At 70.7% G+C, this 56,249-nt stretch carries 52 protein-coding genes and 1 riboswitch (1 of these 53 running past the window's edge); of the genes, 27 read left to right on the plus strand and 25 right to left on the minus strand.

From position 1 onward, the window contains the following. Positions 1 to 227: 227 nt before the first annotated feature. The gene (locus ACIBF7_RS39080) at positions 228 to 968 is read right to left on the minus strand and encodes a class I SAM-dependent methyltransferase (protein ID WP_397199368.1); all 741 of its coding nucleotides are present in this window, start codon (positions 966 to 968) and stop codon (positions 228 to 230) included. Between the two features lie 90 nt (positions 969 to 1,058). Between ACIBF7_RS39080 and ACIBF7_RS39085 the strand changes: the two genes are divergently transcribed. After that, the gene (locus ACIBF7_RS39085; protein WP_219550912.1) at positions 1,059 to 1,370 is read left to right on the plus strand and encodes an antibiotic biosynthesis monooxygenase; all 312 of its coding nucleotides are present in this window, start codon (positions 1,059 to 1,061) and stop codon (positions 1,368 to 1,370) included. 152 nt (positions 1,371 to 1,522) lie between these two features. Further along, complete coding sequence (locus ACIBF7_RS39090) at positions 1,523 to 2,374, plus strand: GNAT family N-acetyltransferase (RefSeq protein WP_364233716.1); 852 nt, start codon at positions 1,523 to 1,525, stop codon at positions 2,372 to 2,374. Positions 2,375 to 2,432: 58 nt separating this feature from the next. Here the strand turns inward: ACIBF7_RS39090 and ACIBF7_RS39095 are convergent, their stop codons facing one another. Beyond that, positions 2,433 to 3,209: a PhzF family phenazine biosynthesis protein gene (locus ACIBF7_RS39095; protein WP_364233713.1), complete on the minus strand. Its 777-nt coding sequence runs from the start codon at positions 3,207 to 3,209 to the stop codon at positions 2,433 to 2,435. Positions 3,210 to 3,375: 166 nt separating this feature from the next. Here ACIBF7_RS39095 and ACIBF7_RS39100 point away from each other — a divergent pair, with 166 nt between their 5' ends. After that, positions 3,376 to 3,759, plus strand: coding sequence for a cell division protein SepF (locus ACIBF7_RS39100; RefSeq protein WP_148035150.1), 384 nt, complete (start codon positions 3,376 to 3,378; stop codon positions 3,757 to 3,759). Between the two features lie 95 nt (positions 3,760 to 3,854). Here ACIBF7_RS39100 and ACIBF7_RS39105 read toward each other — a convergent pair whose 3' ends face one another. From ACIBF7_RS39105 to ACIBF7_RS39125, 5 genes are all read right to left on the minus strand, one after another. After that, positions 3,855 to 5,186, minus strand: a complete 1,332-nt coding sequence (locus ACIBF7_RS39105) for a hypothetical protein (protein WP_364233708.1) — start codon at positions 5,184 to 5,186, stop codon at positions 3,855 to 3,857. Between the two features lie 118 nt (positions 5,187 to 5,304). Beyond that, positions 5,305 to 7,032, minus strand: a complete 1,728-nt coding sequence (argS, locus tag ACIBF7_RS39110) for an arginine--tRNA ligase (protein ID WP_364233702.1) — start codon at positions 7,030 to 7,032, stop codon at positions 5,305 to 5,307. Continuing rightward, complete coding sequence (locus tag ACIBF7_RS39115; protein ID WP_397199501.1) at positions 7,029 to 9,479, minus strand: HAD-IC family P-type ATPase; 2,451 nt, start codon at positions 9,477 to 9,479, stop codon at positions 7,029 to 7,031. Before ACIBF7_RS39115 ends, argS begins: the two co-directional genes overlap by 4 nt. A gap of 114 nt (positions 9,480 to 9,593) precedes the next feature. Beyond that, positions 9,594 to 10,601: a phosphate acyltransferase PlsX gene (gene plsX, locus ACIBF7_RS39120; protein WP_271279787.1), complete on the minus strand. Its 1,008-nt coding sequence runs from the start codon at positions 10,599 to 10,601 to the stop codon at positions 9,594 to 9,596. Between the two features lie 77 nt (positions 10,602 to 10,678). Then, a complete protein-coding gene (locus ACIBF7_RS39125; protein ID WP_271279788.1) occupies positions 10,679 to 11,254 on the minus strand; it encodes a DUF1707 domain-containing protein in 576 nt (191 codons plus the stop codon). A gap of 172 nt (positions 11,255 to 11,426) precedes the next feature. Here ACIBF7_RS39125 and ACIBF7_RS39130 point away from each other — a divergent pair, with 172 nt between their 5' ends. After that, positions 11,427 to 12,740 (plus strand): KamA family radical SAM protein, encoded by a 1,314-nt coding sequence (locus ACIBF7_RS39130; RefSeq protein ID WP_271279789.1) that lies wholly within the window; start codon positions 11,427 to 11,429, stop codon positions 12,738 to 12,740. Between the two features lie 392 nt (positions 12,741 to 13,132). Further along, entirely contained in the window at positions 13,133 to 13,972 is an 840-nt protein-coding gene (locus ACIBF7_RS39135) for a hypothetical protein (RefSeq protein WP_271279790.1), read from the plus strand. A gap of 190 nt (positions 13,973 to 14,162) precedes the next feature. On the opposite strand, the gene ACIBF7_RS39140 is transcribed toward ACIBF7_RS39135, so the two are convergent. From ACIBF7_RS39140 to ACIBF7_RS39150, 3 genes are all read right to left on the minus strand, one after another. Then, positions 14,163 to 14,321 carry a hypothetical protein gene (locus ACIBF7_RS39140; protein WP_187281663.1) on the minus strand — a complete coding sequence of 53 codons (159 nt, stop codon included), beginning with the start codon at positions 14,319 to 14,321 and terminating at the stop codon, positions 14,163 to 14,165. Positions 14,322 to 14,846: 525 nt separating this feature from the next. Beyond that, positions 14,847 to 15,638: an ABC transporter ATP-binding protein gene (locus ACIBF7_RS39145; protein ID WP_372452527.1), complete on the minus strand. Its 792-nt coding sequence runs from the start codon at positions 15,636 to 15,638 to the stop codon at positions 14,847 to 14,849. A 64-nt stretch (positions 15,639 to 15,702) separates the two neighbouring features. Continuing rightward, positions 15,703 to 16,620, minus strand: coding sequence for an ABC transporter permease (locus ACIBF7_RS39150; RefSeq protein ID WP_271280081.1), 918 nt, complete (start codon positions 16,618 to 16,620; stop codon positions 15,703 to 15,705). Between the two features lie 474 nt (positions 16,621 to 17,094). Between ACIBF7_RS39150 and ACIBF7_RS39155 the strand changes: the two genes are divergently transcribed. The 5 genes from ACIBF7_RS39155 (at position 17,095) to ACIBF7_RS39175 (ending at position 22,815) form a co-directional block, all read left to right on the plus strand. Beyond that, a complete protein-coding gene (locus ACIBF7_RS39155) occupies positions 17,095 to 18,732 on the plus strand; it encodes an ABC transporter substrate-binding protein (protein WP_148035142.1) in 1,638 nt (545 codons plus the stop codon). Between the two features lie 124 nt (positions 18,733 to 18,856). Beyond that, positions 18,857 to 19,801: an ABC transporter permease gene (locus tag ACIBF7_RS39160; RefSeq protein WP_148035141.1), complete on the plus strand. Its 945-nt coding sequence runs from the start codon at positions 18,857 to 18,859 to the stop codon at positions 19,799 to 19,801. Next, a complete protein-coding gene (locus ACIBF7_RS39165) occupies positions 19,794 to 20,765 on the plus strand; it encodes an ABC transporter permease (RefSeq protein ID WP_148035140.1) in 972 nt (323 codons plus the stop codon). Before ACIBF7_RS39160 ends, ACIBF7_RS39165 begins: the two co-directional genes overlap by 8 nt. Positions 20,766 to 20,777: 12 nt before the next feature. Beyond that, positions 20,778 to 21,815 carry an ABC transporter ATP-binding protein gene (locus tag ACIBF7_RS39170; protein WP_364233690.1) on the plus strand — a complete coding sequence of 346 codons (1,038 nt, stop codon included), beginning with the start codon at positions 20,778 to 20,780 and terminating at the stop codon, positions 21,813 to 21,815. After that, positions 21,799 to 22,815 (plus strand): ABC transporter ATP-binding protein, encoded by a 1,017-nt coding sequence (locus ACIBF7_RS39175; protein WP_148035138.1) that lies wholly within the window; start codon positions 21,799 to 21,801, stop codon positions 22,813 to 22,815. The genes ACIBF7_RS39170 and ACIBF7_RS39175 overlap by 17 nt, the downstream gene beginning before the upstream one ends. 53 nt (positions 22,816 to 22,868) lie before the next feature. Here the strand turns inward: ACIBF7_RS39175 and ACIBF7_RS39180 are convergent, their stop codons facing one another. The 3 genes from ACIBF7_RS39180 to ACIBF7_RS39190 form a co-directional block, all read right to left on the minus strand. Further along, positions 22,869 to 24,062: a S8 family serine peptidase gene (locus tag ACIBF7_RS39180; protein WP_271280077.1), complete on the minus strand. Its 1,194-nt coding sequence runs from the start codon at positions 24,060 to 24,062 to the stop codon at positions 22,869 to 22,871. Continuing rightward, entirely contained in the window at positions 24,059 to 24,619 is a 561-nt protein-coding gene (locus ACIBF7_RS39185) for a hypothetical protein (RefSeq protein WP_219550892.1), read from the minus strand. Before ACIBF7_RS39185 ends, ACIBF7_RS39180 begins: the two co-directional genes overlap by 4 nt. A gap of 127 nt (positions 24,620 to 24,746) precedes the next feature. After that, positions 24,747 to 25,553 carry an S-adenosyl-l-methionine hydroxide adenosyltransferase family protein gene (locus ACIBF7_RS39190; protein ID WP_148035135.1) on the minus strand — a complete coding sequence of 269 codons (807 nt, stop codon included), beginning with the start codon at positions 25,551 to 25,553 and terminating at the stop codon, positions 24,747 to 24,749. 119 nt (positions 25,554 to 25,672) lie between these two features. Between ACIBF7_RS39190 and ACIBF7_RS39195 the strand changes: the two genes are divergently transcribed. The 3 genes from ACIBF7_RS39195 to ACIBF7_RS39205 are packed head-to-tail and all read left to right on the plus strand — an operon-like array spanning position 25,673 to position 27,480. After that, entirely contained in the window at positions 25,673 to 26,023 is a 351-nt protein-coding gene (locus ACIBF7_RS39195) for a DUF3263 domain-containing protein (protein WP_364233686.1), read from the plus strand. A 40-nt stretch (positions 26,024 to 26,063) separates the two neighbouring features. After that, a complete protein-coding gene (gene otsB / locus ACIBF7_RS39200) occupies positions 26,064 to 26,831 on the plus strand; it encodes a trehalose-phosphatase (protein WP_364233683.1) in 768 nt (255 codons plus the stop codon). Positions 26,832 to 26,868: 37 nt separating this feature from the next. Then, positions 26,869 to 27,480: a hypothetical protein gene (locus ACIBF7_RS39205; protein WP_364233680.1), complete on the plus strand. Its 612-nt coding sequence runs from the start codon at positions 26,869 to 26,871 to the stop codon at positions 27,478 to 27,480. A 1-nt stretch (position 27,481) separates the two neighbouring features. Here ACIBF7_RS39205 and ACIBF7_RS39210 read toward each other — a convergent pair whose 3' ends face one another. Then, positions 27,482 to 28,906, minus strand: a complete 1,425-nt coding sequence (locus ACIBF7_RS39210) for a trehalose-6-phosphate synthase (RefSeq protein WP_148035131.1) — start codon at positions 28,904 to 28,906, stop codon at positions 27,482 to 27,484. Between the two features lie 31 nt (positions 28,907 to 28,937). Between ACIBF7_RS39210 and ACIBF7_RS39215 the strand changes: the two genes are divergently transcribed. The 5 genes from ACIBF7_RS39215 (at position 28,938) to groL (ending at position 33,660) form a co-directional block, all read left to right on the plus strand. Next, the gene (locus tag ACIBF7_RS39215) at positions 28,938 to 29,492 is read left to right on the plus strand and encodes an RNA polymerase sigma factor (protein WP_148035130.1); all 555 of its coding nucleotides are present in this window, start codon (positions 28,938 to 28,940) and stop codon (positions 29,490 to 29,492) included. An 89-nt stretch (positions 29,493 to 29,581) separates the two neighbouring features. Further along, positions 29,582 to 29,723, plus strand: a riboswitch (SAM riboswitch). A 13-nt stretch (positions 29,724 to 29,736) separates the two neighbouring features. Beyond that, on the plus strand, positions 29,737 to 30,969 hold the full coding sequence (thrC, locus tag ACIBF7_RS39220; protein ID WP_148035129.1) for a threonine synthase: 1,233 nt from the start codon (positions 29,737 to 29,739) through the stop codon (positions 30,967 to 30,969). Positions 30,970 to 30,994: 25 nt separating this feature from the next. Then, a complete protein-coding gene (locus ACIBF7_RS39225; RefSeq protein ID WP_132331077.1) occupies positions 30,995 to 31,270 on the plus strand; it encodes a MoaD/ThiS family protein in 276 nt (91 codons plus the stop codon). A 251-nt stretch (positions 31,271 to 31,521) separates the two neighbouring features. Then, positions 31,522 to 31,725: a cold-shock protein gene (locus ACIBF7_RS39230; protein ID WP_148035128.1), complete on the plus strand. Its 204-nt coding sequence runs from the start codon at positions 31,522 to 31,524 to the stop codon at positions 31,723 to 31,725. A 306-nt stretch (positions 31,726 to 32,031) separates the two neighbouring features. Further along, complete coding sequence (gene groL, locus ACIBF7_RS39235; protein ID WP_345482967.1) at positions 32,032 to 33,660, plus strand: chaperonin GroEL; 1,629 nt, start codon at positions 32,032 to 32,034, stop codon at positions 33,658 to 33,660. 176 nt (positions 33,661 to 33,836) lie between these two features. On the opposite strand, the gene ACIBF7_RS39240 is transcribed toward groL, so the two are convergent. The 3 genes from ACIBF7_RS39240 to ACIBF7_RS39250 all read right to left on the minus strand — a co-directional run bounded on the left by ACIBF7_RS39240 (position 33,837) and on the right by ACIBF7_RS39250 (position 36,926). After that, positions 33,837 to 34,256 (minus strand): GNAT family N-acetyltransferase, encoded by a 420-nt coding sequence (locus ACIBF7_RS39240; RefSeq protein WP_364233676.1) that lies wholly within the window; start codon positions 34,254 to 34,256, stop codon positions 33,837 to 33,839. 59 nt (positions 34,257 to 34,315) lie between these two features. After that, positions 34,316 to 34,846, minus strand: coding sequence for a YbhB/YbcL family Raf kinase inhibitor-like protein (locus tag ACIBF7_RS39245; protein WP_372452525.1), 531 nt, complete (start codon positions 34,844 to 34,846; stop codon positions 34,316 to 34,318). A 70-nt stretch (positions 34,847 to 34,916) separates the two neighbouring features. Further along, the gene (locus tag ACIBF7_RS39250; protein WP_364233674.1) at positions 34,917 to 36,926 is read right to left on the minus strand and encodes an AAA family ATPase; all 2,010 of its coding nucleotides are present in this window, start codon (positions 36,924 to 36,926) and stop codon (positions 34,917 to 34,919) included. Between the two features lie 121 nt (positions 36,927 to 37,047). Between ACIBF7_RS39250 and ACIBF7_RS39255 the strand changes: the two genes are divergently transcribed. Beyond that, on the plus strand, positions 37,048 to 37,377 hold the full coding sequence (locus ACIBF7_RS39255; RefSeq protein WP_364233672.1) for a hypothetical protein: 330 nt from the start codon (positions 37,048 to 37,050) through the stop codon (positions 37,375 to 37,377). A gap of 207 nt (positions 37,378 to 37,584) precedes the next feature. Here ACIBF7_RS39255 and ACIBF7_RS39260 read toward each other — a convergent pair whose 3' ends face one another. The 4 genes from ACIBF7_RS39260 to ACIBF7_RS39275 form a co-directional block, all read right to left on the minus strand. Then, complete coding sequence (locus tag ACIBF7_RS39260; protein ID WP_148035123.1) at positions 37,585 to 39,237, minus strand: DNA repair helicase XPB; 1,653 nt, start codon at positions 39,235 to 39,237, stop codon at positions 37,585 to 37,587. 65 nt (positions 39,238 to 39,302) lie between these two features. Continuing rightward, on the minus strand, positions 39,303 to 39,650 hold the full coding sequence (locus ACIBF7_RS39265; protein ID WP_148035122.1) for a hypothetical protein: 348 nt from the start codon (positions 39,648 to 39,650) through the stop codon (positions 39,303 to 39,305). Between the two features lie 66 nt (positions 39,651 to 39,716). Beyond that, positions 39,717 to 41,198: an AMP-binding protein gene (locus ACIBF7_RS39270; RefSeq protein WP_364233668.1), complete on the minus strand. Its 1,482-nt coding sequence runs from the start codon at positions 41,196 to 41,198 to the stop codon at positions 39,717 to 39,719. 43 nt (positions 41,199 to 41,241) lie between these two features. Continuing rightward, complete coding sequence (locus ACIBF7_RS39275) at positions 41,242 to 43,572, minus strand: helicase C-terminal domain-containing protein (RefSeq protein WP_364233666.1); 2,331 nt, start codon at positions 43,570 to 43,572, stop codon at positions 41,242 to 41,244. A gap of 45 nt (positions 43,573 to 43,617) precedes the next feature. Here ACIBF7_RS39275 and ACIBF7_RS39280 point away from each other — a divergent pair, with 45 nt between their 5' ends. Continuing rightward, entirely contained in the window at positions 43,618 to 44,430 is an 813-nt protein-coding gene (locus tag ACIBF7_RS39280; protein ID WP_364233664.1) for a hypothetical protein, read from the plus strand. Here the strand turns inward: ACIBF7_RS39280 and ACIBF7_RS39285 are convergent. Next, complete coding sequence (locus ACIBF7_RS39285; RefSeq protein WP_271280445.1) at positions 44,421 to 45,092, minus strand: TetR/AcrR family transcriptional regulator; 672 nt, start codon at positions 45,090 to 45,092, stop codon at positions 44,421 to 44,423. The genes ACIBF7_RS39280 and ACIBF7_RS39285 overlap by 10 nt on opposite strands. 141 nt (positions 45,093 to 45,233) lie before the next feature. Here ACIBF7_RS39285 and ACIBF7_RS39290 point away from each other — a divergent pair, with 141 nt between their 5' ends. After that, the gene (locus ACIBF7_RS39290; RefSeq protein WP_219550101.1) at positions 45,234 to 45,854 is read left to right on the plus strand and encodes an HAD family hydrolase; all 621 of its coding nucleotides are present in this window, start codon (positions 45,234 to 45,236) and stop codon (positions 45,852 to 45,854) included. A gap of 91 nt (positions 45,855 to 45,945) precedes the next feature. Beyond that, positions 45,946 to 46,341, plus strand: coding sequence for a cold-shock protein (locus ACIBF7_RS39295; protein ID WP_148035117.1), 396 nt, complete (start codon positions 45,946 to 45,948; stop codon positions 46,339 to 46,341). Positions 46,342 to 46,343: 2 nt separating this feature from the next. Here ACIBF7_RS39295 and ACIBF7_RS39300 read toward each other — a convergent pair whose 3' ends face one another. Beyond that, complete coding sequence (locus tag ACIBF7_RS39300) at positions 46,344 to 47,864, minus strand: MFS transporter (protein ID WP_397199369.1); 1,521 nt, start codon at positions 47,862 to 47,864, stop codon at positions 46,344 to 46,346. 212 nt (positions 47,865 to 48,076) lie between these two features. On the opposite strand from ACIBF7_RS39300, the gene ACIBF7_RS39305 reads away from it, so the two are divergent. Together ACIBF7_RS39305 and ACIBF7_RS39310 are read left to right on the plus strand one after the other, a co-directional pair. Next, on the plus strand, positions 48,077 to 48,877 hold the full coding sequence (locus ACIBF7_RS39305) for a DUF3027 domain-containing protein (RefSeq protein ID WP_219550103.1): 801 nt from the start codon (positions 48,077 to 48,079) through the stop codon (positions 48,875 to 48,877). Between the two features lie 58 nt (positions 48,878 to 48,935). Beyond that, positions 48,936 to 51,965 (plus strand): sacsin N-terminal ATP-binding-like domain-containing protein, encoded by a 3,030-nt coding sequence (locus ACIBF7_RS39310; RefSeq protein ID WP_364233658.1) that lies wholly within the window; start codon positions 48,936 to 48,938, stop codon positions 51,963 to 51,965. Between the two features lie 260 nt (positions 51,966 to 52,225). Here ACIBF7_RS39310 and ACIBF7_RS39315 read toward each other — a convergent pair whose 3' ends face one another. Together ACIBF7_RS39315 and ACIBF7_RS39320 are read right to left on the minus strand one after the other, a co-directional pair. Continuing rightward, positions 52,226 to 53,692, minus strand: a complete 1,467-nt coding sequence (locus tag ACIBF7_RS39315) for an alpha/beta hydrolase (RefSeq protein WP_397199370.1) — start codon at positions 53,690 to 53,692, stop codon at positions 52,226 to 52,228. Positions 53,693 to 53,785: 93 nt separating this feature from the next. After that, a complete protein-coding gene (locus ACIBF7_RS39320; protein ID WP_364233653.1) occupies positions 53,786 to 53,995 on the minus strand; it encodes a DUF2530 domain-containing protein in 210 nt (69 codons plus the stop codon). A gap of 82 nt (positions 53,996 to 54,077) precedes the next feature. Between ACIBF7_RS39320 and ACIBF7_RS39325 the strand changes: the two genes are divergently transcribed. From ACIBF7_RS39325 to ACIBF7_RS39335, 3 genes are all read left to right on the plus strand, one after another. Continuing rightward, a complete protein-coding gene (locus ACIBF7_RS39325; protein WP_261808916.1) occupies positions 54,078 to 55,520 on the plus strand; it encodes an NCS2 family permease in 1,443 nt (480 codons plus the stop codon). A gap of 141 nt (positions 55,521 to 55,661) precedes the next feature. Then, positions 55,662 to 56,090 (plus strand): MarR family winged helix-turn-helix transcriptional regulator, encoded by a 429-nt coding sequence (locus ACIBF7_RS39330; RefSeq protein ID WP_261808915.1) that lies wholly within the window; start codon positions 55,662 to 55,664, stop codon positions 56,088 to 56,090. Positions 56,091 to 56,113: 23 nt separating this feature from the next. After that, positions 56,114 to 56,249 carry the start of an MFS transporter gene (locus ACIBF7_RS39335; RefSeq protein WP_397199371.1) on the plus strand. Its footprint extends 1,094 nt past the window's final position, so the window shows 136 of its 1,230 coding nt (coding positions 1-136); the start codon lies at positions 56,114 to 56,116; the stop codon falls past the right edge of the window.

A 56,249-nucleotide genomic window follows, 5' to 3' on the forward strand; every position in this document is an offset into this window, starting at 1 on the left:
GATGGTACTGCACTCGGGAGGGTGTGGGAGAGTAGGTCACCGCCGGACAATTTTCATATGGGAAAGGCCCCGACAGGTTCTGTCGGGGCCTTTCTTTGTTTAGGAGGGTTTCGATGCTTCGGTCTCGGGGTGTTTCTTGTGGGTGAGCCCTGAGGCTTCGGCTTCGGGGCTTTCCTGTTTCTGGGGCCTCGGCGTGATCGCCGAGGCCCTCGCTGGTTCACGTGCCTTCACCTGGGAGAGGCGATCAGAGCGAAGCGGTGAGAGCGAGCACGGAGGGCATGCCCCGCCTGCATCCGTTCGTGCAAGGTGCGCAGGGCGGACTCGTACGTCCGCACATCGAAGTCCGGTACCTGCCACGGGACCACCCGCAGGAACTGGACGACCGCACCGATGTCGCGGAACCGGGCTGGAATGAACGACTCGGCCTGCCAGGTGACGGCGAAGCCGGCCTTCTCAAGGCCAGCGATGGCGCGCTCCAGATCCCAGTGATGGTGCGGGTGCGGTGGGGCGGCCAGGGCCTCGTTGAGCTCTGCCAGGTCGCAGCCACCCACCTGCTGAGTGAGAAGGGTGCCGTGCGGCACCAGGACGCGGAGGACCTCATCGGGGTCGTAGGCGTGATGCCGACTGACGACGAGCTCGAAGGAGCCGTCCGGGAACGGCAGCGCGTTCCCGTCGACGGCCGCCACCTCGACACCGAGAGGCGTCAGGCGTTCCCTGGCGATGGCGACGTTCGGCGGGTGCCCTTCGGTGGCGGCGGTGCGTGCCGGCAGCGGGGCGAGCGACGACAGGAACTCGCCGCCTCCCGTGCCGATGTCCAGCAGGGAGCGCACGCGGGGGAGGCGTTCCCGTACGACTTCCTCGTAACTCCATGGCGGGCTGCCCGTGACGTAGCGGCTGGCGAAGGCGTTGAAGTCCCAGCCGCCGATCGGGGCGGCGAGCGCTTCCGTTATGAGCGTGTCGTAGTCCACGGTCCCATCGTCGCGGACCTGGCCGCGGGCTCAGGGCGGTGTGCGGGGTTTGTGCGGGAGGTGCGAGGAGGGCCGGGCACGCTCGTCGGTATGAGTGCAGAGAACACGAAGAAGCCCGTCATCGCCATCACCCGATTCAAGGCCAAGCCGGAGGACTCCGAGGAGGTGCAGGACAGGCACGCCACTCTGGCGTCCACGGTGCGGTCCGCGGTTCCGGGGCTGGAGGAGGCGAGGCTGGGGCGGACCGAGGACGGGACCTGGGTCGGCGTCTGGCGGTGGGACTCCCAGGAGAGCCTGCGGAAGGCGCAGGAGCTGGCGCACTCCCTTCCGGAGGCGGAGAAGGCGTTCGCGCTGGCCTCCGACGTCACCGGAGACACCTTGGAGCTGCTCCAGGAGTCCTGATCCCCCGACGTCACCGGGAGACCGCGGAGTTGCCCCAGGAGTCCTGATCCCCTAGTGAGCCCCCATCTCGCGTCATCGCGGGGTGGGGGCTTTTCGCGTGGGAGGCGGATACCGGGATGCGTCGCCGGGCGAGGGTGGGCGAGGATGGCGGGATGATCGTGACGTGTTACGGCGGTCCCCGGGATCTGCGGGCCATGCAGGAGCTCACCGGCCGGATCTGGTCGCCGCGGGCGCGCTGGCACGCCGGCGACCTGGCCTGGGGACGGCTCCAGCACACCGGGCGGGAGCCGGAGTGGCCCACCATGCTGTGGCGGGCCGATCGGCGGACCCTGGCCTGGGGGTGGATCCACCTGCCCGGATATCTCAACCTGGCGGTCGACCCCGAACGGGCCGAGCTGGCGCACGACGTGCTGCGCTGGTTCGAGGAGATCGTGCCGGCCGGAGAGCGGCAGGTCGAGGTGTCGAGCGGGGAGCCGCACCTGGTCGCCGCGCTGGAGGAGCGCGGTTACGCACGGGAGAAGGACGGGCCGTTCTTCGTGCAGATGGTACGAGACCTCGACGGTCTGCCCGAGCCGGAGCCGCCCGCGGGGTTCCGGCTCGAAGCGGTGCGTGACGTGCCCGGGCGGGTGGCGGCGCACCGGGCGGCCTTCCACCCGTCGCGCGTCTCCGAGGAGAGCTACGCGGCCGTCCGCGCGGCCTGGCCGTACCGGAAGGACCTCGACTGGTGCGCGATCGGGCCCGACGGCGGCACGGCCGCGTACTGCCTGCTCTGGCTCGACGACCGCGACGTGGCGCTGATCGAGCCGGTCGGCACCGTGCCCGCGCACCGGGGCAAGGGACTGGCCAAGGCGGTGTGCCTGGCGGCGCTGCGCGCGGCACGGGCGGCGGGCGCCAAGCAGGCCGTGGTGGCGCCGCGCGGCGACGACGGGTATCCCGTACCGGCACGTCTTTACAGCGGGCTCGGGTTCCGCGACACCGCGAGAAGCCTCCTGTTCATCCGCTGATATCAAATTGCAACTGGACGTCAGGTGAGAACTGCTGTTATACGGGCAGGCCAGTGATTCAGGAGGGAGGCTGGAGTTGCATGGTGCCCGAGACAACAGTGACCGCGTGGCCCGCGAGGTGCACGCGATCACCGGCGAGGGTCACCCGCACCAGCCCGCCCCGCTCCGACAACTGGGCGCCGGTCAGCGTCTCGCGGCCGAGCCTGGCAGACCAGTACGGCGACAGAGCGCAGTGGGCCGAGCCCGTCACCGGGTCCTCGGGCACGCCGACCTTCGGCGCGAAGAACCGGGAGACGAAGTCGGTCTCGGTGCCCCGGGCGGTGACGATCACTCCGCGTGCGTCGATCGCCGCGAGGGCGTCGATATCGGGCCGCAAAGCCCTCACGGTCTCCGCCGAATCCAGCTCGACCAGCAGGTCGAGGGCGCCCTTCGAAACATGCACGGGGGTGGCGCCGAGTGCCTTCTCCAGACCTTCGGGAACTGTGGTGGCAGTCACTTCCTTGACCGGAAAATCCATCGTGATCATTCCGTCCGGTTGGCGATTCACCGTGAGCGTTCCGCTCGCCGTGGCGAATTTCACCGGGCCATGCGCGACGCCCGTCGAATACAGGACGTGCGCCGTGGCGAGGGTGGCGTGCCCGCACAGCGTGACCTCCACCTTCGGCGTGAACCAGCGCAGCGAATCACCCAGCAGGAAGGCGGTCTCCGACAGCTTCAGCTCGGCCGCGACCGACTGCATCCACACGTCGGGGACCCGATCTTCCAGCAGGCACACGCCTGCGGGATTACCCTGGAAAGCTGTGTCGGTGAAGGCGTCGACGATGAACAGGCGCATGAGCCGATGCTATAGGGGGCCAGATATCGGGGTGAAACCAGGACGCTAGCCGTACAAAATGGAATTAGTGCTGGGCGTGTCGCATGGCGAACGCGGAATCGTCGGTTACCGTCCAATGTGTCGGGACGTGCCGATTGCGGTGAGTTCCTGAGGAAAGGACAAGCCGATGGGGGCAGTGCGTAAGGTTGCGGGTTACCTGGGCCTGGGCGCGGTTGATCAGTATGACGAGGCTTATGACGACGACGGGCAGTACGAAGAGGAGTACATGCCTGCCACGGAGCGGGCGGCGCGCCGGTGGCGGGCCACCATCGAGTCGTCACGGATCGTGATGGTCCAGCCGCTGAAGTACAACGACGCACCGTTGATCGGCCAGTATTTCCGCGACGGCCAGACGGTGATCATGGATGTGACGGGCATGGCGATGCCGGAGGCGACGCGCATGGTCGACTTCGCCGCCGGTCTGGCCTATGGCTGCGAGGGGCGGATCGAGCGCATCGCCGACCGCGTCTTCCTGCTGGCGCCCGCGCACGTCGAGATCGAGACGACCTGACCCGCGCCAGGCCACGTGCCGGCGCGGGCGGGGAGTCGGCACGGCCTGCGCGGTCCGCCGCGGCCGAGGCTGTGGGCGGGACAGGCGATGATCGATCAGGCCGCGCGGGGGCCGCGGCGGATCAGGCGGGTGATGTCGGTCGCGTCTTCCGCGGCCTGCTTGGCGCGGCCTTCGGCCTCGCGGGCGTAGGCGTGCAGGGCCCACACCGCGCCGTCGGCCAGCTCCCTCAGCTCGCTCACCTGCGCCGCGACGTACGCGGCGTCTGACAGGACGCGCTCGCGGCGCTGCCAGAGCAGCCACCCGGCCAGCGCGAAGAGCACGACCCCGGCGGCGGCCGTGACCGGGTGGGTGAGGAAGGCGGCGACCAGGCAGGTCAGCCCGCCGAGCACCAGCAGCCCCGGCGCCCACGGAGCGCGGGGCAGGGCCGGCACGGCAGCGGAGATGGCCGCTTCGGCGACGGCCAGCGACTCCTCGTCGGGGCCTTCAGGGCGGAGCTCGACCCGGTGGCCGAGCAACGACACGGTGACCGACGGCGGCGGCTCCAGCCTGCTGTCGGACTCCAGTTCCTCCGCGACGCCACGCAGGATGGGCGCCGCGACGTGCAGGGCGATCGCCGTCAGGTGGGGGTCGGAGCCGGGGCGCAGGTCGTCGAGCAGGTGGGAGTCGAGCGAGGCCTGCGGCCCGGGTGGCCCGCTCAGCCCGATCATGGCGCGGAGCACGGCCAGCGGCTCGTCCTCGGCCCAGGTGGCGGCGGGGGTGGCGCCGGAGTTGGCGAGCGGCGCGGCCGAGCCCTGGTCGGACTGGCGGGCCGAGGTGATCTCCTCGCAGCGGGCCCGCAACCGGGTCAGCCGGGCGGCGGCCTGGGCCGGCCTGGCCAGCTCGGGGATCTCCGCCATCTCAGGGAAGTCGACGAGCGAGGCGGGCACCACCACGGACGGCTCGCCGGGCACGAGCGCCTGCACCCACTGGCGCGGGTCGGCCTGTTCCTGCACAGCGAGCGCGTCGAGCTTGCGCAGCACGAAGATCTTGCCGGCGGGGCCGTAGGCGCCGCGGGCGGCGGCCAGCCAGAGCGCCCGCTGGCCGTGGGAGACGGGCCGGTCGAGTGAGAGGTCGCCGAAGGCGGTGCCGAGCCAGGAGGCGTGGATGCGGCTGCCGTGGCCGGCGACGGCCAGCGCCAGGCAGAGGAAGACCGCGGTCTGCTGCTGGTCGCGCGAGGCGGCTCTGCTCAGCGGCTCCAGCGGGTCGTCGCCGGCGAGGATGGTCACCAGCGCCTCGACGGCGGGCGGCAGCCAGTGGCCGGGGATGTCGGTGAAGCCGGGTGGTGCGGGGGGCGCGCTGCCGTTCGCGGCCAGGTGCGCCAGCAACGCCTCGGCGTAGCGCCGTAGCTCGTTGGCTGCTTGGGGGCTCGCGGTCAGGTCCGTGCTCAAGGCAGAGAACTCCCCCAATTCGGCCTCAGTTCATGACCCCGTAAAGGGTAACCCGCGTGGCACGCCTCCGAGGCGGAGGCGCGCCACAGCGGAACGGGGACTTTGATCGAATCGCCTGTTACATGCGCTCGGGTACGGGGACGCCCAGAAGGTCGAGGCCCGTCTCCAGCACGCGCAGCGTCAGCGCGCAGAGCGCCAGCCGTCGCGCGCTGGTCTCCGGGTCGACGCCCTCCTTGGTGACCGGGCACTCCTCGTAGAAGGTGCTGAACAGGCTGGCCGCCTCGAACAGGAACGCGCACAGCCGGTGCGGCTCCGACTGGGCGGCCACCTGCTCCAGCGTCTCGCCGAAGCCGAGCAGGTGGAGGCCCAGCGCGCGCTCGGCGGGCTCGCCCAGCACGATCGGACCCGTGGTGTCGTCGGGGGAGCGGCCCGCCTTGCGGAAGATGGACCGGATTCGGGCGGTCGCGTACTGCATGTAGGGGCCGGTGTTGCCGGTGAAGCCCAGCATGCGGTCGAAGTCGAAGACGTACTCGCTGTCGTGGTTGACCGACAGGTCGGCGTACTTCACCGCGCCCATGCCGACGGCGTGGGTGATCTCCTCGCGGGTGGCCTGGTCGTAGCCGCGTTCGGCGATGGCCGCGGACGCCCGGTCGATCGCCTCCTGCAGCAGGTCCATCAGCTTGACGGACTCGCCCGAGCGGGTCTTGAACCGGCGGCCGTCCTTGCCCAGCATCATGCCGATCTGCACGTGCTCGGCGGAGACCGAGTCGGGCAGCCAGCCGGCCAGCTCGGCGGCGGCGAACACCATGCGGAAGTGGAGCGCCTGGTCGGCGCCCACGACGTAGAGGATGCGGTCGGCCTTGAGGTCGTGCACCCGGTAGCGGATGGCGGCCATGTCGGTGGAGGCGTAGCCGTAGCCGCCGTCGCTCTTCCTGACGATGAGCGGCAGCGGCTTGTCGTCGGAGCCGGTGAAGCCGGGCGGGAACACGCAGAGCGCGCCCTCGCTGATCGTGGCGACGCCGGCCGCCTCCAGATCCTGGCAGGTCTTCTCCAGCATCGGGTTGTACATGCTCTCGCCGGCGAGGTCGGCGTCGGTCAGGGTGACGCCGAGCATCGTGTAGACCTTGTTGAAGTAGCGCACGGTGGCGTCCATGAAGACGTGCCACAGCCGCATGGTCTCCGGGTCGCCCGACTGGAGCGTGGTCACCCGTACGCGCGAGCGCTGCTTGAACGACTCGTCGCCGTCGAACTTGGCGCGGGCGGCCTGATAGTACTCAGTCCCCTGGCCGGCTTCGAGCTGGGCGACCGCGGCCTCCTCGCCGATGTCGAGGAGGTGCTCGATGAGCATGCCGAACGGGGTGCCCCAGTCGCCCAGGTGGTTCTGCCTGACGACGTGGTTGCCGAGGTGTTCGTGCACCCGGGCCAGGCAGTCGCCGACGATGGTCGTGCGCAGGTGGCCGACGTGCATCTCCTTGGCGGCGTTGGGCGCCGAGTAGTCAATGACGACGGTCTGCGCGGGGGCGATCGTGGCGACGCCGGAGCGCGGGTCCTTGAAGACGAGGGACGCCTGGGACTCGATCCACCCGTCGTCGAGCGTGATGTTGAGGAAGCCCGGGCCGCTGACCTCGACGGCGCCGGGGAAGTCGGACAGCTCGGCCCTGATCGACTCGGCGACCTCCCGCGGGGCTCGTCGCAGCCGCTTGGCCAGGCTCATCGCGACGTTCGCCTGGAAGTCGGCGAACTGGGAGGGCCGGATCAGCGGATCTGCGTCGGCGTACTCGGCGCCGAACGCGGACGCCAGCGCCTGCTGGACGCGCTCGGTGAGCACTTTCTGCGGGTCGGTCATGTCCTAAGAGTACCGGCGACCTTGACCGCGATGCTGATGCCGGCGCAGGCCACGAGAGCGATGCCGACGGCGATCAGATCGTCGTGCGGACCGCCGGGGCGGAGTTCGAAGACCTCCCGTACGAACGGGCTCGCCAGGGCCAGCGCGAACAGCCCGGCCATGGCCGCGACCAGGGCCACCCGCCACCGGTCGAGCGGCCTGGCGACGAGGACGAGCACCCACCACGTGGTGAGGAAGAGCGCGAGCACGGCCGCCGTCCGCTGCTCCTCCAGCGTGCCCCCGGCCGCGGCACGGAACGCCAGCAGGACCGCGAAGGCGCAGATCACCCCGGCGGGCACGGCGAACCTGAGCACCCGGGGCACGAACCCGGGCCTGGCCCGCTCCAGCGTGGGCGCGAGCGCCAGGAAGAGGGCGGGCAGGCCGATGGTGACGGCGTTCACCAGCGTGGAATGGCGGGGCGTGAACGGGAACATCATCCCCGCGACCCCGGTCATCAGCGACAGCACGATCGCGTAGAAGGTCTTGGTGAGGAACAGCCCGGAGACCCGCTCGATGTTGGCCAGCACCCGGCGGCCCTCGTTGACCACGTGCGGGAGGGCCGCGAACCGGTTGTCCAGCAGCACGACCTGGGCGACGGCCTTGGTGGCGGGGCTGCCCGCGCCCATCGCGATGCCGAGGTCGGCCTCCTTGAGCGCGAGCACGTCGTTGACGCCGTCGCCGGTCATGGCGACGGTGTGGCCGCGTTTGCGCAGGGCTGTGACGAAGAGTCGCTTCTGCTGGGGGCTGACCCGGCCGAAGACGGTGGCGGCGTCGAGCGCCTCGCCGAGCGCGTCCTCGTCGTCCGGCAGCGTGCGCGCGTCCACCGCGCGGTCGGCGCCGGGCACGTTGAGCCCGGCGGCGATCGCGGACACCGAGCGCGGGTCGTCGCCGGAGATGATCTTCACGCTGACGCCCTGCCGCTCGAAGTACTCCAGCGTCTCGTGGGCGTCGGGGCGGACGCGCTGCTTGAGCACGACGAGCGCCACCGGCTCGCCCTCCTCGACGCCGATCACGGACGGGTCCGTACGGGCGTCCTCAGGGAGGGCGTCCGCCGTGATCGGGTCCGTACGGTGGCTCGCGGAGTGTGCGTCCGCCGTGATCGGGTCCGTACGGTGGCTCGCGGAGTGTGCGTCCGCCGTGATCGGGTCCGTACGGTGGCTCGCCGGGGGGCGGTTGCCGTCCGGGAGCCGGTTCGTACGGCATAAGGCCAGGACGCGGGCGCCGGTGGCGGCGAGTTCCGCCGCCTGGGCGCGCTCCGGGGCCGACGGGGCGAGCAGCACGTCGGGGGCGCCGAGCAGCCACACCCCGTGCGGGCCGAAGTCGGCGCCGCTCCACTTGCGCTCGGAGGAGAAGGGCACGGTGGCCAGCGGACGCCAGCGCGCGGAGGGGAAGCGGTCGCTGATCGCGCGGGCGGTGGCGTTCGGGTGGCCGTCGGCGGCGGTCAGCGCGGCGAGCGCGTCGCCCACCGGGCGGCCCTCGCGCAGCGGCAGGACGCGGTCGAGCGTCATGCCGCCGGCGGTGAGCGTGCCGGTCTTGTCCAGGCAGAGCACGTCCACTCGGGCCAGGCCCTCGATCGCGGGCAGCTCCTGGACCAGGCAGCGGCGGCGGCCGAGCCTGACCACGCCCACGGCGAAGGCGATGGAGGTCGTCAGCACCAGGCCCTCGGGGATCATGGTGACGATCCCGGCGACCGCGCCGGTGATGGCGGTGGCGAAGTCGGCCGAGTTGCTCAGCTGGCTGTAGGTGAGCAGCGCGCCGATGGGGATGACCAGCCAGGTGATGTAGCGGATGAACCGGGCGACGCCGTCACGCAGCTCGGAGTGCGCGAGGTGGAAACGGCTCGCCTCCTCGGCCAGCCGGGCGGCGTACGCGTCGGTGCCGACGGCGGTGGCCCGGAACAGGCCGGTTCCGGCGACGGCGAAGCTGCCCGACAGCACCGGGTCGCCGGGCTCCTTGCGCACCGGGTCGGCCTCGCCCGTCAGGAGCGACTCGTCGACCTCCAGCCCGGCGGAGACGATCATCTCGCCGTCGACCAGCAGCGCGTCGCCGGGGCCGAGCACGATCAGGTCGCCGAGGACCACCTGGTGCGGCGGGACGCGCCGGTCCGCGCCGTCGCGGCGGACCGTCACGGGGCTCTCGCCGACCACGGCCAGCCGGTCCAGCGTGCGCTTGGCGCGCAGCTCCTGGACGACGCCGATCAGCACGTTGGCCACCATGATCAGGCCGAACACGCTGTCCTGCCACGCGCCGAAGACGAGGATGAGCGCCCACAGGACGCCGATGACGAGGTTGAAGAGCGTGAAGACGTTCGCCCTGATGATGGCGGCGAGCGACCGGCTGGACCGGCGCGGCACCACGTTCGGTCTCGCCCGTGCGACCTGCGCCGACGTGAGCCCGTCCAGCGACATGACTCCGTCCACCGCGAACCCCCCGACCTGCGGCAACGTCACTGAGCGGGTCTCCCCGCCGGCGTCGGTCCGCCTGATTCCCCTGATAGGCGGACGGGGATCACCCTACGGCTTTCAGCGTGATCTGTGGGCGCTTATCCGCTCGCCGATCCGGGACGTCAGCCCGCCCGCCGACAGGTCGGCGGCGAGCCGGCAGGCCGCGCTGACTCCTCTGGCGCTGGACGAGCCGTGCGCGACGACGACGGTGCCGTTGAGCCCGAGCAGCACCGCGCCGCCGTACGCCTCCGCGTCGAGCCGGCCGCTCAGCTCGCGCAGCCGGGAGCGCTGCATGAACGCGCCGAACTTGGCCATCCGGCTCTCGCTCACGGACCGCCGCAGCTCGTCGAAGGCGTAGCGGACGGCGCCCTCCATGGTCTTGAGCGCCACGTTGCCGGTGAACCCGTCGGTGACGATCACGTCGGCCCGCCCGGTCAGCAGGTCGTAGCCCTCGACGTTGCCGGCGAAGGTCAGCGCGGGGGCGGCGTCGAGCAGCTCGTGGGCTCGGCGGACGAGCTTGTTGCCCTTCTCCGCCTCGCTGCCGATCGTGAGCAGGCCCACCCGGGGCTCGGCGATGCCGAAGGCCAGCTCGGCGTAGGCGGCGCCGAGGTGGCCGAACTGGACCAGGATCTCCGGCTTGACCTCGGCGTTCGCGCCCGCGTCCAGGAGCAGCGTGGGGTGCGGCAGGGTGGGCAGCGCGACCGCGAGCGCCGGGCGGAGCACCCCCTGCTGGGTCTTGAGCCGCAGCTTGCCGGTGGCCACGATGCCCGCGGTCGAGCCGGCGGAGACCACGGCCGACACGTCGCCGCGGCGCAGGAGGTGGCAGGCGACCGCGATGCTGGAGCGGGGCCGGCGCAGGCTGGCCAGCGCGCCCTCGTCCATGGCGAGCGCCTCCTCGGCGCGCACGATGGGGATCTCGTGGGCCGCGTCGTGTTCGGCGAGTGACTCGTACAGCACGCGTGGCGAGCCGACGAGGACGACCGGCAGCCCGCGCTCGCGCACGGCGTGCACGGCGCCCGCCACGATCTCGTGGGGCGCGCGGTCGCCGCCCATGGCGTCGACCGCGATCGGCCTGCTGTCTGGCAAAAGTCACCTCGTACGGCGTGTCGCTTGGCCGTCCGAATGGTAGGCGAGGCCGTCACCAGGCTAACCGGCGGGCAGGACTAGGCGTCGCCGCTCAGGTTCCAGTCGTGGACGGTGCGGGCCACGACGACCTTGCCGAAGGTGACCCGGCCGGTCACCCTGATCACCGGGCCGTCGCCGTCGGGGGTGTTGTCGCCCGAGACCTGGCGCTTGGCGAACATGGCGCCGACCTCGTCGATGACCTGGGCGTTCGGCGGCACCCGGATGATCAGCTTGGCCGCGAACGCGCTGATGGAAAGGGTGATCTCGCGGCCGGGGAGCACGGCCTCCGACAGGTCGACGATGAGCGCGCCGTACGTGGCCGACAGGCGGGTGTGGCGGGAGGCGATCCAGCGCCCGCGCTTGACGACCTTGCTGAAGACGGCGTTGACGGTCTGCTCCGTCGCGATGGGCGCGGCGGCCGTGGAGGACCGGACCTTGGGCAGGTCCACGATCAGGGGCTCCAGCTCGCCCATGGTGCGAGCTTGGTAGGTGGCCTCGAGACGGTCGGCGTGCTCGGGGCTCGTGAGTCGTCCACTGGCGTAGGCCTCGTTGAGCAGCGCGGCGACCTGGTCGCGGTCGGCGTCGGAGGCCCGGAGGGCAGGGTCGTGGGTCACACCGCCAGTTTAGGTCAAATCAAGATATGTCGTGATTTCAATTCTCCCAAGAAACTTGGAGCACCCTCCGAACCATAGCCGCGGGCAGCCTACTCTCGGTATAAGAGCCATAGACGCGCGACGGGGGCGTGAGGTTTACATCCGATCGAACAAAAAAGACGGGAAAGGCCTAGTGATCTTGAACCAAGCAGGTACGCGACGCTTCAAGGCGTACACGTCCAAGCACCTCGACGAGCTCCTGCGACGCGCCGGGCTCGATGACGGGGAGCGGCTGAAGGTGCGGGCCGTGGCCACGGTGCTGCCCTTCCGGACGAACGCCTACGTCGTCGATGAACTCATAGATTGGTCGGCGGCGCCCGACGACCCCATGTACCGTCTCGTCTTCCCGCAGGCCGACATGCTGCCCGAGGCCGATGTGGCCCGGCTGGCCGACCTGCTCAAGGCCGAGGCGCCCAACGGGGAGATCCAGGCGGAGGCGAACAAGGTCAGAGCGCAGCTCAACCCGCACCCCGCCGGCCAGAAGGAGCTCAACGTGCCGCGCATCGGCGAGGAGCCGGTGCCCGGGATGCAGCACAAGTATCCGGAGACCGTGCTCTTCTTCCCGAAGCAAGGGCAGACCTGTCACGCCTACTGCACCTACTGCTTCCGGTGGGCGCAGTTCGTCGGCGACGCCGACCTCAAGTTCGCCTCCGACGACATCGACCAGATGGTCGCCTACCTCCGCCAGCATCCCGAGGTGACCAGCGTCCTGATCACCGGCGGCGACGCCATGATCATGGGTGAGCCGGTGATCAGGCGCTACATCGGGCCGCTGCTGGAGCTGGAGCAGCTCGAGTCCATCAGGATCGGCACCAAGGCGCTGGGCTACTGGCCGCAGCGCTTCGTCACCGACCCCGACGCCGACGCCACGCTCGGCCTGTTCGAGGAGGTCGTCAAGGCAGGCAAGAACCTCGCGTTCATGGCGCACTTCTCGCACCCGCGCGAGCTGGAGTCGCCGCTGGTCGAGTCCGCGGTGGAACGGATCCTGGGCAGCGGGGCGACGATCCGCACCCAGGCGCCGCTCATCAGGTCCATCAACGACGACCCGGCCGTGTGGGAGACCATGTGGCGGCGCCAGCACCGCATGGGGATGATCCCGTACTACATGTTCGTCGAGCGTGACACCGGTCCGCAGGACTACTTCGCGGTGCCGCTCGGCCGCGCGTACGAGATCTTCAGGGACGCGTACGCGAGCGTCTCCGGGCTCTGCAGGACGGTCCGCGGGCCGTCCATGTCGGCGACGCCGGGGAAGGTGTGCGTCGACGGCGTCACCGAGATCGCCGGTCAGCGGGTGTTCGTGCTCCACCTCATCCAGGCGCGGGACCCGTCCTTGGTGGGGCGGCCGTTCTTCGCGCGGTACGACCCGTCGGCCGTCTGGCTGACGGACCTGCGGCCGGCCTTCGCCGACGCTTTCCCGTTCGAGGTCGCCGCCTCGCTCGGGGCCTGAGGCGGTCAAGGGCGGCCACCGCAAGCGGAAAATCTGCGCCCCCGGCCCGTGACATTCATTTTGTCGAGCTCCTGGCGCGGGCCGGGGAAAGCGCACTTACGGACGCCGGAAGCGTCCATGGAATATCCGAATTAGCCCCCCTCTATTTCCCGATTTGTCTCCCCCTGTGTGACCCCTTTCGGGCTCGGTAACTTACCCACAAAGCCCTTGTCACGCGGGCTTTTAGCGGCTCACCCGGGGTCGTGCGCGGTGATAGAACTGCATCCGTAGCTCAGCCGCGGACGGCGCGCTTCGTGCGGTGCCCATAGCGTGTACGCCACGGCATTCGGGGGTTATCGATTCGCAATTCAATGCTCTCCGAAGCGATCGATCACGAGCCGGGAAGGCAAATCATGAAACGTGTAATGAAGACGGCGGTCGCCGTAACGGCATTCGGGCTCGCGGCGGCACTCGCCGTGCCGGCGCAGGCCCAGGCCGGGGACCTCGGCGCCTCGCCCACGAAGCGCGACCAGGCCCGGATCGGCGACGACTCGCCGCTCGACGGCCTGGTGGGCGGGCTCGCCGGCGGCCTGCTGGACGGGCTGTTCGGCGCAGCCGCCAAGGCCTCCGCCAAGCCCGCGCAGAACCAGACCAGGCCGCAGGGACGCCCCGGCATCGACGGCCTGTCCAACACCCTGCCTCTGGACGGCCTCGCCGCCTCGCGCCCGGCCAAGCCCAGGGCGCAGGTCAAGCCGACGCAGGAGGACACGTTCGAGGGCGCCTTCGCCCAGGTCGCCTACCTGTTCGAAGGCTCGCTCGGCGGCGCCACGGCGTCGCTGTCGACGACCCGGATGGTGCCCGGCGGACGCTACGGCTCCACCGAGGCGCTGGACGGCGCCACGTCGGCGCTGGACGGCGCCACGACAGGCGTGGCCCACCTGTCGCTGCAGGAAACGGTCGTCGGCATGTCGCGTGCCGCGAAGCAGGCGCTGCCGCGATCCAGCAACGGACGTCTGGCGCCGCTCGTCGGCCGCGTGGCGCCCGCCGAGACGGCGCCGCTGCTGGAGTCGCTGCCCGGCACCACTCAGGTCGCCTCCATCGATGAGATCGCCCCGCTCGTCGAGGACGCCTCCGCCCTGGTCTCCACCAACGGGACGAAGGCCACCAGCGCCTACACCGACACCGTCGCCGCGCTGGGCTGGACCACGGCCGCCCTCACCAGCATGGTCCGGGACCCCTGGCACTACCGCTGATCCTCTGGCGGACCCGAGCTCCGCACCCTCTGAAGCATCGCCGGGCCCCGCATCCTGCGGGAGCCCATCCCCGGGAGTGGCTTCCCGACCCCCGCCGCGCTCGCCGGCGCCGCCCAAGTCTGCAGGGTGGCGGCGCTGTGAGCCGCGGCCCCGCCGCCGGCCCGCACCAGGGTCGGCGGCGGTTCGCTTTCTATCCGGGCAGTCGCACGCCCGTGCGGCGGGCGATCTGGGCCTGCAGCCTCGCCATCTGCCAGTGCAGCTCCAGCAACTGCTCGGCGAGCTGCATCGTGGGTATCTCGGTCACATCCTCGGTGGCCAGGTGGTCGATAGCGGCCGAGAGCTCACCCATCGTGTCCCCCCACTCCATCACCGTTCCCAAGCTCGAACCGACGTTCGAATCCTAGCGAACGGTAGCCCCTCCTGTCAGTCCTACACGCGCAGCCCCGACTGACTTCTCGCACACCGTCTCGAAATCTACGGGGGCCTGGGCGTGCCAAAGGCCCGCATCATGGCGGCCCGCCCGGGGTGTCCCGAGAAGGTTTCCGTTTCCCGCCGGCGGATCGTCACGGACGACCGGCCCGCCGTCGGGAACGGCCCGCGGAAGAGACCGGGCCCGACGCGGCGCGTCCACGAAGCGGCAGGGGAAGTGGCGAGGCCTGCCCGAGAGCCCTGACCGGCCCGGCCGGGACTCTCAGGCAGGCCGCGCCATTTGCCCAGCCGCATGGGCGGTCGCGTTTCTTCGCGTGGTCGCGTTGCTTCGCGTGGTCGCGTTGCTTCGCGTGGTCACGTTGCTTCGCGCGGCCGCGTCGCTTCTCGCGGGTCGCGCCGCTCCGCGTGGGCGCGCCGCCTCGGCAGAGGCGGTGTCAGATGGTGGTCAGCCTTTGGTGTAGGCGGCGAGGACTTCCTTGGGGTCGCCGTCCATTTTGATCTTTCCCTTGTGGAGCCAGATCACCCGGTTGCAGGTCTGCTGGATCACCCGCAGGTCGTGGGCCACCAGGAAGACCGTGCCCGCCGACTCCCTGATCTGGCGGATGCGCTGCTCGCTCTTCTTGCGGAACTCGCGGTCACCCGTGGCCAGGGCCTCGTCGATGAGCAGGACGTCGTGGGTCTTGGCCGAGGAGATGGCGAAGCGGAGCCGGGCGCCCATGCCGGAGGAGTAGGTGGACATCGGCAGCTGGACGAACTCGTCGATGCCGGAGAAGTCGACGATCTCCTGGTATTTCTCCCTGACCTCCGCCGGGGTCATGCCCATGGCGTAACAGCCGAGGATGATGTTGCGCTCGCCGGTCAGCTCGCGCATCAGGGCCGCGTTGACGCCCAGCAGCGACGGCTGCCCGTCGGTGTAGACGGCGCCGGAGTGGGGCGGCAGCAGGCCGGCGATGGCGCGCAGCAGCGTGGACTTGCCGGAGCCGTTGCGGCCGACGACGCCGATGGCGTCGCCGTGGTAGGCCACGAAGGAGACGCCTTTGACGGCGTGGACCTCCTTCATCTGCGGCCTGCCCTGGCGCTTGACGATGCGCATGAAGGCGTTGACCGCGTTGCCCTTCTCGGACTCCGACGCGGCGCCGTAGACGCGGTAGACGATGTGGAGATCGTCGACGATGACCGTCGGCGTGCCCGTGGGCACGTCCAAGGGGCCCTTAGCGGGCTCCGGGTCGGGATGCACCCGGACGTCCTTGCTTGGGACGGCGGGCTCCTCGCCCTTCACCTTTGCCAGCTCCTCGGTCAGGTCAGCCACGCCCGTACCTCTCCTCAGCCCGCCAGAAGTACCAGAAGCCGAAGCAGAGTGCGAACACTGCCCAGAATACGCAAGCCATCCACACCATCGGCGGGGGAGTGTGCTTGTAGATGAAGATGTCCCGCATCCACTCGATGTACGAGGCGGCCGGGTTGAGATACATGGCGGTGGCGACCCACTGCGGCAGACCCGCGGTCTCCACCACCTTGTCCTGGATGGAGAAGAAGACACCGGAGGCGTAGAGCCAGGTGCGGGTGATGAACGGCAGCAGCTGGTTGAGGTCCCGCATGGAGGACCCGAGCCGTGCCATCACCAGCCCGGCGCCCACGTTGAACATGGTCTGCAGGATCAGCACGACCGGGATCATCAACCAGTACCACGTAGGCACCTCGGAGGTGATGAACACGATCAGCACCAGCACGCCCATGGAGATGGCGAGCTGCTGGAGCTCCTGGATGGTGTAGGCCAGGGGCAGCGCGGCGCGTGGGAAGTGGAGCGCACGGATCAGCGACAGATTGCCGGAGATCGACTTGGCGCCCGCGGTGACGCTGCGCTGCGTGTAGGTGAAGACGAAGATGCCGATCAGCAGGAAGGCCGGGTAGTTCTCGACGCCGTCGCGGCCGCCGAGGACTATGCCGAACATCACATAGTAGATGGCCGCGTTGAGCAGGGGGGTCAGGACCTGCCACAGCTGGCCGAGAGCGGAGCTGGAGTACTTCGAGACGTTGCGCGAGGTCGCGTACGTCAGGATGAAGTGTCGTCGCTCCGCGAGTTGGCGCACATAGACGAGAAACCTCGGCCGTGCGATGGCACGGCGAAGCCCGTATCTCTCGGCGAGCTTGGCCAGCGGCTCCTGCCCGCTTCGGCCGCCCGCCTGGGCGTCCGCGACAGCGGATTCCGGCTGGCTCATGGGATGGACTCTATTGGATCCGGGTTGCTCGGGATGCCTGCCGCGTGGCGCGCGGCCGACAGTTGGACGGTGTCTCGTGGCGCTCGGTTCCAAGCCACCGTCAAGACTCGCTCAACCGTAGCCCAGCGGGACGGACGATGGCGGCAACGGCACGAGCACCGTCTGGTAGGAGGTATTTTTCATCGACACTTCCCGTCCCCGCGAATGCCCGTCTGACTCGTTTATGCACTTCATCCCCTTGCGAGCCGTATGGGCGCGACGTGGGACAGGCGGACGTGTGACCGAACTGCAACGCGCCAGAGACGTGCTGGTGGCAAGTAGTAGGAGATAGTCGCGATCGACTGGCAGGGCGTCGGCTGGTTTGACCAGGTCAGCCAAACCCGGGGGATTACAAGGAACCCCCCGTCAGGCTGCTCACGATCATCGCAGCTCAGCGCTTACGCCCACCTTGGTAGAGGGAGGAATTTTTTCACCATGCGTGTTACTAGAGGCGCACGGATCGTCGCCGGTACCGCGCTGCTCGCTCTCGCGGTTGCCGCGTGCGGCGGCGGTGCCAGCCCGTCCGGTGACCCCGCGGCGGATGGCGGCGACACGCCGGTCCGCATGGAGCTGGGTGAGCCGCAGAACCTGCTGGTCCCCTCGAACACCACCGAGTCCGAGGGCTCCGAGCTCCTCGCGGCCGTCTTCGAGCCCCTGGTGAACTACGACGAGAACAAGCAGGTCGTAGAAGCCGCTGCCGAGTCGATCACCACGGAAGACAACATCACGTGGACGATCAAGCTCAAGTCGGGCTACACCTGGCACAACGGTGAGCCGCTCGTCGCACAGAACTACGTCGACGCGTGGAACTACGCCGCCAACCAGGACAACGCGCAGGGCGCCGGCTACTTCTTCGGCCGCGTCAAGGGCTACGACGCGCTGAACCCGGGTGAGGGCAAGGAAGTCACCACCAAGGAGATGGAAGGCCTGAAGGTCGTCGACGACTCGACCTTCACCGTCGAGCTGGCGGCGCCGTTCTCGCAGTTCAGGACGATGCTCGGCTACACCGCCTTCTACCCGCTGCCCAAGGCCGCCTTCGGCGCCGACGGCAAGGTGACCAACGAGTACGGCGAGAAGCCGATCGGCCAGGGCCTCTTCAAGCTCGACAAGCCGTACAAGAAGGGCACCGACCAGACGGTCGACCTCTCCGTGTACGACAAGTACCCGGCCAAGAAGCCCAACGGCTGGACCAAGCTCCAGTTCAAGCTCTACAACAGCTCCGAGACGGCCTACAACGACCTGCAGGCGAACAACGTGGACATCCACGACTCGCTGCCGGCCTCGGCCATCTCCAGCGCGAAGACGGCCCTGGGCGACCGCTACCAGGACCAGCCGGACGCCGGCATCGGCTACATCGGCTTCCCGCTGCAGTACAACGACGAGTACAAGGACGTCCGGATGCGGGAGGCCATCTCGATGGCCATCGACCGGAAGACCATCGCCGAGACGGTCTTCTCCGGCACCCGCGCCCCCGCCGACGACTTCATCAACCCGGCCATCGACGGCTACCGCCAGGGCGCCTGCGCGGCCTGCACCTACGACCCGGGCAAGGCGAAGGAGCAGTACGCGGCGGCCAACGGCCCGGCCAAGCTGGAGCTGGGCTACAACGCCGACGGCGGCCACAAGGAGTGGATCGAGGCCGTCGCCAACAACCTGCGGGCCAACCTCGGCGTCGAGGTCACCGTGAGGCCGTTCGAGAAGTTCGCGAACATCCTCGACGACCTGGACGCCAAGAAGTACAAGGGCATGTTCCGCATGGGCTGGGCGGTCGACTACCCGTCGGCGGAGAACTACCTGTCGCCGATCTTCTCGACCGGCGCCATCAAGACCGGCTCCAACTACGCGGGCTACTCCAGCAAGGAGTTCGACGAGCTGGTGGCCAAGGGCGACCAGGCGGAGAGCCCTGAAGAGGGCCTGAAGTTCTACCAGCAGGCCGACGATGTCCTGATCAAGGACCTCCCGTACGTTCCGGTGTACTTCTACCGGAACAACTCTGGGTACTCCACTCAGGTGAAGAACGTCAGAATCAATCTGCTCAACCAGGTTGAATGGGCTGACGTCGAGAAGGCCTGACGTTATATACGGGGGTGGGCGGGACGCCGTCCACCCCTCGTGAGCCCGCCACGAAGGCAGTCGCTTGGGCACGCGCCACCCAAGGTTCCCAGGGACTGCCTTCTGGCATGTACGGGAGGCTTGTATGGGCCGTTACATCATCAGGCGCCTGATCCAGGCGATACCAGTCCTGCTGGGCGCCACGCTGTTCATCTTCGCCATCGTGTTCGCGCTTCCTGGTGACCCCATCGAGGCGCTCGCCGGCGAGAAGCGCCAGGACCCGGCGATCACCGCCATCATCCGCGAGCAGTATCACCTGAACGATCCGCTGCTGGTCCAGTACTGGTACTACATCAGCGGCATCCTTTTCCACGGTGACTTCGGTAAGACCTTCGCCGGCGTCCCCGTCACCCAGCTGATGGCGGGCAAGTTCCAGGTCACGCTGAACCTCGCGTTCACCGCGCTGGTCATGGAGGCCATCATCGGCCTGCTGCTCGGCCTCTGGGCGGCGCTGCGCCGCGGCCGGGCCACCGACACCGCGATCCTGGCCTCGACGCTGCTGCTCATCTCGGTGCCGACCCTGGTCACCGGCTTCGTGCTGCAGCTGTGGCTGGGCGTATGGCTCAAGCAGGTCACCGGGATCGAGTTCTTCCCCATCGCGGGAGTCGGCCAGGGCCTGCAGTCGTACCTGCTGCCGGGCTTCGTGCTGGCCGGCACGTCGATCGCGTACCTGACACGTCTGACCAGGACGAGTCTGGTCGAGACGCTACGCTCCGACTACATCCGCACCGCCACCGCGAAGGGCCTGTCGAGACGGCGGGTCGTGGGCAGACACGGGTTGCGCAACGCGCTGATCCCGATGGTCACCTATCTCGGAGCCGACCTGGGCGTGCTCATGGGCGGCGCCATCATCACGGAGACCATCTTCAACCTGCCGGGCATCGGCTTGCAGTTGTATCAGGGCGTTTACCTACGTGAGCAACCCATCGTCGTAGGTATCGTGACAATCCTGGTGCTGGTGTACATCGTGGCGAACCTGATCGTCGACATGCTGTACGCCGTGCTCGATCCGAGGATCCGCTATGAGTGAGACACCGCAGCTGGGCCAGGTCGGGCCGGCGTTCCCCGAAACCCAGTCGCTGACGGAGAACCAGCCGTCCCCGCCGGTCAAGCAGCCCAAGAAGAAGGAAGCGAAGCCGGCGAGCCTCTGGCGAGACGCCTGGTACGACCTGCGCCGCAGGCCGATGTTCATCTTCTCGCTGGTCCTGATCGCGATCCTGCTGGTCATGTCGTTCTGGCCGTCGCTGTTCACCTCGATCAACCCGTTCGACGCGAAGACCTGCGAGCTTTCCACCGCTCGCCAGGGCCCGAGCGCCGGCCACATCTTCGGCCGCGACAACCTCGGCTGCGACGTGTACGCCAAGACCATCTACGGCGCCAAGAACTCGATCATCATCGGTGTCGCCACCACGGTGATCACGGCGCTGGTCGGCGGGCTGCTCGGCCTGCTGGCGGGCACCCGGGGCGGCTGGACCGACGTCCTGACGTCCCGCGTCACCGAGGTCTTCTTCGCCATCCCCTCCATCCTGGGCGCGCTGCTCATCACGGCGACGTTCCGGGACGCCGGGATCGGCATCTGGATCGTGGTGATCGCGCTCTCGGTGCTGGCGTGGCCGATGACCTTCCGCATCATGCGGGCGGCCGTCATCACCGCGAGAAGCCAGGACTTCGTGCTGGCGGCCAAGGCGCTGGGGGCCGGCCAGGCGCGCATCATGTTCCGGCACCTGCTGCCGAACGCGCTCGCGCCGGTGATCGTCGTCGCCACCATCAACCTGGGCGGCTTCATCGCGGCCGAGGCCGCGCTGTCCTTCCTGGGGGTCGGCGTGCAGTCGCCCGACATCTCCTGGGGCCTGATGATCGCCGACGCCCGGAACCGGTTCCTGGAGGCGCCGCTGCCGCTGGTGTTCCCGGCCCTGTTCCTGAGCATCACGGTGCTCGCGTTCATCATGCTGGGCGACGCCGTACGCGACGCGCTCGACCCGAAGCTCAGGTAGGAGGGGGGAAACATGAGCAAGACATCGCCGCACGCGTTGCCTGCCGAGGGAGGGCTGGGCAACGAGCCGCTGCTCGCGGTGGACGACCTGCACGTGGAGTTCGCCACGCGCGCCGGCCTGGTACGGGCGGTCAACGGGGTGAGCTACTCGCTCCAGGCGGGCGAGACCCTCGCCGTCCTGGGCGAGTCGGGTTCCGGCAAGTCCGTGACCGCGCAGGCGATCATGGGCATCCTCGACATGCCGCCGGCGCGCATCCCCAAGGGGGAGGTCCGCTTCAACGGCACCGACCTGCTCAGGCTCTCGGAGGAGGCGCGCACGCAGGTGCGCGGCCAGCGTATCGCGATGATCTTCCAGGACGCGCTCTCCGCGCTCAACCCGGTGTTCACCGTGGGCTGGCAGATCAGCGAGATGTTCCGGGTGCACCGCGGCATGGGCAAGCGCGACGCCGTGAGGAAGGCCGTCGAGCTGATGGACCGGGTCCGCATCCCGGGCGCCAAGCAGCGCGTCAACGACTATCCGCACCAGTTCTCCGGGGGCATGCGGCAGCGCATCATGATCGCCATGGCGATCGCGCTCGACCCCGAGGTGCTGATCGCCGACGAGCCGACCACCGCGCTCGACGTGACGGTCCAGGCCCAGGTCATGGAGCTGCTCGCGGAGCTGCAGCGCGAGAGCAACATGGGCATGATCCTGATCACCCACGACCTCGGCGTCGTCGCCGACGTCGCCGACAAGATCGCGGTCATGTACGGCGGGCGCATCGTGGAGAACGCCTCCGTGCACGACATCTACAAGGCGCCCGCCCACCCCTACACCAAGGGGCTGCTGGAGTCGATCCCCCGGGTCGACCTCAAGGGCCAGGACCTGTACGCCATCAAGGGCCTGCCGCCCAACCTGCTCGACATGCCGACCGGCTGCGCCTTCCACCCGCGCTGCCCGTACCGGCAGGACAACTGCGTGACCGACAGCCCCCCGCTCTACGAGATCAGCGGCACGCGCAACAGCGCCTGCCACTACTGGAGGGAGGTCCTCGATGGCGACCAAGGGTGAGACGATCCTCGAGGTCCGCGATCTGGTGAAGCATTTCCCCCTCAACCAGGGGATCATGTTCAAGAAGCAGATCGGGGCCATCAAGGCCGTCGACGGCGTCTCCTTCGACCTCGCCAGCGGCGAGACGCTCGGCGTCGTGGGCGAGTCCGGCTGCGGCAAGTCCACCCTCGCCAAGGTGCTGATGGCACTGGAGCGGCCCACCTCCGGCTCCGTCAAGATCAACGGTCGTGACATCGCCAAGGCCAAGGGCGCCGAGCTCAAGCGGATGCGGCGCAACATCCAGATGGTGATGCAGGACCCGTACACCTCGCTCAACCCGCGGATGACCGTCGGCGACATCGTCGGCGAGCCGTTCGACATCCACACCGAGGTGGCGCCCAAGGGCGACCGCACCCGCAAGGTGCAGGAGCTGCTGGAGGTCGTCGGGCTCAACCCCGACCACATCAACCGCTACCCCCACCAGTTCTCGGGCGGTCAGCGCCAGCGCATCGGCATCGCCCGCGGGCTGGCGCTCCAGCCGGAGATCATCGTCTGTGACGAGCCGGTCTCGGCGCTGGACGTGTCGATCCAGGCCCAGGTGATCAACCTGCTGGAGCGGCTGCAGAACGAGTTCAACCTGGCGTACATCTTCATCGCCCACGACCTGTCGGTGGTCCGCCACATCTCCGACCGGGTCGCGGTGATGTACCTGGGCAAGGTCGTCGAGCTCGGCAAGGACGTCGAGATCTACGACAAGCCCGCGCACCCGTACAGCCAGGCGCTGTTGTCGGCGGTGCCGGTCCCCGACCCCGAGGGCCGCGACCAGCGCGAGCGGATCATCCTCCAGGGCGACCCGCCGTCGCCGGCCAACCCGCCGTCCGGCTGCCGCTTCCGCACGCGGTGCTGGAAGGCGCAGGAGATCTGCGCGACGGAGGAGCCGCTGCTGCAGATCCGGCCGGGCACGTCCCACGAGAGCGCCTGCCATTTCGCCGAGACGCATGACGTGGTGCATGTGAACTAGCGGCGCGTGTCGACGCCGCCGCCCCCGCGCCCTTCGGTGCGGGGGCGGTCGTGTCAGGGGGGAGCCCCGCCGCGGCTCCAGGGAACGGCTCGGCGACGATCGTGGTGGAGCAGGATGCGGGCCGACAGGGCCAGGGCCAGCGCCACCAGGCCCGCGATGACCAGGGCGCGGGAGCCCGGCGGGGGGCCGGACGGGTCCTCGCCGAAGTGCTCCGCGGGGAGCGGGGGCGGCTGGGTGGGGCCGGCCAGGCGTTCGGCCACGCGCAGCGCCAGGGCGGCGTCGGCGACGCCGTGGCCGTAGCCGGTGCTGTAGCCGCCGCGCGGACGCTTCCTGGTGCCGAGCTCGATGGCCCGCCGCACGTGGTACGGCGACAGGTCCGGGTACGCGGATCTGATCAGCGCGGCGATGCCCGCGACCATGGCGGCGGCCGAGCTGGTGCCGTCGCCGACCACGTAACGGCGGGCGCCGCCGGCGGAGACGATGTCGACGCCGGGGGCGACGACCGAGAGGTAGTCCTGGCGGTTGGAGAACCCGGCGAGCCGGAAATTCCGGTCGACCGCGCCCACGGCGATCACGCCGGGATAGGCGGCGGGGAAGTTCTTCCTGTTGGTGCTCTCGCCGTCGTTGCCGGAGGAGGCGACCAGCACCGCGCCGTGGGCGACCGCGTACTGCACCGCCTCCTCCTCGGCGGCCGAGCCCTCCCAGGAGCCGCTGCCGCCGCCGAGCGACATGCTGATGACCTCGGCGCCCCGGTCGACGGCGTAGCGGATGCCCTTGGCGAGCGCGTCGTGGCCGCCGGCGCGCCGCTTGGCCCGCCGGGGATCGGAGTTCTCCAGCGTGACGCGTACCGACAGCACCTTGGCGGCGGGCGCGACGCCGAGCACGCCGCCGGCCTTGCCCTCGCCGTGGCCGTGGCCGGCGATGAGGCTGGCCATGGCGGTGCCGTGGTGGCCCCACACGCCGCCGGCCCGGCCGGCTCCGGTCAGGTCGGGGCCGTGCACGACGGAGCCGCGCAGGTCCTGGTGGTCGCCGCGGACCCCGGTGTCGAGCACCGCGACCAGAACGTTCTCGCCCTGGGTGACCCGCCAGGCGTCGTGCAGCCGCAGCGTGCCGACCTGCCACTGCTTGGCCCTGGCGAGGGCGCCCATCTCGTCGTCCGCGGCGGCGGGCGTGGCCAGGCCGAGCTGGGACGACAGGAACAGCAGCGACAGGGACAGCAGCGCCGCCCGCAGGCGCGGCCGCCTCATCCGGTGAGGCCCCGGTGCAGCTCGGTGGCGAGCTGGCGGGCGAAACCACCGAGCCGGGGCACGGCCTGGTCACCCGGACGGAACGACCGTCCGTCCGCGTAACCGGCGGTGGTGGCGATCACGTACGGCGCGTGGGAGGCGATCAGGGTCCCGGTGAAGCACTGCCGCTCGCCGAAACGTTCGGCGGGGCCGCCGGGGAAGGCGACCGGCCGCACGGCGGGCACGCGCAGGGGCCCGGCCGCGCCCGGGGGCACGGGCCGGGCCAGGACCGCGATGCCGGCGGTGGCGACGTAGGTGGCGGTGCTGTCGGCGTACGTGGCGCGCAGCGCGGTGACGCAGGCGGGCAGCGCGGGCTGGAAGGCGGCCGCGCAGGACGCCTCGGGCGCGACCCCGGCCAGCAGGTAGGTGACCTGCGCGCCGGACGGGCTGGTGCCGGGGACGGCGTACGGGAACACCCGCGTCACCGGCCAGGCACGCCAGCGCTCGGGCACCGGCGGCGCGGCGGGGGAACAGAACACGGACAGGAGGGCGAGCAGGAGCAGGGACAGCTGAAACACGTGAACCTCGAACGGGGGGAGGGGGCGCCCGATCTGCCGTGAATTCTGGCACGGGGTCAGGGCCTCAGTCCGACGGTTCAGTAAACAGTCCGATACGCCACGTAATTGGCGTTTGTTGGCTTTTGCGTTATACGGAGGGTGACAACCGGACATGCGCCCCCGGAGGCAGGCCGAGGCGCTGTGCCGCGTCGCCGGAGTTCACCGCGAACGCGATCAGGCCCGCCGAGTCCGCGAACGCCACCAGCTCACCGGGCGGGACCGCCGCGTACGTCTCCCGGTAGGGCATCGACAGCCGCCGCCGGCCCAGCGACACGCCGAGCGTGTCGCCCACCCGCAGCCCCAGCGCCTCCAGGTCGCCGGCCGTGATCGACAACTGCGTGTTGCCGTAGCGGTCGACCGAGACGACCTCGCCCTCGGCCGCGCCCTCGCGCAGCACGGACGTCGGCGCGGGCAGCGACACCAGCCTCTCCACCGGCACCCGCGGGCCCAGCTCGCGCGGCCGCAGCCCGTTGCTCAGCCGCCCGGCCACCGGCGCGAACACGTCACGGCCGTGGAACGTGGGCGACACCGGGTGCAGGAAGTGCTCGGCGTTGCTCAGCTCGTACGCCGCCCGCGCGCCGCCGCTGGCGCGCACCGCCCACGACAGCAGCCCGTTGTCCGGCCCCACGAACACCCGGCCGCCCGCCTCGACCGCGATCGCGCGCCTGGCGCCGCCCGCGCCCGGGTCGACCGCCCCGACGTGCACGCCCACGGGCATGTACGGGATCGTCTGGGCCAGGATCGCCGCGCCGCGCCGCACGTCACCCGCCGGGACCAGGTGGCACACGTCGATCACCCGGACCTCGGGGGCGATCCCGGCGATCACCCCGTGGCAGGCGGCGACATAACCGTCTTCGAGCCCGTAATCCGTGAGAAGTGTGATGACAGAGGTCACACTTAGTGACTGTACGTCTCTCAATCCGCCGTGAACAGCCGCACTCGGCACATTACGATGGCGACGGGCCGCCTGCGCGCGAAGCCATCGTCGCGCCGCCCGTTCCTGAGGAGGACACCATGGACACTGCACCGTCAAACGGTGACAGTGCCGACCAGAGGGCCGACCAGAGGGCAGAGGACAGGGCAGACCAGGACCACGCCCAGGAACCCGTCCACCGGCCCCTCACCGACCGCGAACTCGAGCTCCTCGCCTTCGAGCGCCACTGGTGGCGTTACGCGGGCGCGAAGGAGCAGGCCGTCAAGGAGACCTTCGGGTTCTCCGCCACCCGCTACTACCAGCTGCTCGGCGAGTTGATCGACCGTCCCGAGGCGCTGGCGCACGACCCCATGCTGGTCAAGCGACTGCGCAGGCTGCGCGCCGCCCGCCGGCGCGAGCGCTCCGCCCGCCGGCTCGGCATGCGCCCCTGACCGGCTGGGTACGGCAGGCGGCGTGAGCGACATCCCTGGAATGGAAGCGATACTGAAGGATCCGGCCGGCGCCGTGATCGGGCTCGACTTCGACGGCACCCTCTCGCCGATCGTGCCCGACCCCGACACCGCCGTCGTCCACCCCGGCGCGCCTCCGGTGCTGGCCGAGCTGGGCCGGCACGTGGGCGCGGTGGCCATCGTGACCGGACGGCCGCCGGCCAAGGTGCTGGAGCTGGGGCCCGCGCTCAAGGACGTGCCGGGCCTGGTCATCCTCGGCCACTACGGCTTCGAGCGGTGGGAGGACGGGCGGACCTCCGCGCCCCCGCCGCCGGCCGGGGTGCCGCGGGCCAAGGCGAAACTGCCGCTGCTGCTCGGCTCGCTGGGCGTGACCGACGCGGCGATCGAGGACAAGGGCCGCGCGGTGGCCGTGCACACCCGCCGCTGCGCGGACCCCGAGGGCACGCTGGCCCGGCTGCGCGAGCCGCTGGCCGCGCTGGCGGCCGAGCACGGCCTGGTCGTCGAGCCCGGCCGGATGGTGCTGGAGGTGCGGCCGTCCGGCATGGACAAGGGGCACGCGCTCGGCGCGTTCCTGACCGAGCGCTCCGCCAGGTCGGTGCTCTTCGTGGGCGACGACCTCGGCGACCTGGCCGCCTTCGACGCGGTCCGCTCGTCGGGCCTGCCCGGCGTGACCGTGTGCAGCGGCTCCACCGAGGTCACGGCGCTGGCCGAGCGGGCCGACATCGTCGTCGACGGCCCCGAGGGCGTGGTGGCGCTGCTCCGCGAGTTGACGTCCGCTTTCAGCCGATAGTGACCAGTTTGCAAGTGGGCACCCCTATGGTCCGGGCATGAGCAAGAAGCACCTCGCCGCCGTGGCCGTGGCCGCGGCGGCGGTCCTCGTGGCCCCCGCCTCCGCGGCCGCCGCCTCCACGACAGCCGCCTCGGCCACCGCCGGCCCCGCCCAGGAACTGAAGCTGCGCAAGGGCCTGACCCTCTACATCCCGCTCAAGTGGGTGGTCCACCGGGTCGGCGCCGACCGGATCAAGGTGGTCACCGGACCCTGCGCCAACCCCAGGGGTGGCTTCTTCGCTCCCGGCTGCAAGAGCTTCTGGATCTTCGGCCCGAAGGCGATCAGGACGGGCGCCGAGGGCTTCGGCCCGTACGACGCCGGCAGGGGCGGCTACTACCCCGCCTCCGACGTGCAGAAGTGCCCGAAGAACGGCATGCTCCTGCGCGGCGAGCGGGTCGGCGCGCACAAGAAGGGCCTGCGCCAGGTCGGCCCCGGGCACAAGGCCCACTACCACGAGTTCACCACCCGCTGCCGCACCGGCAACGGGAAGAAGACCAGCGTCACGTTCACCACCCGCGAGTGGTATCTGCCGAAGTCGCAGATCCTCGTGGTCGACGAGTGGAGCACCGGGAACCTCGCCGACACCCTGAAGTACGCCGACTGGAAGTGATCTAGGCGAGCGCGTCGAGCTGGGCGGCCAGCCACTTCTGCGGGGGCAGCGCGGTGGCGGCCGCCTCCAGCCGCTCCCTGCGCCGGGCGCGCTCCGCCTCCGGCATCACCAGCGCCGCGTGCAGCGCGGCGGCGGTGCCGCTGATGTCGTACGGGTTGACCACCAGCGCGTGCGCGCCCAGCTCCGCGCACGCGCCGGCCTCCCGCGACAGCACCAGCGCGCAGCGCGGCGACAGGATCGGGCCTTCCTTGGCCACCAGGTTCATGCCGTCGCGGATCGGGTTGACCAGCAGCACGTCGGCCAGCCGGTAGGCGGCCAGGGAGCGCGGGTAGTCGTCGTTGACGTTGAGGATCAGGGGGTTCCAGTCCTCGGTCGCGTACTCGTCCTCGATCTCCTGCGCGCAGCGCTGCACCGCCGCGGTGTATTCGCGGTATTCGGGCAGATCGTGGCGGCTCGGGTAGGCGAAGGCCAGGTGGACGACGCGGCCGTGCCACTCGGGGTGGGCGTCGAGGAACTCCTTGTAGGCGAGCAGTCCGCGCACGATGTTCTTCGACAGCTCGGTGCGGTCGATGCGCACGATCAGCTTGCGGTCGCCGACCTCCTCCCTGATGGCCGCCATGTGCGACTCGACGTCGGGCTCGGCGGCGCGGGTCCACAGCGCCTTGCCGTCGACGCCCAGCGCGTGCACGCCGACGCGGGTGGTGCGGCCCTCGTACGTGATCGTCGCGGCCCGCTGGTCGACCTCGGCGCCCAGCACGGTCTCGCAGCAGTCCATGAACGCGCCCGCCCAGCGACGGGTGAGGAACCCGGCGTGGTCGGCGCCCAGGACGCCCTCCAGCACCTCGCGCGCCACCTCGTCGGGCAGCAGCGAGAAGTATTCGGGCGGGGCCCACGGCGTGTGGCTGAAGTGCGCGATGCGCAGGTCGGGCCGCTCGGCGCGGAGCATCGCCGGGGTCAGCGTCAGGTGGTAGTCCTGCACCATCACCCGGGCGCCGTGAGCGGCCCCCTCCGCCAGCGCGAGCGCGAACGCGCCGTTGTAGTCGCGGTAGGACTCCCAGTCGCGCCGGAACCGGGTGCCGAAGTGCGGCGCGTTCGGGATGTCGTAGAGCAGGTGGTTGACGAACCACAGCGTGGAGTTGGCCACGGAGTTGTAGGCGCGGTGGAAGGTGGCGGGCGCGATGTCGAGCATGCGCAGCGGGCCCGTCTCGTAGCCGGCGTGGTCGAGCCGGCCGCCGGGGGCCTGGCGGACGGCGCTGCGGTCGCCGTCGGACAGAGCCGCGCACACCCACAGCACGCCCTCGTCCCTGGCCACGCCGGACAGCCCGGAGACGAGACCGCCGCCGCCGCGTCTCATGGTGAGGACGCCGTCGTCGGACACGGTGAACGACACAGGGCCTCTGTTCGAGGCGAGCAGGACGCTGTTCATTTACGCTCCCTCCGACCATAGGATCCCAGCTATGGCGCTAGATGAGCACACCGAGGAACTCGCCCATGCCGCAGCCAGAGGCGATCATCGCTCACTCGGCGAGCTCCTGCGACGGATCGAGCCCGACGTGCTGCGGCACTGCGCTCGTATCCTGCCGTATCACCATGACGCCGAGGAGGCGGCCCAGGACACCCTGCTCGCGGTGGCGCGCAACATCGCCAGGTTCGAGGGGCGGGCCAGGTTCAGCACCTGGCTCCACATCGTGACCGCCAACTGCGCGCGCACCACGTACCGCTCGCTGAAGCGCAGGTCGGCGGAGCAGAGCTCCGACGAGCTGCTGACGCAGAAGCCCGACGTGCGGCGGGTCAGCGTGATCGCGGGCTCGCGGCTCGACCTGCTCGACGCGATGGAGGCGCTGGAGGCCGACAAGCCCGACCTGGCGCAGGCGCTGGTGCTGCGCGACATCGTGCAGCTCGACTACAGCGAGGTGGCCGAGCAGCTCAAGATCCCGCTCGGCACCGCCAAGTCGCGCATCCACCAGGCGCGCAAGTACGTGCAGGGTGTGCTGGGCGACGACTACCGGTGAGATCGTTCATCTCGGAGAGTGAGACGACTGTCCATGTCACGTGGTTGATTGGGTAGAGTCCGAGTCAGCAGCACCACACAACTGAACATTGCTCATCCAGAGGGGTGGAGGGACCGGCCCTGCGAAGCCCCGGCAACCCTCCCGGCTTGTGACTCGCGACCTGGCGAGGCCGACCGGGACAGGGTGCCAATTCCGGTCCGCGGTCAGGGTGGCCGCGGACGAAGATGAGGGAAGGCCTCGCTTCATGTCGCTCGACTTCGGTCCCGCCACTGCTCTCTCCTGCCGCGAGTGCGGCGCCCGCTATCCGCTCGGCCCCAACTTCGCCTGCGTCGAGTGTTTCGGGCCGCTGGAGGCGGCCTACGACTTCGGCGACGTCAAGAGGTCCGACATCGAGTCGGGCCCGGCCAGCATCTGGCGCTACCGTTCCCTGCTGCCGGTGCCCGCCGACGTCGCGAGCAAGCCCAACATGAACCCCGGCTGGACGCCGCTCGTCAAGGCGGGCAACCTGGGCCGGGCGCTCGGTCTCAAGTCCCTGTACGTGAAGGACGACTCGGGCAACCCCACCCACTCCTTCAAGGACCGGGTGGTGGCCATCGCCGTCGAGGCGGCCCGCAACTTCGGCTTCCACACGCTCTCCTGCTCCTCGACCGGAAACCTGGCCGGGGCCGTGACGGCCGCCGCCGCCAGGGCGGGCCTGGACGCGTGCGTGTTCATCCCCGCCGGGCTGGAGCAGGCCAAGATCGCCATGGCCCGCGTCTTCGGCGGCAGGCTCATCGGCATCGAGGGCACCTACGACGAGGTCAACCGGTTCTGCTCGGAGCTGATCGGGGACCCGATGGGCGACAAGTGGGGGTTCGTCAACGTCAACCTGCGGCCCTACTACGCCGAGGGCTCCAAGACGCTCGCGTACGAGATCGCCGAGCAGCTCGGCTGGCGGCTGCCTGAGCAGATCGTCATCCCGATCGCGTCCGGCTCCCAGCTCACCAAGATCGACAAGGGCTTCAAGGAGCTGATCCGGCTCGGGCTGGTCGACGACACGCCCTACAAGGTCTTCGGGGCGCAGGCGCTCGGCTGCTCGCCGGTGTCGGCCGCCTACAAGGCCGGCCACGACGTGGTCCAGCCGGTCAAGCCCGACACCATCGCCAAGTCGCTGGCCATCGGCAACCCCGCCGACGGCCCTTACGTGCTCGACATCGCCCGGCGCACGGGCGGCGCCGTCGAGGACGTGACGGACGCCGAGATCGTGGCCGCCATCAAGCTGCTGGCCTCCACCGAGGGCATCTTCGCCGAGACGGCGGGCGGCGTCACGGTGGGTGTGCTGAAGAAGCTCGTCGAGACCGGGCAGCTCGACCCGGAGGCCGAGACCGTGGTGCTCAACACCGGCGACGGGCTCAAGACGCTCGACGCCGTCGCGGCCGACGCGCAGCCCACGGCCGTGATCCGGCCCTCCCTCGACGCGTTCCGCGCGACTGTCTGACAATCAGGAAAGGCGAGACCATAACATGAGCGTTTCTGTGCGGATTCCTACCATCCTGCGCACGTACACCGGGGGCAACGCGGAAGTGAGTGGGGAGGGCGCGACTCTCCGTGACGTCCTGGCCAAGCTCGATTCCGACTACCCGGGGATCGGCGCCCGCATTCTGGATGAATCGGGCAAGATTCGGCGTTTTGTTAACGTCTACGTGGGGGAAGAGGACGTCCGATTCGCCCAAGGTCTGGACACTCCGGCCCCTGAGGGCACGCAGATCTCCATCATCCCGGCCGTCGCGGGCGGCTGAGCCCCCCGCTCGGCGGAGCGATCGTCTGGAAGGCGCCCCATGTGGGCGCCTTCTCCCTTTTGTGGGAAATTCAACCTTGAACTACTCAGCTAGGGGTGAAATAAGGCTTTTGCGGATTGACTCTGTTGCCGACCGCCATGCCACAGGTATGGTCGAGTGCGATCGTCAGACGATATCCCCATAAGTCATGGCGATTGTGGGTCTCGCAGACGAATGGGCGAGATCCCTGAGCCCAGTAAGAGGAGTCGGAAGTGGCGCAGGGCACCGTCAAGTGGTTCAACGCGGACAAGGGCTACGGCTTCATCGCGGTAGACGGTGGTAAGGATGTATTCGTCCATTACTCGGCAATCATGATGGACGGGTATCGCTCTCTCGAACAGGGACAACGGGTCGAGTTCGAGATCACGCAGGGCCAGAAGGGGCCGCAGGCGGAATCCGTCCGCGCTGTCGCCTAGCTGGTGCGACCGGCAGCTCGCACGCCAGCGCAGTGCGTGTGACTGCCACCTCACATTGGGGTACGGCGGGCCGCCCGGGGCCCGCCGTACGGACACCTTCGACGGCGATCTGTTGACCTGGCCAGGTGCGGAGTCAGCTTGCACTCGACAGGGTAGAGTGCTAAACAGTCGTTGGCACTCTATGTTGATGAGTGCCAACGGGGATCGAGACGATGGGGCCTGCCGAACGGAGATGTGGGCCCACATGCCGTCGCGGGCGTCGGCTCGATCTCACCAGGACACCCTGCATCTGGGAGGTCTCGCCTAATGGCAGCCAAGATGATCGCGTTTGACGAGGACGCCCGGCGCGGTCTCGAGCGCGGGATGAACCAGCTCGCCGACGCGGTGAAGGTCACGCTGGGCCCGAAGGGCCGCAACGTCGTGCTGGAGAAGAAGTGGGGCGCCCCCACGATCACCAACGACGGTGTCTCGATCGCCAAGGAGATCGAGCTCGAGGACCCGTGGGAGAAGATCGGCGCCGAGCTGGTCAAGGAAGTCGCCAAGAAGACCGACGACGTCGCGGGCGACGGCACCACCACCGCCACCGTGCTCGCCCAGGCGCTCGTACGTGAGGGCCTGCGCAACGTCGCTGCCGGCGCCAACCCGATGGCCCTGAAGAAGGGCATCGAGGCGGCCGTGGAGCGCGTCAGCGAGGAGCTCTCCAAGCTGGCCAAGGACGTGGAGACCAAGGAGCAGATCGCCTCCACCGCCTCCATCTCCGCCGCCGACCCCGAGATCGGCTCGCTCATCGCCGAGGCGATGGACAAGGTCGGCAAGGAAGGCGTCATCACCGTCGAGGAGAGCAACACCTTCGGTCTGGAGCTGGAGCTCACCGAGGGCATGCGCTTCGACAAGGGCATGACGTCGATGTACTTCGTCACGGACTCCGACCGCATGGAGGCCGTGCTCGAGGACCCGTACATCCTGATCGTCAACTCGAAGATCTCGGCCAACAAGGACCTGCTGCCGCTGCTCGACAAGGTCGTGCAGTCCGGCAAGCCGCTCCTCATCATCGCCGAGGACATCGAGGGTGAGGCCCTGGCCACCCTGGTGGTCAACAAGATCCGCGGCCTCTTCCGCTCGGTCGCCGTCAAGGCCCCGGGCTTCGGCGACCGCCGCAAGGCCATGCTCGCCGACATCGCCATCCTCGCCGGCGGCCAGGTCATCGCCGAGGAGGTCGGTCTCAAGCTGGAGAACGCCACCCTCGACCTGCTGGGCCGCGCCCGCAAGGTCGTGGTGACCAAGGACGAGACCACGATCGTCGACGGCGCCGGTGACGCCGACGCGATCGCCGGCCGGGTCAACGAGATCCGCGCCGAGATCGACCGCACCGACTCCGACTACGACCGGGAGAAGCTCCAGGAGCGCCTGGCCAAGCTGGCCGGCGGCGTGGCTGTCATCAAGGCCGGCGCCGCCACCGAGGTCGAGCTGAAGGAGCGCAAGCACCGCATCGAGGACGCCGTGCGCAACGCCAAGGCGGCCGTCGAGGAGGGCATCGTCCCCGGCGGTGGCGTGGCGCTGCTGCAGGCCGGCGCCAAGGCGTTCGACAAGCTGGAGCTGCCGGGCGACGAGGCCACGGGTGCGGCCATCGTGCGCAAGGCGCTGGAGGAGCCGCTCAAGCAGATCGCGGTCAACGCCGGCCTTGAGGGCGGCGTCGTGGTCGAGCGCGTCCGCAACCTCACCCCGGGTGAGGGCCTCAACGCGGCCACCGGCGACTACGTCAACATGTTCGAGGCGGGCATCATCGACCCGGCCAAGGTGACGCGTTCGGCGCTGCAGAACGCCGCCTCGATCGCGGCGCTGTTCCTGACCACCGAGGCTGTCATCGCCGAGAAGCCGGAGAAGACCCCGGCCGCTCCCGCCGGCATGCCCGGCGGCGGTGACATGGACTTCTGATCGAGGGTTCTCGACCCGAGGTTCTCGCGAGCGGCCCGCACCGGTGTTTCCGGTTCGGGCCGCTTCGCTTTTCCGACCGCCCTTATAGGCGGTTTTTTGTGCGCCGCCACTATCCGTATATCGCTGATAACGTTCTGATATACCTGAGCCGGCGAAAACGCCTCACTTCCGTAGCCCTAAAGGGGCTTGACCCATCGCGACCACTGCGGTTGGGGCGCATAACCCGCGGCGGTCCAGGCGTGGTGGGCGAGCGTGTTGTCATGAAGGACCATCGCGTCGGCCCGGAACGCGCCGAAGGCGGCGAAACGCGCCTCGGCGGCGGCCAGCAGGGCGGTGGCGACGCCCTTGCGACGGTGAGCCGGATGGACGGCCAGGCGATAGAGATGGGCACGCCACCCGTCCCAGCCCGCGATCAGCGTGCCGGCCAGCGCGCCGTCCAGCTCGGCCAGAAGCAGCGCATCCGGGTCGCGCTCGACCAGCGCCCGCACCTTGCCGGCCGAGTCGTGACGGTCGGTGCCCTCGGCGGCGTGCAGCCAGAACTCCAGGACAGCTCCGACGTCCGCCAGGCCCCCCGGACGGATCGTTAGATCGCTCATGGGGGCGAAGCTACCAAGGCGCGGCACCGCCCCCCGGAGGAGGCGGTGCGCTCGCGTGGTCAGATCCCGAAGTGCGGGACGATGTGGCCGCGCGCCAGGGTGTTGGCGGTGATGTTGAAGCCCACCACGGCCGGGCTGGTGTCGGTGTCGAGGCCGAGGGTGTCGACGCCGAGCGCGTGCACGGTGAACACGTAGCGGTGCGGGTCGCCGGGAGGCGGCGCGGCGCCGCCGTAGTCCTTGGAGCCGTAGTCGCTGCGGGCGTGCTTGGCGCCCTGCGGGAGACCCTTGAACTCGGGCGCGGTGCCGGCGCCCGTGGGCAGCTCGGTGACCGACGCCGGGATGTCGAACAGCACCCAGTGCCAGAAACCGCTGCCCGTGGGCGCGTCCGGGTCGAAACAGGTCACCGCGTAGCTGCGCGTCTCCGCCGGGGCGCCTGACCAGCGGAGGCTGGGGGAGAGGTTCTGGCCCGTCATGCCCCAGTCGTTGAAGACGTGGAGGTCGCTCAGCCTCTCCCCGTCCGTCATGTCGTCGCTGTGGACCGTGAGCGAGGGGACCGACGGCAGGTATTCGTGTGGCAGCGGTGCTGGCACGGCATCCTCCTTGGGTGAGAGCTCCTTGACGTCATCCTAGAAGTGATCCCCTACCCCGCCACCGTCCCTGTCACGGGGCGAGCTGGGGTGGCAAGGGCTTGCGGTGGAGGACCGTGAGCGAGGTGACGGCACGGGTGAGCACCACGTAGAGGCGGGCCAGGCCGCGGGGCTCGGCGTCGACGATGTCGGCCGGCTCCATCACGATGACGTGGTCGTACTCCAGGCCCTTGGCGAGCGTCGCCGGCACCACCAGGAGGCGGTGCTCCTGGGTGGAGTCGGGGTCGAGGACGGCGTGCGCGACGCCCGACAGCGACTCGGAGACGGCGGAGACGGCGGCGTCGGGGACGATGACGCCGATCGAGCCCTCGCGGGCCAGCGCGTCGCGGACCGCCTCGTGGAGGTCGCCGGCCGGCCGGATCGAGAGGGACCCGGCGCCGGGACGCAGGGACCGGGGCGGGGCGAGCCCGGGGGCGATCGACGGCAGCAGGCGGGCGGCGTAGTCGAGGACCTCGCGCGGCACGCGGAAGCCCAGCGTCAGCTCGGTGACCTCGCCGTCCTGCCCGAGATGCGTCAGGACCGACCGCCACGACGTGGTGGACCAGGGGGTGGTGCCCTGGGCCAGGTCGCCGAGCACGGTGGCGGAGCCGTTGCGGCAGCGGCGGCCGAGCGCCCGCAGTTGCATCTCCGACAGGTCCTGCGTCTCGTCCACGACGAGGTGGCCGAGCGAGGGCGTGCGCTCGATCAGGTCGCGCAGCTCGTCGAGGAGAGCCGCGTCGGCGGCGCTCCACTTGGCGGACTTCCATCCCCGGTACGGTTTCCGCCAGAGCAGCAGCTGCCGCTCCTCGGGCGACAGGTCGGACCTGGCGGCCCTGGCGAGGAACTCCTCGTCCGCCAGCAGCCGATAGAGCACCTGCTCGGGCACCAGCTTCGGCCACACCGCGTCCACCAGCTGCTTGACCGGCCTGGACCGGGCCACCGCGTCCTGCACCCGGTCGTCGGGTGACTCGCCGCGCTGCTCCATCCGTACGAGCACGAGGTGCGCGAGCCGCTGGGCGAGGGCGGCGCGGCCGGGACCGTAGCGGGTGGTGCCGCGCAGCGAGGCGACGATCTCGCGCACCTCGTGGTCGGCCACCCGGAAGCGGTAGGCGCCCTTGGAGTAGACCAGGCCCTCTTCCGGCTTGACGATGTGGAGCCACAGGGCCCGCTTCAGCACGGCCGCCATCCGGGCGTCGCCCTTGACCGCGCCCACCGCGGGGTCCTCGGGGGCCGCGTGGTCGCCCAGCAGGCCGGCGACCGTGGTCTGGTCGACCTTGACCTCGCCCAGCGCGGGCAGCACCGAGGAGATGTAGGAGAGGAAGGCGCGGTTCGGCCCGACGATCATCACGCCCGCCCTGGCGAGCCGCTCGCGGTGGGTGAACAGCAGGTAGGCGGCCCGGTGGAGGCCGACCGCCGTCTTCCCGGTGCCCGGCGCGCCCTGCACGCAGACCGTACGGGTGAGCGCGGCGCGGACGATCTCGTCCTGGTCGGGCTGGATGGTGGCCACGATGTCGCGCATCGGGCCGGTGCGGGGGCGCTCGATCTCCTCGGTCAGGATGCGTGACGGGCCGATCTCGGTGCCCTGGTCGAGCCGTTCGTCCTCGTACGCGGTGAGCGCGCCGCCGTGGTAGCCGAACCGGCGCCGCAGCGTGACGTCCATCGGGTCGGCGGGGCTGGCCTGGTAGAAGGCGCGCGACACGGGGGCGCGCCAGTCGATGACCAGGGGACGGCTGTCGCCGTCGTGCACGTGGCGGCGGCCGACGTGGATCGTGGTGGGCAGGTCGTCGGCGGCCGAGCGGTCGAGCCGGCCGAAGAACAGCGGGGTGTCGGGGTGGTCGGCCAGGGCGGCCACGCGCTGGTCGAGCAGCGACTGCAGGATCTGCTGCGACACCCAGTCGCCGGCCGCGTCGGCCGACAGCGACTGCGCGTGCGCGCGCATGGCCGCCAGCGCGGCCCTGGACTCGGCCAGATGGGCCTGCTCGGCGGCGAGGACGTCCGTGGGCAGGTCCGGGGGTATGTCGGGGGCCAGTTGGTCTGTGGGCATGCGAAAGTGCCTCCCGGCGCTCGGAGGTGGGTAACAAGGCAGCGAATCCGCCAGTTTAATGCGGCTGTCGGGGTGGCTTCAAAGCATTTAGCCGTCGCCGGGGAGGGGTAAGAAGTCCGGCGTGGCGCGTGTGCGACTCGGCTTCTCCCCGATCCTTCCCACGATCGCGTGCTTCCTGCTGGCCACCCTCTGGGGGCTGTCGGTCTTCGCGGGCTGGGGTCTGGAGGCGTTCTGTGGCGGGTCGTCGCCGTCCTGCGTCCAGCGGCTCGCCGTGTTCTCCTCGGTCTCCGGGCTGTTCGCCGCGGTGGCCGCCTGCCTGACGGTGGCGGCCTGGGCGCTGCCGGCGGCGCGGCAGGACGAGCGGACGTTCACCCGGTTCATGGGGCTGAGCGTGGCCTCGTGGATCGCCGCGGAAGGGCTGCTGTTCCTCGGCGGGCTGCTGGCGAAGTGAACACTCCTCGCAAACGGCGGACATATAACGAAATGCCGCAAAATCCGGGCATACCAGGTGGCATTGCCGGATCATCGGGTATGTCGCAGCCGGATTCGGTTGCGGTGGTGTGAGGACGCAGTGAGGGGGGTGGTTCGATTGTCGACGACCCGCGGAGTCTCTTGGACGTGAGACCGGGATGCCTGGCCGCTCGATGAGCGGCCGGGCTCACACCCCGCCCAGCACGTCGTCGGCGTCGATGATCGAGTAGGCGTAACCCTGTTCGGCCAGGAACCGCTGCCGGTGCGCGGCGAACTCCTGGTCGACCGTGTCGCGGCTGACCACGGTGTAGAAGCGCGCCCCGCCGCCGTCGGCCTTGGGCCGCAGCACCCTGCCGAGCCGCTGCGCCTCCTCCTGCCGGGACCCGAACGTGCCGGACACCTGGATCGCCACGCTCGCCTCGGGCAGGTCGATGGAGAAGTTGGCCACCTTGGACACCACCAGGACCTGGATCTCCTTGTCGCGGAAGGCCTGGTAGAGCCGCTCGCGCTCCTTGATCCTGGTCTCCCCCTTGATCACCGGCGCGTTCAGGTGTTCGCCCAGCTCGTCGAGCTGGTCGATGTACTGGCCGATGACCAGCACCTGGTCGCCCAGGTGACGGCGTACGAGCGCCTCGGTGACCTGGGTCTTGGACGGCGTGGTGGCGCAGAAGCGGTAGCGCTCCTCCGACTCGGCCATCGCGTACGCCAGCCGCTCCTCGTCGGTGAGCGTCACCCGCACTTCAACGCAGTCGGCCGGGGCGATCCAGCCCTGGTTCTCCATCTCCTTCCAGGGCGCGTCGTAGCGCTTGGGGCCGATCAGCGAGAACACGTCGCCCTCGCGGCCGTCCTCGCGCACCAGCGTCGCGGTCAGGCCGACGCGCCTGCGGGCCTGGAGGTCGGCCGTCATCCGGAAGATCGGCGCGGGCAGCAGGTGGACCTCGTCGTAGACGATGAGGCCCCAGTCGCGCGCGTCGAACAGCTCCAGGTGGCTGTAGACGCCCTTCCGCCTGGTGGTCATCACCTGGTAGGTGGCGATGGTGACCGGACGGATCTCCTTCTTGCTGCCGGAGTATTCGCCGATCTCGTCCTCGGTCAGCGAGGTGCGCTTGAGCAGCTCCTGCTTCCACTGGTGGGCGCTGACCGTGTTGGTGACCAGGATCAGCGTCGTCGCCTGGGCGTGCGCCATCGCGGCCGCGCCGACGATGGTCTTGCCGGCGCCGCAGGGCAGCACGATCACGCCGGAGCCGCCGTGCCAGAAGGAGTCGGCCGCCTCCTGCTGGTAGGGCCGGAGCGTCCAGCTCTCCTGGACCAGCTCGACCCGGTGGTGCTCGCCGTCGACGTAACCGGCCAGGTCCTCGGCCGGCCAGCCCAGCTTGAGCAGCGCCTGCTTGATGTTGCCGCGGTCGCTCGGGTGGACGGCCACGGTGTCGTCGCCGACGCGCTCGCCCAGCATCGGCTGGATCTTCCTGGCGCGCAGCACCTCTTCGAGCACGGCCCGGTCGGTGGAGGTCAGCGTCAGCCCGTGGACCGGGTGCTTCTCCAGCCTGAGCCGGCCGTAGCGGGCCATGGTCTCGGCGACGTCGACGAGCAGGGCGTGCGGCACCGGGTAGCGGCTGTAGCCGATCAGGGCGTCGACGACCTGCTCGGCGTCGTGGCCGGCGGCGCGGGCGTTCCACAGCGCCAGTGGCGTGACCCGGTAGGTGTGCACGTGTTCGGGCGCGCGCTCGAGCTCGGCGAACGGGGCGATGGCCTTGCGGCACTCGTCGGCCCTCTCGTGGTCGACCTCGAGCAGCAGCGTCTTGTCTGATTGGACGATGAGCGGGCCGTCGTTCACAGCCATCCCTTCAAACGGTTGACGCCTATCCAACACGCGCGACGGCCCAAACAGTCCCCCGGACGGGGAAATCAGTCGTCGAAGTGGCCGTTGACGCCCAGGTAGAAGAACAGGACGGCCATCATCAGGAAGCCGGCCACCAGCACCACCCAGCTCGCGACGGTGAGCGTGCGGGCCTTCTCGGGCGCCGTGCCTGAACGCAGGGACAGGCCGGCCAGGACGGCGCCGACGACGCCGAAGACGTTGCAGCAGGAGACGACGCTGAAGAGGTTGAGCGCGAGCGCGACGATGCCGCTGACGTTGGGCTCGCCGCGGGCGTGCTGCGGGGGCGGCGGGTAGCCGCCGTAACCGTAGGACGGGGGCGGCTGCTCCCCGTAGGGGGCGCCGTAGCGCTGGTACGGGTAATCGTCCTCGCTCATGCCACCTCCTGACGGGTCAAGAAATATCACGGATCGGGCAAGATCCTGACTCGGTCGCCGATCCTGCTAACCGGCGAACCGCGCCCGCAGCGCCTTGCGGTCGAGTTTCAGCACGCTGGTGACCGGGATCGAGTCGACGAACGTGACCTCGCGGGGATACCTGACGCGGCCCACGCGCTCCCTGGCCCAGGCGATCAGCTCCTCGGCGGCGACCTCGGCGCCGGCCGCGAGCTGCACGAACGCGACGACCTCCTCGCCCAGCCGGTCGTCGGGGCGGCCGACCACGCCCGACATGACCACGCCGGGGTGCTGGTTCAGCACGTCCTCCACGTCGCGGGGGAACACGTTGAACCCGCCCCTGATGATCAGGTCCTTCTTCCTGTCGACCACGTACAGGTAGCCGTCGTCGTCGACGCAGCCGACGTCGCCGGTGCGCAGCTCGCCGTCGACCAGCGCGGTGCCCTCGGGGTCGGGCTCGTGCTCGCCCCAGTAGCCCAGCATCAGCGACTCGCCGGACACGCAGATCTCGCCCACGTCGCCCTGCTCCACCGGCTCGCCGGACGAGTCGCGGATCGTGATCGTGTAGCCGGGCAGCGGCAGGCCCACGCTGCCGGCCTTGCGCCGCCCCGGCGGGTTGAACGTGGTCACCGCGCTGGTCTCGGTCAGCCCGTAACCCTCCAGGATCGTCACGCCGGGCATCCGCCGTTCGAACTCCGTCAGCACCTCCTTGCCCAGCGGGGCCGCGCCGCAGGTGAGGAAGGCCAGGTCGGGCAGCGGGTGCGACTCCAGCGGCTCGGCCAGCAGCATCTGCAGCATGGCCGGCACGACGGTGCCGTACTGGACGCGCTGCTCGGCGGCGAGCCGGAGGAACGCCCCGGGGTCGAACCAGCGCATCAGCACGGCCTGGGGCGGCTCGACGGCGTGCATCCCGGCCACGGTGACGATCAGGCCGTACGCGTGCGAGAGCGGCACCGGGACGATCGCCCGGTTGATCCCCTCCTGGTGGGACAGCTCGTAGGAGGCCTTCGCGACCTGCCACAGGCCCGCGTGGCTGAGCATGACGCCCTTGGCCCTGCCGGTGGTGCCCCCGGTGTACATCAGCGCGGCCAGGTCGCCGGGGTCACGCGCCACCGGGCCGTGCTCGGCGGCCCGCTCCAGCTCGGCGGTGTCCACGTACACCGGCACGTCCACCCCGGCCGCCCGCACCGTGCCGGCCAGCTCCGGCGAGGTGACCACGGCGGCGGCGCCGCTGTCGAGCAGGATGTGGCGCAGCTCGGCGGCGCCCACCAGGAACACCACCGGCGTCACCACCGCGCCCGCAGCCCACAGCGCCTGGCAGACGAGCGGCACCTCGGGGGAGGTGGCCATCATCACGACCACGCGGTCGCCGGGCCGGATGCCGGCCTCGACGAAGCCGCCGCAGACGCGCCGGGCCCGCTCGGCGAGGCTGTGGCTGCGGTGCCAGACCCCTTCGTAGAACATCGCGTCGTAGTCGTCGAACCTGCTCCATGACTGCTCGGCCAGACTGCTCAGCGTGTGCTCGGTCACATGCCCTAACTTCCGCCGACTCGCGGCACGCAGTCAACCCCGCTCAGACGCCGGACACGCCGGTGATGCGGTGCAGGGCGAAGCGGTGGACGGCGGCCCTGGTCTCGTCGTAGGCGGTCAGGTAGCCGCCCTCCATCCGGGCCGGCTCCAGGATGCGGGAGGTGGCGTTGCCCTGCGAGTCGGTGTAGCCGATCCACACCCGCATCCCCTGCCTGATCGCGTCCTGCAGCTTCGAGATCGTGGCCGTCGCGGGGGTGCGGGGCACCTGGCCGCCCGGGGCGTCGACCGGCTCGCGCCGGGACAGGTGGGCCGCGTCGCCCGCGCGCAGCGCCCGCACGGCCGCCGCCGCCACGCCAGGATCGGGCTCGCCGGTCGGGGCCACCTGGCGGACCGGGGCGGGGCCCTCGGTGCGCCTGCTGTCGAGCTGGGAGATGATCACGTCGCCGTCGAGCGACTCGGGGACCGGCGCGTACCCCATCGCCCGCAGCGAGTCGACCAGCACCGCGCGCGACGAGCGCGAGGCGATGACCGTCGGCGCCAGCCTGCGCAGGCGCAGCGCCGCCGACCGCCGGTCGGCGGTGATCTGGTCGAGCAGCGCCGGGTCGTCGCAGCGGACGTAGGCGCTGGCGGTGCCGACGCGGATCCGGCCGTGCCGCCGCGCCACGTCGGAGACGAGGTACGACAGCGCCTGCGGGACCGGCGTGGCGGAGTGGCGCTCCAGCATGGCCAGCAGCTCCTCGGCGGCCTGGCCGGCGTCGAGCGCGCGCCGCACCGAGCTCTCGCTGAACCGGTAGACGGTCGCGCCCCCTTTGGACTCCACGTCGGCGGCGAGCGTCATCCAGCGGTTGAGCTCGCTGGTCAGCGGGCCGGGCGCGACCGCCGTCAGATCGGCCTGCAGCAGCACGTGGTCGACCGGCTCGGGCAGCAGCGGGGCCAGCACCGGCGCGGCCTCCGCACCGGTGATCAGGGCCCGCCCGTGGCCCGACAGCACGCCGAGCCCGGTCAGCCCGAGCTGCTCGGCCTCGCGCAGCGCGAACTCGGTCAGCTGCTCGCGCAGCGGCCCCCGGCGGCGCGGCTGCTCCCAGGCCAGCCGTTCCAGCACCGAGTCGTGCGCCGGGGCGAGCCCCGGCGCGGAGGCCAGCACGCCCATCGTGGCCTTGCGCACCCCGGCGGCCGACGAGCGGCGCAGATCGGGGTGGAGCGCGTTGAGCGGCTTGTCGCGATCGTCACGCTCGCCGACCAGTCCGGGCACCCGGTCCATCGCCAGCCAGGCCGCGGCCAGCGCCACCCAACGGTCGGCGGTCGACCTGACCCGCCACAGGTCGTAGCCGCTGGTCGGCAGCCACTCGCCGTCGACGCTGCCGCCCGCCGCGACCAGCCCCGACGCGTACGCGACCTCCACCACCAGCGCGGCCACCCAGTCGGGCAGGTCGAGCTCGCCCGCCGTGCGCTTCATGTCGCGCACGCCCAGGCCCCCGGTGCGCAGCACGCCCGGCGGCTCGATGCTCCAGCGCTCGCACAGCTCCTCGACGGCCCGCACGAACGCGAACGCCTGCCCGGCGGCCGTGCGGTCGGCCAGATCCTGACCCCGGGACGTGCCCTCCAGCGAGGGCGGCAGCGCCAGCAGGTCGCGGTGCACCCGCCCGCCCCGCAGATACAGGCCCACCTCGCGGGGCAGCGTCACGCTCTCCTCACCCGCCGCCGCCAGCAGGCCGCGGGCCAGCAGCTGCTCGATCGGCGAGCGGGCGGAGGCGACGCGCACCTCGCGCCGGGCGTTCGGCACCCGCCCGGTGGGCGGGCCCCACGCGAGCTGCTCCAGCGCGGCCCGCGACTCCGGCGGCACCTCCTCGATCAGCTTGCCCGGCTCGGCCAGCGCCGCCGCCAGGCGCTCCCGGCCGGACCCGGTGGTGCCCGGCGCGACGTCGTCGGCCATCTCGTCGAGCTGCTCCGGCGCATGGTGGCGGAACGCCACGTCGGCGGGCGGGCCCAGGCCGGCCGGGTCGTCCAGCACCTTGCGCACGCCCGGGGCCAGGTCGAGCGCGCTGTCGGGCCCGTACACGAGCCCCAGGTCGCGCAGCCGGTCGAGCGCGGACGTCAGCGCCGGCTCCGGCTTGCCCGCCGCCAGCGCCGCCGCGACCGTCTCGCGCAGCGCGGTCTTCCTGACCGGGCCGTCCCGGACGGCGAGCGTCTCGACCACGGCGAGCGTGAAGCGGTCGAGCCGGTCGAGCACCCGGGCGATCGCCGACGGGCTGCTCGCCCGGGCGGCCAGGCCCTCCAGATGCGCCGGCACCGGAGTGATCAGCTCGGGGCGCGCGGTCACCAGCGCCCGCAGCTGCTCGTCGGTGCGCCCCCTGATCCACTCCGTGAACTCCATCGTTGCCATGGTATGTCCCTGCTGATTGGGGCAGCATTGCTAGGCGTGATAGAGCGAGCCGACCAGCTGATTCTCAACTACGTCAGCAAGGCCGCCGACGCGGCCCACGGCGTGCTGAGACCCGAGCAGCGGCTCGACTTCACCAGGCGGCTGCGTACCAGGATCGAGGCCGAGCGGCGCGGCAGCCAGAGCGCCAAGGACGTGACCAGGCTGCTCGCCCGGTTCGGCGACCCGGTGCTGCTGGTGGAGCGCGAGGCCCGCCGCCTCGCGGAGACCGCTCCCCTCGAAGCCGCCGCGGTCGCTCCCGCGGGGGAGGAGGCCACCGCCGCGTTCCCGAAGATCCGCGACGACGTGCCGCCGGGCGTGGCGCGGAGCAGGCGGGAGGCCGAGCGGCGGCTGGCCAGGGAGGCGCGCGGGCTGCCGTTCGCGGGGTTCCGCAGGGCCGCGATGTCCGTGGCGAACCCCATGGTCACCGAGGGCAGGGACGCCAGGACCGTGGTCAAGGAGCACCCCCGGGAGGTCGCCGCGCTGCTGGTGCTCGTGGTGGCCGCGCTCCTGGTGCCGTTCGACCTGGCGCCCGTGGCGATCTTCCAGGTGCCGGTGATCGCGTGGGCGGCCGGCTCGGCGATGGTGATGTTCAGCGACACGTGGGCCCTGCGCGACCGGCTGATCGGCATCGGCTCCCCGTTGCTCGGCTACAGCGCGGGCGGGCTGATCGTGGGGGGTCTGCGGGTCGGCGGCGAGCCGGGGCTGGAGGCGTTCGTGGTCGAGTTCTTCAACGCCAGCGGCGTCATGTTCATGGTCGGCACCGGCGTGAGCGTGGTCTGGCTGGCCTACCGGCTGGTCGATCAGGAGTGAACGGCCGCGGGCGACGGCAGCAGCCCGACGGCCAGCCGGACCCACGCCGCCACGAACTGGTCCTTCTCCGTGTGCCCGGGCGTCTCGCCCACCGTCTCCTGGAACAGCCGGTACTGCACGACGGCGCCGCCGAGCACGGCCGAGATGCCCTGCCAGTCGACGTCGGCCGACCGGTATTCGGGCTGGGCGTGGAACCAGGTCACGATGGCGTCGAACATCGGCTGCAGCAGCCCCTGCCGCACCACCGCCACCAGCTCGGGGAACTGGCTCAGGTCGCGGAAGAAGATGCGGGTCAGCTCCGACTCCTCGCGCACCTTGGCCAGCCCGGCCCTGCACAGGTGCGACAGCCGCTCCTCCAGGTCCTTCGAGGTCTCCATGGCGCTCAGCTCGGCGAGGCTGCCGGCGACCTGGCCGCGGGTCCTGGCGGCGTGCTCGTTGATCGCCGCCGACAGGACCTCGTACTTGGACTTGAAGTGCCGGTAGAGCCCGCCGGCGCCCGGTGAGAGGCCGGAGGCGGCCTCGATCTCGGCCACGGACGTGGCGGCGTAGCCGCGTTCGGCGAAGAGCCGCAGAGCCTCGTCGATGATCCGCTCGCGCGTGTTGGTGGCGGCGGCCTTCGCGGGTGTGCTCCCGGTGGCTCCCGTGCTCGGCGATCTGCTCATGTCGTTTCTGATACCTCCGCAGTGGAGGGTAGTCGCCGGCCCGCGGGGACCTTGACAGCCGGGCAGGAACCCTTCCGATGACTACGGTCCCACGACCCGAGCCGTTACGCGTATCGGGAGGTTCTTTGGCATCCTTCAGGTGTGGCGACTTCGGTGGGATTCGACCTGGACATGACACTTGCCGACACTCGGAACGGTATTGCTGCCGTCTATGACGAGTTGTCGGCCCGGCTCGGCGTGCCCATCGACAGCCGGAAGATCGTGACCAGGCTCGGCCCGCCGCTGGAGACGGAGCTGGCCAACTGGCTGCCCGCCGGAGAGATCGCGGCGGCGGCCGACCTCTACAGGGAGATCTATCCCGAGGTGGGGGTGCCCGTGCACGTCGCGATGGAGGGCGCGCACGAGGCCGTCGCGTGCGTCAAGTCGCGCGGCGGGCGGGTCATCGTGGTGACGGGCAAGAACCTGCGCGACGCGAGAAGCACCGTGCGGCGGCTCGGGCTCGACGTGGACGACGTGGTGGGCTCCGTTTTCGGCGCGGACAAAGGAACCGCGCTCACCGCTTTCGGCGCCGCCGCATATGTCGGCGACCATGTCGCGGACATCGAAGCGGCGCGGGCCGGAGGCGCGGTCAGCGTCACGGTCGCCACCGGCCCCTACACCACGGCCGAGCTGCGCGACCACGGGGCCGACGTGGCACTGGGCGATCTGACGGAATTTGCCGATTGGTTCGCCGGTTGGCAACGGAGTCGTGAACTCGTGTAATTCACCGGCATTTACCCGGTCGCTCTGCCGCGCTACGGGGCATAACCTACATCCATTCACCTAATCCACGACGTTCGAACGAGGTCCTCCTGTGCCGAGTGGCAAGGTCAAGTGGTACGACGCCGACAAGGGGTTCGGTTTCCTCACCCGCGACGACGGCGGTGAGGTCTTCGTGCATTCCTCCGCCTTGCCGGCCAACGCCGGGCCTCTCAAGCCCGGGCAGAAGGTCGAGTTCGGCGTGGCCGAGGGCAGGCGCGGCCAGCAGGCGCTATCCGTGCGGATCCTGGAGCAGCCGCCGACGCTGGCCAAGACCAAGCCCAAGGCCAAGCGGAAGAAGCCGGACGAGATGGTGGTGATCGTCGAGGACCTGATCAAGCTGCTCGACGGATTGTCCACGTCCTACCAGCGGGGCAAGCACCCTGAAGCCGCGCACGCGAAGAAGGTCGCGGTGGTGCTCAGGGCCGTCGCCGACGACCTCGACGTCTAGCTTCAGGGCGGGTTCGTCAGCGGTTTGGTGCGGTCGAGAGGCTCCGGCGGGGCGTACGGGGCCGTCTCGGCCTCCGCGGCGGCCTCCCGCGTCCGCGCCTTGGCCGCCCTGACGCGGGCGCGGCGCCGTACGACGAGCCAGCCGAGCGTGACGGTGAGCACGCACGCGAGCGTGACCAGCCCGGCCGCGCTGCTCTCGGTGAGCGACAGCCCGAGCCCGATCAGGCCGCCGAACACCCAGGCGAGCTGGAGGAACGCCTCGACCACGCCGAACGTCGACGAGCGCACCTCCTCGCCGATCTCGCGCTGCACGATCGCGTCCAGCGCGAGCTTGCCCAGCTCCTGGGCGAACGCGGTGACCAGCGAGATGGCCACCGCGGCCCAGAGCCCGAAGAGGATCGCGGTCACGGTGGCGGTCACCGCCGTCGTGGCGAGCGTCAGCAGGACGAGCAGGCCGGGCGCGTGGTTGCGGGTCCAGTTGGCGATCACCGCGCCGGCCAGGCCGCCCAGCCCGGCCGCGAGCGTCAGGACCGCGAGGGTCTTGGTCATGTCGAAGAACGGGTCGGGCGCGGGCGGCGCCAGCCACGGCACGACCTTGTCCTGCACCAGGAAGAGCAGGAAGAACAGCAGGAAGCCGGAGAACAGCCGGATGGCGACGTTGGCCCAGACCGCCTCGGCCACCGCCGGACCCACCTGGAGCAGCGTCCGCCAGCGCGGCGCCCTGCCCTCCTCGGGGGTCTCCTCCTCCAGGTCGGGCGAGTCGACGTGGCGCGGCAGCCGCACCGCGAACACCCCGGCGGCCAGGAACACCACCATGGCGACGCGCAGCATCGTGGCGCTGCCCAGCCAGAGCGTCAGCCCCGCCCCGACCGGCACCATCACGCCCGCCGTCACGAGTGAGAACAGCGCGACCCGCGCGTTCGCCGAGACCAGCGTGATGTCGGCGGGCAGCACGCTCGGCATGATCGCGGCACGCGACACGTTGTAGGCCTTCGACAGCACCAGCACGCCCAGCGCGCCCCCGAACAGCGTCAGCAGGTCCTGCGGGCCGACGGCCGCCGCCATCGCGAAACAGAGCAGGCCGCGGCCGAACAGCGTGCCGGCCATCACATAGCGCCGGCCCGACCTGAACCGGTCGAGGATCGGCCCCACGAACGGCGCGAGCAGCGCGAACGGCAGCATCGTGATGACCAGGTAGAGCGCCACCGGGCCGCGGGCCTCGCCGACGGGCACCCCGAAGAAGACGGTGCTGGCCAGCGCGACCGTGACGAGCGTGTCGCCGGCGCTGTGGCCGGCGGTCAGCTCGATCAGCCGGCCGAGGCCGGTGCGGTCGGCGCCGTTGGCGTGGGTGAGGCGGCGGGTGGCCCGGCCGACCGACCGCGCCGCGCCCGCGGTGGCCTTCCCGGCCCGCGCGGTGCCGCCGGCGGTCGCCTTGCCGGCACGCGCGGTAGCCCGGCCCGCGTCGGCGACGCCGCGCCCCACGCGCCGGGAGAGGTCGCGCGCTCGCTCCCAGCCTCCCTCCACGCTTACCAGTCTTACCCGATCGCCCCTCCAACCCTCACCCCCGCTTTCGCACCACTTGCGGTCATCTGTCGCGTCAGGACGCAAATCTTGTGGCGGAATCCGGTGTTTCGGGGAGGCGGCAGGCGGGAATGCGGGCTAGTCGGCCCCGGCACGGTCAGCCATGGGAGAGAATGAAGTGTGAGCGAACAGCACCTTTCGGCGGAGGCAGGCCGATGAGCCGTGCCAGGACCCGCTCCGCCGCGCCCGACCAGGCCTGTGTCGCCGCCGTTGACCTGGCACGCGACGCGGCCCAGGAGCTGGCGCGGCCGGGTGAGCCCGGCGAGCACCTGGGCTACGAGAGCGAGGGCGACCGGGTCGTCACCCACTACTTCGCCTGCCAGGACCGCGCCTATCGCGGCTGGCGGTGGGCCGTCACCGTCACCCGGGCGTCGCGGGCGAAGAAGGTGACGGTCAGCGAGGCCGTCCTGCTGCCGGGTTCCGGCGCGCTGCGCGCTCCCGAGTGGCTGCCGTGGAGCGAGCGCCTGCGCCCCGGCGACCTGGGCGTCGGCGACCTCCTGCCCACGCCGGAGGACGACGACCGGCTGGTGCCGGGTTTCGCCGAACTCGACGACGAGGCGGAGCAGCAGACGATTTTCGAGTACGGCCTGGGCCGGGCCCGTGTGCTCTCGGCCATCGGCAGAGACCGGACCGCCAGGCGCTGGCATTCCGGCGAGCACGGGCCGCACACACCGATCGCACACGCCGCTCCCGCGCAGTGCTCCACGTGCGGCTTCTACTGGCTGCTCGCGGGTGGGCTCCGGCAGCTGTTCGGGGTCTGCACTAACGAGTACGCGCCCGACGACGGCAAGGTGGTCGCCGCCGACCACGGCTGCGGCGCCCACTCGGAGGCGGCGGTGCTGCCGCCGCCCGTCGAGCAGGCCGTGCCCATCCTCGACGACCTGGGCTTCGACCTGATGGAGGAGGAGGCGGGCTCGGTCGGCGAATCCGACTCCGAAGAGCTCGGCCACTCCTGACGGTGCGGGCCGCTAGCCTACGGTGGCCCCGTACCGTTCGACCCCAGGATCGTGACCGATGACCGACACCTTTGGCACCGACCGGATGCGAGCCGCCGTGCTCGCCGCGTGGACGGCCTCGCCCGCCCGGTTCCGCGAGGACGCCAACGCCGAGGAGGACTTCGCGCTCGGCGGCTACCGCGACCGCCTGATCGTCGAGCTGGCGCAGAACGCCGCGGACGCGGCGCTGCGCGCGGGCGTGCCGGGGGTGCTCAGGCTGACGCTGCGCGGCGGCGTGCTGACGGCCGCCAACACCGGCGCGCCGCTCGACGCGACCGGCGTGGAGAGCCTGGCCACGCTCCGCGTGTCCGGCAAGCGTGACGAGGCGGGCGCCGCCGGGCGGTTCGGCGTCGGGTTCGCGGCCGTGGTGACGGTCTGCGACGAGCCGGTGATCGGCTCCCGCGGCGCCGGCTCGGTGCGCTGGTCGCGCGCGGAGACGGCCGAGCTGGTCGCCTCGGTGCCGGAGCTCGCGGGCGAGCTGGCCGCCCGTTCCGGCCACGTGCCGCTGCTGCGCCTGCCGTTCGAGGACGGCCCGCTCGACGTGCCCGACGGGTTCGACACCCTGGTACGCCTCCCGCTGAAGGACGACGCGTCGGCCCTGGCCGTCCGGCGCATGCTGGAGGAGGCGAGCCCGGCGCTGCCGCTGGGCATGCCCGCGCTGTCCGTGATCGAGATCGACCTCGACGGCGAGGTCCGCAGGGTCACCGCCGACGGCTGGCACGTCGTCTCCGAGTCCGGCGAGTTCGCGCCTGAGCAGGTGGCGGAGCTGTTCGCCGACCGGCCCACCGAGGAGCGGGCGCGCCCGTTCTGGTCGGTCCGCTGGGCGGTGCCGCTGACCGGCATCGGCGAGCCGGGGCCGCTGCCCGCCGCGGTGCCGCCGGTCGTGCACGCGCCGACGCCCAGCGACGAGCCGATCGACCTGCCCGCACTGCTCATCGCGTCGTTCCCGATGGCCACCGACCGCCGCCACGTGGCCAAGGGGCCGCTGGCCGACTTCCTGGTCGAGAAGGCCGCCGACGCCTACGTCCGGCTGCTGGAGGAGCTGCCGCGCACTCCCAAGCTGCTCGACCTGGTGCCTTCGTACATGGGCAAGGGCGAGCTCGACGCGCGCGTCCGCCGCGCCGTGCTCCAGCGCCTGCCCGACACGCCGCTGCTGCCCGCCCTGTCGGCGCCCGCGCCCGCCGTGCGGACGCCCTCGTTCGCCGACGCGGAGGTCTACGAGCCCGACGCCGAATGGCTGGTCGAGCACCCGTCGCGGGAGCCGGGCGAGGACGGCTGGGTCGTCTCGGGCCGCGAGGCCGCCGTGGTGGCCGGGTCGGGCGAACTGCTCGACGCCGTCGCCGCGTTCGTCCCCGGGCTGCTGCCCGCCGGCTGGCCCGCCCGGCATCCCGCGATGACCTCGCTGGGCGTGCGCAGGGTCGAGCTGTCCGACGTGGTCGACCTGCTTTCCGGCGAGGCGGTGGAGGGACGCGAGCCCTCGTGGTGGCGCTCGCTCTACGAGGTGCTGCCGGCCGACGACCCCGAGTCGCTCGGCGCGCTGCCGGTGCCGCTGGCCGACGGGCGGCTGGTGCGCGGCCCGCGCGGCACGCTGATCCTCACCGACGGCGGGTCCGCGCTCGACCTGACGCCGCTGGGGCTGCGCATCGTGCATCCGGAGGCCGCCCACCCCGCGCTGCTGCGGCTGGGCGCCGCCGAGGCCACCCCGCGCACCATCCTGGACGACCCGATCACCAAGGCCGCCGTCGCCCAGTCGCTCGACAACCCCGACGCGGGGCCGGTCGCGCACGCCGTGCTGTCCCTGGTCCAGGCGGCGGGGCTGGCACCGGGCGAGGCGCCGTGGCTGGCCGAGCTGGCGCTGCCCGGCGCCGACGGCGAGCTCTACCCGGCGGGTGAGCTGATGCTGGCCGAAGGGGCGCTCGCCGGGCTGCTGGAGCCCGACACCCACCTCGGCGTGGCCGCCCGCGAGCTGGAGGAGACCTACGGGCCGCGGGTGCTGGAGGCGGCGGGCGTGCTCGACGGGTTCGCCGTGGTGCACGACTCCGACGTGCTGCTCGACCGTGACGAGTGCGACCACGACCTCGACGGCGAGGACGAGTGGCTCGACCACGTGCTCGACCTGCTGCCGGAGCTGGACGTGCCGCCGGTGGTGCCGGAGTTCGCCGCCGTGCGCGATCTGGAGCTGGTCGCCGACTGGCCGGCGGCGCTGCGGCTGCTGACCCGCCCGCCGCTGCGCGCCGCTCTCCACCCGCTGCGGATCGAGGGCGTCGAGGTGCCCTCCTACACCGCCTGGTGGCTGGCCGGCCATCCGGTGCTGGGCGGGCGCAGGCCGCGCGAGCTGCGGCTGCCCGGCGCCGACCCGCTGCTGCAGGGCCTGTACGCGGACGCGCCGGAAGGGCTGGACGAGGGGGCGCTGGCCATGCTCGGCGTGCGCGGCACGCTCGCCGACCTGCTCGACTCCCACGGCGGCCCCGAGGAGCTGCTCGACCTCATGGCCGACGAGTCGATCGAGGTCGACCGGGCGCAGCTGCGTTCCCTGTGGGTGGCGCTGGCGGCGGTCGAGCCCGATCGGGTGGCGCCGCCGTCCCGGGTGCGGGCCGTGCTCGGCGGCGACATCGTGGTGGCCGCCGCCGAGGACGTCGTCGTGGTGGAGGCGCCCGACCTGCTGCAGCTGGTCACCGACCGGCCGCTGGTGCTCGCTCCCTACGACCTGGCGGAGTCCCTGTCGGAGCTGCTCGACCTGCCGCTCGCCGGCGAGGTGGCGGCCGGCGAGGTCACCACCGCCGGCGAGACCCGGCAGGTGCCGCCCCAGGTGCGCTCCCTGCTCCCGACGGCCCCCGAGACCTACGTCGAGCACGAGAAGCTGCTGGTGGACGGCGTGCCGTGCGCGTGGCGGTTCTTCGAGGGCGCCGTCCACTGCACCGGCCTCGACGGCCTCGCCCGCGGCCTGGCCTGGGCCACCGGCCAGTGGAACGACCGCCTAGCCGTGGCCGCCATGCTCCGCGACCCGTCCGCGGTCCCCCTGCTCCTGGCGGAGGCGGACCTGTCCTGATCTCCTGAAGAAGCGGACCGGTCCTGACTCCTGAAGAAGCGGGACCGGTCCTGAACTCCTGACGGAGGCGGACCGGTCCTGATCTCCTGGCGTCCTGGAAAGGGCGGGCGTGTGGCGACCCGACCCACGCCCGCTCTCCGGACCTACGGCGGGCCGGGCAGGCCGAAGGCTTGCTAACGGCGCCCAGCCCGAGGGGTTTCCCAAAAGAGGTTTTCAGTTTTTCACAAGGAAGAACCGGCGCGAACCCGGATCACGGCGGGTCATGCGGCGGGACAGGCGGCACCGGACTCGGGCATCGTGCCCTTCAACAGGTACGCGTCCACCGTGCGGACGACGCACGTGCTGCCGCTCAGGTAGGCGCCGTGCCCCTCGCCCTCGTAGGTGACCAGGACGCCGGTCTTGAGCCGGTCCGTCAGCGACACCGCCCATTCGTACGGTGTGGCGGGGTCGCCCTTGCCGCCGATGACGACGATCGGGGCCGAGCCGGTGGCGTCGATGTGCTTGGCCTCGTCGCTGCCCTCGGTGGGCCAGTGGGCGCAGGCGCCTGAGGTGCTCTCGACCGACATGATGGGGAAGATCTTCTCGACCTGCTCGTTGAGCGCGGCCATGTCGGCGGCTGTCGGCCGCTGGGAGGTGTCGGCGCAGCTGATGGCCTGGAGGCTGGTCATCATGGTCGAGTAGGTGCCGTCGGGCCTGCGGCCGGTGTAGCTGTCGGCCAGCGCCAGCAGGGTGGTGCCGTCGCCCTTGAGCGCCGCGGCGACGCTCTGCTCCAGCATCGGCCAGGTGGCCTTGGCGTACAGCGGGGTGATGACGGCGAACTGGGCCAGGCCGTAGGTGAGCTGCCGGTCGCCGACCTTGAGCGGCTTCTCCTTCAGGTCGTCCATCAGCGCTTCGACGGTCTGGCGCGCTTCGGCGGGGGACTTGCCGAGGTCGCAGCCCTGTGCGACGCAGTCCTTCGCGAACGCCTCGAAGGCCTGGGCGAAGCCCTTCATCTGGGTGAGCGCCCGCTGCTCGAAGGTGACGTTCGGGTCGTAGGCGGCGTCGAGCACGAACCGGCCGACCTTCTCGGGGAACTTGGTCGCGTACACCGAGCCGAGGTGGGTGCCGTACGAGAGGCCGAAGTAGTTGAGCTTGTCGTCGCCGAGCGCGTCGCGGATGCGGTCGAGGTCCTGGGCGGCGTTGACGGTGCCGACGTGCGGGAGCACCTTGCCCGAGTCGGCCTCGCAGGCGGCGGCGAACTCGCGGGCGGCCTTGTCGGGGTTCTCCCCGGCGGCCGGCGACATCAGCTCCTCCACCTTGCCGCCGCACTTGACGCCCGCGCTCCTGTCGACGCCGCGCGGGTCGAAGCTGACCAGGTCGTAGGCGCTGCCGGGGCCGGCGAAGGCCTGCCTGGCGAGCGCCAGCGTGTCGACGCCGGAGCCGCCGGGGCCGCCGAAGTTGAAGACGAGCGAACCGAGGCGGTCACCGGTGGCCTTGATCCGGATGAGGGCGAGGTCGATGGTGTCGCCGTCGGGCCGGCTGTAGTCGAGCGGCACGGCGAGCGTGCCGCATTCGAGGGCCGGTTCGGGGGCCATGGTCTTGCCGTCGGGCCCCATGAGGTCGGTGCACGCCTGCCACGCCACCGCCCCGGTGTCGCGCGCGGCCGGCTCGGCGGCGGGCTTCTCGGCGCCGGCGCAGCCGGTCGCCGCCAGGGCGAGCACGAGGGAGGTGAACAAGGTCCTTTTCATGCCATCAAGCATGGAAGGGGAGGCGTTTGCTCAGGTAGTGCAAGGAAACAGCAGTTCGGGGTGACTCCCGTAAGCGGCGCGGGATGACAGATGTCAGCGGCGGAGCCGGTGGACGAACCACATGCCGAAGAAGCCGAAGCCCACGCCGGTGAGACACGTCCAGATCCACCAGGAGTTCTCCGGGGCGGGCGGGAAGATCAGTAAGGCGACCAGGGCGATCGCCCAAAGGCCGGTGCCCACGGCGATGGTGGCGGTGTCGTTGGTCTCGATCGGCTCGGGGTCGGGGTGCCACTGCTGCGTCACAGCATCCAGCCTAGCTTCCAATCGCATCTCGATACGGTTACCAGCACTTTTGGCGAATCGTCCCAAGTGTCACAGTTCGCCCGTGAGTGACTCCCGTACCGCTATAGACCGGTATTTCTCCATCACCGAACGCGGCTCCACCGTCTCCCGTGAGGTGCGCGGTGGCCTGGCCACGTTCTTCACCATGGCGTACATCGTGGTGCTGAACCCGATCATCATCGCCAACGGCAAGGACATCCAGGGTGAGGTGATCGGCGACGGCACCACGCCCAACGTGGCGCTGGTGGCCGCGGGCACCGCCTTCGTGGCCGGTGTCCTGACCATCCTGATGGGTGTGATCGCCCGGGTGCCGTTCGCCCTGGCCGCCGGGCTCGGCCTGAACGCCTTCGTGACGTTCAACATCGCCCCGCTGATGACCTGGGAAGAGGCCATGGGCCTGATCTTCCTGGAAGGCATCGTGATCGGCATCCTGGTGCTGACCGGGCTCAGGGTCGCGGTGTTCCGTGCCATCCCGTCCCAGCTCAAGACCGCGATCAGCGTCGGCATCGGCCTGTTCATCGCGCTGATCGGGTTCGTCGACGCGGGCTTCGTGCGCCGGGTGGCCGCCGGGCCGCCGCTGGAGATGGGCATCGGCGGCAACCTGTCTTCCTGGCCGATCCTCGTCTTCGTCATCGGCCTGCTCGCCACCGCGGCGATGGTGGCGCGCAAGGTCAAGGGCGCGATCCTGCTCGGCATCGCCGGCACCACCCTCATCGCGATCGTCGTCGAGGCGCTGACCGGCTCGGGCGCCTCCTCGCCCGAGAACCCGGACGGCTGGCAGCTGAACGTCCCCGCCTGGCCCAGCGAGGTCTTCGGCTTCAACAACCCGCTCGTGCTGTTCGCCGAGTTCGACCCGTTCGGCGCGTTCAGCTCGGCCGGGCTGCTGCTCGCCGTGCTGTTCGTGTTCACCCTGCTCATCACCGACTTCTTCGACACCATGGGCACGATCGTGGGCGTCGGCCGCCAGGCGGACCTGGTCAAGGAGGACGGGACGCTGCCGCGTACCCGTGAGATCCTGCTCGTCGACTCGCTCGGCGCCGTCGTCGGCGGCGCAGGCTCGGTGTCGTCCAACACCACCTACGTCGAGTCGGCAGCGGGCGTCGGGGAGGGCGCGCGGACCGGCCTGGCGAGCGTGGTGACCGGCGCGCTGTTCCTGGTGGCGATCTTCTTCGCGCCGCTCGTCCAGATCGTGCCGTACGAGGCCGCGGCGCCCGCCCTGGTGGTGGTCGGCTTCCTGATGATGACCGCGATCCGCGACATCGACTGGACCGACTACGAGATCGCCATCCCGGCGTTCCTCACCATCGTGCTCATGCCGTTCACGTACTCGATCTCCAACGGCATCGGCGCCGGCTTCGTCTCGTACGTGCTCATCAAGGTGGTCCGCGGCAAGGCGCGCGAGATCCACCCGCTGATGTGGGCCGTCGCGGCGCTGTTCGTGCTGTACTTCGCGCTCGGCCCGATCAGGGTCATGCTCGGGCTCTGACCAGGAAGTACGGGCCGCCGTCCGCGAGGACGGCGGCCCGTTGGGTATCAATGGGTGAGACGGAACTGGCTTGGGAAATTTCTTGACCGCGGCTATAGTTAGCAAAGGTAATGACACATGCTAACAAGACCTCAGTCCCAGATGGACCTGCGAAGCGACGCCGGTCTGGCTTCCGCGTTGCGCGTTTCCCTGGCCAGGCTCAACAGGCGGCTGCGCAGGCAGGCGGCGGCGCACCCGCTGACCCCCACCCAGTTCGCGACTCTGGCCGCCGTCGAGCGGCACGACGGGATAACCCCTGGCGAGCTGGCCGAGCTCGAAAAGGTGCAACCGCCCTCGATGACCCGCGTGATCGCCGGGCTGGAGGAGCGCGGCCTGGTGTCGCGCAGCCCGCACCCGAGCGACCGGCGCCAGGTGACCGTGACCGTGACCGACGCCGCCAGGAAGCTCCTGAAGGAGGAGCGGGCGCGCAAGGAAGCGTGGCTGACGCGGCAACTGAAGGAGCTGTCGCCGGAGGAGCGGGCGATTCTCCGTCAGGCGGCTCCGATCCTGGAGAAACTCAGCAGGATCTAGAGCCTGAAGAACCCAGGACCGGGATGTTCCGGTCGCTCAGGATTCGCAACTACCGCATGTTCGCCATCGGCGGCGCGGTCTCCAACGTCGGCACCTGGCTGCAGCGCACCGCCCAGGACTGGTTGATCCTCGACCTGACCAACGGCAGCGCCGCGGCCC

This window comes from Nonomuraea sp. NPDC050478 (assembly GCF_044458265.1).
Classification (GTDB): Bacteria; Actinomycetota; Actinomycetes; order Streptosporangiales; family Streptosporangiaceae; genus Nonomuraea; species Nonomuraea ferruginea.

Coding starts and splice junctions, on each gene's coding strand:
- ACIBF7_RS39260 (WP_148035123.1), bottom strand. CDS start 39,237: ATGGCTGTGAACGACGGCCCGCTCATCGTCCAATCAGACAAGACGCTG.
- ACIBF7_RS39250 (WP_364233674.1), bottom strand. CDS start 36,926: ATGCCCACAGACCAACTGGCCCCCGACATACCCCCGGACCTGCCCACG.
- ACIBF7_RS39085 (WP_219550912.1), top strand. CDS start 1,059: ATGAGTGCAGAGAACACGAAGAAGCCCGTCATCGCCATCACCCGATTC.
- ACIBF7_RS39275 (WP_364233666.1), bottom strand. CDS start 43,572: ATGGAGTTCACGGAGTGGATCAGGGGGCGCACCGACGAGCAGCTGCGG.
- ACIBF7_RS39090 (WP_364233716.1), top strand. CDS start 1,523: ATGATCGTGACGTGTTACGGCGGTCCCCGGGATCTGCGGGCCATGCAG.
- ACIBF7_RS39225 (WP_132331077.1), top strand. CDS start 30,995: ATGAGCGTTTCTGTGCGGATTCCTACCATCCTGCGCACGTACACCGGG.
- argS (WP_364233702.1), bottom strand. CDS start 7,032: ATGACCGACCCGCAGAAAGTGCTCACCGAGCGCGTCCAGCAGGCGCTG.
- ACIBF7_RS39195 (WP_364233686.1), top strand. CDS start 25,673: ATGGACACTGCACCGTCAAACGGTGACAGTGCCGACCAGAGGGCCGAC.
- otsB (WP_364233683.1), top strand. CDS start 26,064: ATGGAAGCGATACTGAAGGATCCGGCCGGCGCCGTGATCGGGCTCGAC.
- ACIBF7_RS39215 (WP_148035130.1), top strand. CDS start 28,938: ATGGCGCTAGATGAGCACACCGAGGAACTCGCCCATGCCGCAGCCAGA.
- ACIBF7_RS39180 (WP_271280077.1), bottom strand. CDS start 24,062: ATGAGGCGGCCGCGCCTGCGGGCGGCGCTGCTGTCCCTGTCGCTGCTG.
- ACIBF7_RS39175 (WP_148035138.1), top strand. CDS start 21,799: ATGGCGACCAAGGGTGAGACGATCCTCGAGGTCCGCGATCTGGTGAAG.
- ACIBF7_RS39205 (WP_364233680.1), top strand. CDS start 26,869: ATGAGCAAGAAGCACCTCGCCGCCGTGGCCGTGGCCGCGGCGGCGGTC.
- ACIBF7_RS39285 (WP_271280445.1), bottom strand. CDS start 45,092: ATGAGCAGATCGCCGAGCACGGGAGCCACCGGGAGCACACCCGCGAAG.
- ACIBF7_RS39155 (WP_148035142.1), top strand. CDS start 17,095: ATGCGTGTTACTAGAGGCGCACGGATCGTCGCCGGTACCGCGCTGCTC.
- ACIBF7_RS39115 (WP_397199501.1), bottom strand. CDS start 9,479: ATGTCGCTGGACGGGCTCACGTCGGCGCAGGTCGCACGGGCGAGACCG.
- ACIBF7_RS39150 (WP_271280081.1), bottom strand. CDS start 16,620: ATGAGCCAGCCGGAATCCGCTGTCGCGGACGCCCAGGCGGGCGGCCGA.
- ACIBF7_RS39240 (WP_364233676.1), bottom strand. CDS start 34,256: ATGAGCGATCTAACGATCCGTCCGGGGGGCCTGGCGGACGTCGGAGCT.
- ACIBF7_RS39140 (WP_187281663.1), bottom strand. CDS start 14,321: ATGGGTGAGCTCTCGGCCGCTATCGACCACCTGGCCACCGAGGATGTG.
- groL (WP_345482967.1), top strand. CDS start 32,032: ATGGCAGCCAAGATGATCGCGTTTGACGAGGACGCCCGGCGCGGTCTC.
- ACIBF7_RS39330 (WP_261808915.1), top strand. CDS start 55,662: ATGGACCTGCGAAGCGACGCCGGTCTGGCTTCCGCGTTGCGCGTTTCC.
- ACIBF7_RS39100 (WP_148035150.1), top strand. CDS start 3,376: ATGGGGGCAGTGCGTAAGGTTGCGGGTTACCTGGGCCTGGGCGCGGTT.
- ACIBF7_RS39210 (WP_148035131.1), bottom strand. CDS start 28,906: ATGAACAGCGTCCTGCTCGCCTCGAACAGAGGCCCTGTGTCGTTCACC.
- ACIBF7_RS39160 (WP_148035141.1), top strand. CDS start 18,857: ATGGGCCGTTACATCATCAGGCGCCTGATCCAGGCGATACCAGTCCTG.
- ACIBF7_RS39305 (WP_219550103.1), top strand. CDS start 48,077: ATGAGCCGTGCCAGGACCCGCTCCGCCGCGCCCGACCAGGCCTGTGTC.
- ACIBF7_RS39310 (WP_364233658.1), top strand. CDS start 48,936: ATGACCGACACCTTTGGCACCGACCGGATGCGAGCCGCCGTGCTCGCC.
- ACIBF7_RS39165 (WP_148035140.1), top strand. CDS start 19,794: ATGAGTGAGACACCGCAGCTGGGCCAGGTCGGGCCGGCGTTCCCCGAA.
- ACIBF7_RS39265 (WP_148035122.1), bottom strand. CDS start 39,650: ATGAGCGAGGACGATTACCCGTACCAGCGCTACGGCGCCCCCTACGGG.
- thrC (WP_148035129.1), top strand. CDS start 29,737: ATGTCGCTCGACTTCGGTCCCGCCACTGCTCTCTCCTGCCGCGAGTGC.
- ACIBF7_RS39135 (WP_271279790.1), top strand. CDS start 13,133: ATGAAACGTGTAATGAAGACGGCGGTCGCCGTAACGGCATTCGGGCTC.
- ACIBF7_RS39315 (WP_397199370.1), bottom strand. CDS start 53,692: ATGAAAAGGACCTTGTTCACCTCCCTCGTGCTCGCCCTGGCGGCGACC.
- ACIBF7_RS39095 (WP_364233713.1), bottom strand. CDS start 3,209: ATGCGCCTGTTCATCGTCGACGCCTTCACCGACACAGCTTTCCAGGGT.
- ACIBF7_RS39170 (WP_364233690.1), top strand. CDS start 20,778: ATGAGCAAGACATCGCCGCACGCGTTGCCTGCCGAGGGAGGGCTGGGC.